Here is a 56,449-nt window from a genome sequence, read left to right on the forward strand (position 1 = left end):
CGGTGCACCACGGAACCACGATTTCGCTCTATTACACCGACCCGGACGGTAATCGGATGGAGTTCCAGGTCGACTGTGGCACGGTTCAGGAGGCCTCCGCGCTGATGAGAACGCCGGCTTACGCCGCTAACCCGGTCGGCGTGATGTATGATCCGGACGCCCTGCTGGCGCGCTTCGAAGCTGGCGAGCAAACAGCGACTTTGCTGGTGCAACCTGCTGGAGCGCCCTCACCGGTTCCGGCGGCGCACGGCCTGACCTGACGTCGGTTTTCGAAGCCTCGCAAATTTCCAGAGTGCGTCGAAAGCAGACATCACCAAGATGGCAGCGAACGCGGCCCGGTTCGAGCAGGCCTATTCCGCGGACGGTGGAGTTACTTGGGAGGAGAACTGGCTGCCGGTCGACATCCGCCAAAAGGTTCCCGTTCACCAGTGTCTGCTTGCGACCCATTGCAGACACTGGCGAAAGAAGGCTCATCTACTAGCGGATTTCGGTAGTGTGAGGCATCGTGGTCTGATGAAGCCGCGATACCGTCACGCCGAGCTACTCTCGTCAGACGCAAAACTGCGGCTCGCAATCTATGATCGAGCGGATCTTCGCTTCCAGATCATTGAAGAGCGTGTGCGGTCGTACGAAGCCGGGGACGAGTGGCATCCCGTCTATGTGGCCTTTCCAAAGGGCGGCTCGAACTGGCAACCTTTTTGGCAGATCGACAGTCGGCCGCGAGACGGCCTATTCGGAGATTTGGAAGACGCTCTGCGCGAGGCGAGGCTGTCGTTTGGGGATGGCGGCTAACCACCCAAACTTGCCACTCGCGGCTTAGGTCTGCTTTCGACCCATTGCAGACATTGGGTCTGCTCGTCAGACTACCTTGGTGAACAGCACAACCGCACCCTTCATTGAGCGAATCCATCAACGCGAATGGGCAAGATGTGAGCTGTCGTTTCTCTCAACCTGAGGCTGACGACGCGTTAGATCAAGATGTCGGCCATGGTCAGGGCGGCGCCGCCCGTTACGTGAACTTCAAGGTTGAGCGCGTAGTACGACCCTCCGTCAAAACTGGCCCTGAGATAATAGAGGCCGCTCCCGGCATCGACGATGCTCAGGACGCCAGCTTCGCCGCTATTTGTTCCGTTGTCCCAAACAAAGGACTGGCGGCCGCTCTGAAGTGAGTTCGCATCGAGGTGCCTAATGTCGATAAGCTCGCCGTTTTCGAAGTCTGTGATCGTAAGTGCAGGATTAGTGAGCACGAAGCTGTCTTGACCGCTGCCGCCTTCCAACGTGTCGTCCCAGGTTCCGATAAGGGTGTCGTCGCCATCGCCACCATAGAGGAAGGAATTGCTATATCCCTGGCTACGCAAAATATCGTTCCCGCCGAATCCAAGTAGATTGCCCTCCGCAACGAGGGTTAGATCGTTATCGAGATCGTTGCCGCCAACTCCCGAAAGTTCATCGTTGAACGTGCTCATCACCGTCGCGTTCTCCACGAACGCGGGAAGCGTGTACCCTCCGCGGGAGTGGTAAACGGTGACGCTATCAATGCCGCCGCCCGCAAGCTCGATGATCACATCGTTATCGCGGATATTATAGGTGTCGTCCCCCGCGCCACCAACGATCGTGTCGGAGAGCCTATCGTCTCCCTCCGTCCAGAACACGTCGTTGCCCGCGTTGCCTTCGAGTCTGTTAGCAAGTCCGTTGCCATTCAGCGTTGCGCCAGTCCTCAGGCCGATGACGCCATTCTCGACGTTTGCTCCCAAGGTGTAGGTCGACAAATAAGACGCGACGGTGTCCGTGCCTCCCCCTGCCGCTTCGGTGACAACATCGCCGACGTGGTCGGTGTAATAGAGATCGTCCCCAGCTCCCCCGACGAGCGTGTCGGCGCCGGTGCGGCCGTTCAGGCGATCGTTGCCGTTTCCGCCGTTCAGGAAATCCCTGCCGGTGCCGCCGTCCAGGACATCGTCGCCATCCGCTCCATACAATCGGTCGTTACCGTCGCCGCCACTCAGCACATTGGCGCCGCTGTTGCCGGTGAGCGCGTTGGCGAGTTCGTTGCCGTATCCGCGGACGTCGGTGGTTCCCGTCAGGACCAGACGCTCGATGTTCGCTCGCAAACTATAAGACACCGAGGAATACACTGTGTCCGTGCCTTCGCCAGCGTTCTCGTAAGCGATATCGTCGGTGCCGCTGATGAAGAAGGTGTCGTTACCAAGGCCGCCCAAGAGTCGATCTGATCCGGCGCCGCCATACAGGCTGTCGTTGCCGCCGCGGCCGCTGAGTATGTTGTCGCCGCTGTTGCCAGAAATAACATTAGCCAAATCGTTGCCGGTGCCGTTGATGTTCAGTGCCCCAGTCAGCGTCAGCCGTTCAATGTTCGGGCGCAAGACGTGGCTAACGGAAGCCTGGACCGTGTCCGTACCTTCCTCGGCATTCTCATACGTATAGTCCGTGGTATCGCTGACGATATACACGTCGTTACCGAGGCCGCCGTATAATCGGTCCAAACCGACACCGCCGTCGAGCAGATCGTTGCCATCCCGGCCGAACAGCCAGTCATCGCCAGCGAGGCCATAGAGCCGGTCGTTTCCCGACAGTCCATCAAGCGTGTCGCCTGCGCCGGTGCCGACGAGCGAGTCAGGACCGATGCTTCCCCTACTAACTGGCATATTCCTCCCTCTGCCTCAAAGGCATTCGTAACCGTTCGATGCATGCACAGACTGGCTCATGCTTTAGTGTCTGCAGTGGGTCGAAAGCGGACGGACGTTAGAGCCTTACGCCTAAGGCGAACCTGGAACGTGTCACTAGCCAGCACCGGTGACCTCGCGATCACGGGTCCGTCTTATGAATGCGCCGTAGCTGTGTTGGCGGGGGCGCGACACAAAACTTCAAAGAGCGAAGTCTCCGTTTAGCAGCGTTAAATCTCCTTGAAGACTAATGGTGAAGTCAGCTGCGCCGTCGCCGTCGGTGTCACCGGATACGTACGTGGCGGTGCCGACCTGCTCATAGCGGAGAGCGCCGGCAGTACCATCAAACGTGGCGGTGCCGATGAAGTGAAATGCCTGGTCTCCGGCGATCATCGTGTTGGCATCGACATAGTCTAGGCGGATGTGATCGTCCCCGTGAGTGAAGTCGATGATGTTGTCACTGGCGCCCGCCAGCTCGCCGTTGCGGAAGGCAAACGTGTCCTTACCGGCCCCGCCGTAGAGCGTGTCAGCGCCGCTCCCGCCCTCGAGCCAGTCATCGCCATCATCACCGTAAAGCTTGTCCGCTCCAGCGTCACCGTAGAGCTTGTCGTTTCCGGCTGCACCATGAAGTGTGTTGGAAGCGCCATTCCCCCAGATGCGGTTGTCGATTGCGTTGCCGCTGCCATTGATCGCGGAGTTGCCGCTTAGAATGAGATTTTCGATGTTGGCGCGTAGGGTGAGGTTCACCGTAGAATAGACCCGGTCGGTGCCTTCACCGACGTTCTCATATGCATAGGTAGTGAGGTCATCGACGTAGTAGGTGTCGTTGCCCGCGCCTCCCGTCAGACCGTCTTTGCCCGTGCCACCATTGAGAACATCGTTGCCGTCCCCGCCATATAGTTTGTCGTCGCCTGCGTAGCCGTACAGCGCATTGTTAGCGGCGTTGCCGGTGATCACGTTACCGAGCTCGTTGCCCTTCCCCGTCACGGTTTCGGTACCAGTGAGGGTCAGATTCTCAACGTTCGAACGCAGCGCGATGCTGATCGAGGAGAGGACGCGATCAACGCCTTCGCCGACATTCTCATAGGCGAAGTCGGTCGCATCACGAACGATGTACGTGTCGTCGCCCAAGCCGCCGAACATCTTGTCTACGCCAGCGCCGCCGTCCAGCTTGTCGTTTCCGGCGTCGCCGTAGATGAGATCATCGCCCCCGTTTCCGTACAGCGCATTATTGTTCACGTTGCCGCCGAGAACGTTGTCGAGGTCGTTGCCCCGGGCGGACAGATCACCAAAGCCGTTTAGGACCAAGTTCTCGAGGTTAGCTCCCAACGAATAGTCGATCGACGCGAAGACACTGTCCTCGCCCTCGCCGGCATTCTCAACGGCACGATCAGCGCTATTGTCGACTACATAGGTGTCGTTACCGGCGGCACCCCGCATGTTGTCTGCGCCGGTACCCCCATCAAGCGTGTTTGCAGCTGCGTTTCCGACTAGCCGGTTATCGAGATAATTCCCGGAGCCGTTGATTGCGCCGGGCCCGGCAAGCGTCAGGTTCTCGACGTTCTCGCCCAGGGCGTAAGTAACGGTGCTGTAAACAGCATCGACCTCGAGACCCGCCGTTTCGACCACCTGGTCGCCTATATTGTCGACGTAATAAGTATCGGCTCCATCACCGCCCGTCAGCACGTCCGCGCCGGCGGCCCCGTCCAAGACGTTGTTGTTCGCGTTCCCCGTAATCGAGTTCGCGACGGAGTTACCGGTGCCCAACAGCGCTGCTCCGGTGAGTATCAGGTTCTCCAAGTTCGCGCGCAACGTGTAGCTGACTGCGCTCGAAACGGTGTCAGTGCCACCTGCGGCGCTCTCCTCAACGCTGTCCCCGATCTGGTCGATCAAGTAAGTGTCGTCTCCAGCGCCCCCGACCATCGAATCGACACCAGCGCCGCCGTCGAGGATATTCGCTGCCGAGTTGCCTCGGAGCACGTTCGCGAGCGCGTTGCCGGTTCCATTGCGGTTCAGCGAACCAGTCAGCGTAAGATTTTCGAGATTGTCAGCGAGGACATAGTCGATCTCACTGATGACCGTATCAACGCCGCTATCTGCGCCCTCAACGACCACGTCCCAGATGCTGTCAACGTGGTAAGTGTCGTTGCCGCCGAGTCCGACCATCCGGTCGCTTCCGCCCATGCCGTTCAGCACATTGGCTGAGGCGTTGCCGGTGAGAGTGTTGGCAGATTCATTGCCAGTGGCGTTGATCGCGGAGCTTCCTTCAAGCGTCAGGTTCTCAACGAGATTCGACAATGTGAAGCTCACCGTGCTCTGGACGGTATCGGTATCGCTGCCTTCTTCGACGATCACGTCTGTGACGCTGTCGACGATGTACGTATCGGCACCTGCGCCACCCACCAAGCGGTCATTGCCAGCGCCCCCCTCCAGCGTATCATCGCCGCCGAAGCCGCTGAGCACGTTGTTGCCGGCATTCCCTGTGAGGACGTTGTTAATCCCGCTTCCGTTGCCATTGATGGCGGCGGTGCCCGTCAGCGTCAGGTTCTCGACGTACGGGCCGAGTGCGTAAGTCAGCGAGCTTCGCACAAGATCGATTCCCGAGTTAGACGCTTCGGTGACCGCATCACCGGCATTGTCGACCTCGTAGATGTCGTCGCCGTAGCCGCCGCTCATCTCGTCCGCACCGGTCCCGCCGATTAGCAGGTCATTATCAGCGCCGCCGGAGAGAACATCGTTGCCGGCACGACCCTCCAGCCGATCCTCGCCCCAATCACCGTCGATGTGATCGTTGCTCCCGCTGCCGATCACGATGTCATCGCCGAGGCCCGCGTCGAAGGTGATGCTTGAGTCCCAGTGCGTGGCTTTGCCGAGCAGGGTACCGTTCGACGGCAATGTCACGATGTCATTGCCGTTCTGCGCGTCATACATGAAAGTCAGGCTGTTATTCGTCTGAAGAGCATCGATCGCCGCTTTCTCGTGGGCTCCCAGCGACGTGAAGTTCACCGTATTGGCGTACTGGTTGAACAGGAGCTCCGAGGGCGATGTCGTCGCCAAAAGGCCCGTGATCGTCTCCACGTTTACGATACGGATCGATCCAATTACATCGCCGGCGGCGTCGATGTATTGTGCGTAAACGAGTTGGCCATCGAGCGTGATGCTGGCGGCGCTGTCCCCCTGCTGCCACAGCACTGTTCCCGACGCGTCGACAATGCGATGCGGCGAGTAAATCATCTTGGCAGTGTCTTTGCCCGCACCACCATCGATCGACCCGCCGAGGAAGCCGAACTCGCCATCGAACGGGTCGTCACTGATCGTGTCGTTCCCCGCGCCGCCCTCTAGAACGTCCTTACCTGGGCCACCGTCGAAGATATCATTGTAGTCTCCGCCGACTACGTGATCGTTGCCCCTGCCCGCGTAGAAGGTGTTTGCGTAGTTCCAAATGATGTCGACAGGGTCGTAGGAGTCGTCATGGATGACGAAATTTGCGCCATTTGGCAGATAGACCGTGTCATCACCGTCACGCGAACCATAGACATCAGGGAAGAGGTCGGCGCCTCTGATGTTCGAGCTAAGCCAGGTGTCGACCGCATCGAACAGGCCGGACTGCAGTTCGGTTAGATGGTTGAAGTCGACAGTGTTGTCGCCGTCGGTGAAAAACGGGTCGTTGAAGATCTCGATTGTCGTATCGAAGGCACTGATGATGATCATCTCGACGTTCGTGACGTAGAAGATGTTCGTGCCTTGACCGTGGTTGATTACGTAATCGCCGTTGCCCACCTCTTGAATGCTGAAATTACCGGACCAACCGTCCGGGATTTCGAAGATGTCGAAGCCTGAGCCGCCATCGATGTGCATCACTGGCTTGAATATGTGCGTCCAGATATAGTCCTGGCCCGCGCCGGTGCTGATGTCAGTTTGGTAGTTCGGGTCGCGGAAGTCATTCGCGACATAATCGTCACCAGCGGCCGGCATTGATATTCCCCCACACTCGCGGCCTTCGGATAGCTATGTATCCCCCCGGAAGGTCTAGGCTCGCCACTCAAAACGCGACCCCGCGTCGCGATCAACGCACGGATGATTGCGGAACCCGATGAGGCTGTCATACCCCGCTTGAGGTATGTCTCAATATTGAACTATCGTTCTGACTATACGTAGCTTTTCGCTACGTACGCAGGTGTGAGACGGTCTGGGAGTGCCCGTTGTGAACCTTAGTAGCGACGAAATCTATGAGGCGGCTCTCGACGATGACCTGTTTAACTCGTTGCCCTCTCGTATCGCGGCAAGTGTAGATGCTCGCAGCTGCGTCCTTCATTGGCGTCACAATGACGGTGCGGCTGAGATTTCCACTCACTCGGGCTACTTCTCTGACGCGCAAATGGCGAACTATGCTGCGAATTTCGTGGACCACGACCTGTGGACTCACGCGGGCATGCGCGATGAACGCTTGAACAGAGCTTTCAAGACGACGCACCTCGTAAGCCCGACGCAATATGAGAGGAGCGTCTTCTACAACGAATGGATCCGGCAGATGGGTGACGACACCTTCTATTGCTGCGGTTCCGTCATGCAGACGACCCACGGTTTCGGCATCATCGGTTTGCATCGCGGTCGGATGCAGGGTGACTTCTCGGCAGACGCTCTCGACCACTTAAACCATCATGTCGGTCACTTGCGCCGGATGTTCGCGATCCGTGGTCGCATCTCGAGCTTGACCGAGCGCCGAAACCTGCTCGGGGAAGTGTTCGAATCTGGTCAGGACGCAGCGTTCGTCGTTAGCAGCACAAGCATGCTGCTCATGGCCAATGCCGCCGGTGAGGCGCTCCTGCGCGCCGATCGTGTACTGCAACTCCGCAATGGGCATGTACGACCGGCGAAGGACGATGGAGGAGCCTACGATCGCGCGGTCGCCAATGCTTCGAGCCGAACCAGCAAGCAAGCGGCGGATGGCGTGCTCCCAGCAACCGACGGCAGCTCGGTGAGAGCCTCATTTCTACCGCTGGTCGCACGGCTGCCGCACCCTGCTGTTCTCATCACCATTCTTCCGCAGAGGATTCAACCTCACAGAGAGCTGGTCATCACGCGTCTGAAAAGTGTTTATGGTTTGTCATCGGCAGAAGCAGACATCGCGTTCCGTCTGGCAAATGGGCAGACACCCAACGAAATAAGTCATGAACGCCAGGCCGCCTTGGGCACAGTCCGCACGCAGTTGAAACACATACTCTCGAAGATGGACGCGCGGCGGCAAGCGGATGTGGTGCGGATGGTAAGCACTTGCTTGGATACGAGGTGATTGCATTACAGTATATCGATGCAACAGTGGTTCAGCGAACGACTTAGTTCTCGCACGCATTGCGGATGCGCTGGATGCTGACGTAGTGATGCCCCTTTGAAGCTGAGTCACTGCAGGTGGCGCCGAGAGGGGCGTCGAGGGAGACGAGCGTGTCACTTAGTTCCGACCGTTCGACGGTCGCTCGCATTCAAAAAGACATAAACGACCTCCAGCGCCGTCGATTTCGCCGGCAGACGGAGACGGAGAGTATTCCGATATTCTTTCCGTCCGTGGCGCGTATGCGGCCATAGGCTAACGTCCGCTTGCGGGTCCTGCCGCCGGAAGCCACGGCGACCGAAGGTGGCGCAAAGCAGACCTTTACGGCGCGGGCTGATCCGCCATCTCGGACACAAGGCTCTTTGCGATAAGCTGAGAGATGTTGTTAGCCGCATCCTTCACGGTGCCCTGCGCGAGGTGCGCGTAGCGAGCGGTTGTTTGCACCTGGGTGTGCCCCAAAAGCCGACCGATCATCGACAGAGACATGCCAGCTCCAGCGGCGACTGACGCATACGTGTGGCGAAGGTCATGGATGCGGACGCCGTTGAGACCAGCGCGCGCCCGAACCCTTTGCCAAAATGGCTGCAAATCCGTCAGGTGCGCTCCATCCCCCCTTCCAGTGATTACCCATTGGTTGCCTGGAACCGGGGGAATTCCCCGCAGGACTGCCAACGCTGCGTCGCCTAGCTGAACCGACTTCTTGCCCGTTTTCGAGTCCGGCAGCCGGAGTTCGCCATCCCTGACGAGCACATGCTTCCACTTCAGTCTGAGAACTTCGTTCAACCGGCAACCAGTGAGCATCAGCAGACGGACGGCAGCGATCGCCGAAGGCATCTCGACCCTTTCGGCCTCCATCTCAGCTAGCACTTGACCGACGCGCTGCAGCTCTGCTCGGCTTAAGAACCGCTCCCGCTTCTTCTCAGGATACTTCTTCACGCGCTTTCGAGGGTTTGTACCCTCCGGCCGCAGTCCCCAATCCTCAGCCAGATTGAACATCTTCGAGACGACTTCGAGAGTGCGGTTCGCCTGATATGGACGGTCATGCATGCTTAGGTGAAGTGCGGTAACGTCCGCCCGCGTCACATCGGTGACCTTCAACCGGCCGAGTGCGGGAAGAATGTAGCGCTTGAGAGCGTGCCTGTACTCCCGGCCCGTGCTTTCTTTTAGGTTGGGATTGAGGTCGATGTGCACGGCCATGAAGCGCGTCACGAGCTCGGCCACGGTGATCGCCTTCTGCCGTTTAACGCGCACATCCAATGGGTCATCGCCGGCTTCGACCATCGCCAGAGCCCGCAACGCCTTCCCTCGCGCCACATCGAGCGTCAGGACACCAAACGTGCCCAAGCTCATGCGCCGCGAGCGTTTCTCGACGCGATATTGCACAACGAATGTCTTCTTGCCGCTAGGTTGCACGCGCACCCCGAAGCGTTGAAGCTCATCATCCCAAACGAAGTAGTCTTTAGGTTTAGGCTCCAGCCCCTCGATGCAACGCTTTGTCAGTTTCATCTTGCCTCCTGCTACCAAGCGGCGTGCGGAGGTCCCTTCAGGAAGCGCCCAGTAAGCAGGCGGGCGAGTGGACCAGCGTACGCGCTCGCAGAACACACGCGTCCACAGTTCCCGCAAGTCAACTAAACTACTGGTAAATAGAGACGAATAGTAGGGCGGCGTGGCCGCGCGTAGGCTGTTCAATAGAACTCATAACCTGAAGGTCGTAGGTTCAAATCCTACCCCCGCAACCAGCAAACAACCGCCATGCCCCACCGGGCTGGCGGTTTTTTTGCGACTGCTGCGCTCGATGGCATAGATGGCGCCCAAGGAGGCGCGGCCATGGCCATCGTTCGCAAACCACGCATAGGAATCTTCGGCTGGCTGCTGCTGTCGGCAATCGTCCTTCCGTCAGCAGCTCACGCGGCCGCTCAGCCGCCGGAACTCTATCACTACCAGCAGGATGCACGCACCGTCTGGTTCAGCCCGGAGAACCGGTCAGGTGCGAAAGGCGCCGGCGGTGTCGAGAACCGCGGCGCCAAGGGTCACGCGTGGGATACGATCGCTCCCGGCGCCAGCTACGTCCTTGCGGACGTGCAGGGCGCGGGCACCATCGACCGCATATGGTTCACAATCGACGATCGCTCGCCCGAGGTGCTGCGGGGGCTCAAGCTCGAGATGTACTGGGACGGCGCGGCGACACCCGCGGTGGCGGTGCCGGTTGGAGACTTCTTCCTGCAGGGCGGCGGCGAGATGGTCCCGATGGAATCCGCGCTTTTCGCTAGCCCCGAGGGCCGCTCCTTCATCTCCTACGTGAAGATGCCGTTCCGCAGGCGTGCACACCTCGTCCTCACCAACGAGTCAGCCAAGCGCGTGCAGTTGTTCTACGACGTAGACTGCAGCCTCGTGCCCGCGCAGCCGGACGACGCACTCTACTTCCACGCGTGGTGGCACCGCATGCCGCGCACGACGCTTGGCCAGGACTTCGCGCTCCTGCCGTCGATCGCCGGACGCGGGCGTTTCCTCGGCGCGAGCATAACCGTGCTGACGAACCCCGCTTACGAGAAGAGCTGGTGGGGCGAAGGCGAGGTGAAGGTGAAGCTGGACGGCGACGGCGCCCAGCCCTCGCTCGTTGGCACCGGCACCGAGGATTACATCGGTAGCGCGTGGGGCCAGGGGGCCTACATCAACCGCTACCAGGGAGCGCCGGTCGCCACCTGGGACCAACACGGGATCTGGAGCTTCTACCGCTTCCACATCCCCGACCCGATCTGGTTTCACCACTCCATCCAGGTCACGCTCGGCCAGATCGGCGGAGCGCCGAAAGCCGATGTGATCCGCTTCCGGAAGGCCGGCGCGCCCCTAATCCCCATCACCATCGACAACGGAAACCGCAGCAACGGTTTCGAAGCGCTTCTCACCAGCGGCAAGAAGGTCACGGACCCTTCCCTGATCGACGGCTGGACCAACTTCTATCGCAGCGACGATGTGTCCGCTGTCGCCTATTTCTACGCGGACCGGTCAGATCGGATGCTCCCGGAGATCCAGCCTGCGGCAGATCGCATGCGCGGCTTGCGCAGGGTGCCGCCAAAAAAATGAGCCCCGTCGCGGCGGGTTAGAAGGTGTACGCGCGCTCACCGTGGTCGGCGATGTCCAACCCTTCGCGCTCGGCTTCGCGGCCATGACGCAGCGGCACAACCAGTTTCACTGCAGCGAAGCACAAAGCCGATCCGACCGCCGACCAGGCAATCGCCACGCCGACGGCTGCGACCTGCCTGACCAACTGGTGCATCAGGGCGTAGTCGGCTCCGCCGTGGCCTCCGAGGGCGGGTAGCGCGACGATGGCCGTCCCGATCGATCCTGTGATCCCGCCGAGCCCGTGGATCCCGAAAACGTCCAGGCTGTCGTCAAGCTTCAGCCGATTTTTCAGCGAGCCGACGAAGCTGTAGCAGGCCGCGCTTGCAAGCGCGCCGAGCAGCATCGCGCCCACGGGGCCGCTCGCGCCCGCAGCCGGCGTGACTGCGACCAGGCCGGCGACTGCACCCGAAGCGCCGCCGAGCATCGACGGCTTGCCGGAGACGATCTGCTCGAGGCCCATCCACGCCAGCGCAGCTGCAGCAGGAGCAACCAGCGTGTTGACCAGCGCCACCGCGGCCAAGCCGTTCGCCTCAAGCGCCGATCCCGCGTTGAACCCGAACCAGCCGACCCACAGCAGCCCGGCACCGACCATCGTCAGCGCCAGTGAATGCGGCGGCATCGCTTCCTTGAGGTGACCGATGCGGGGGCCGGCAAAGAATGCTCCAACCAGGCCAGCCACCCCGGAATTGATGTGGACCACGGTGCCACCCGCGAAGTCTATCGCGCCGAACTTGAACAGGAAGCCGTCCGCTGCCCAGACCATATGGGCGAGCGGCGCGTAAACGACGGTGAGCCAAAGCATGGCGAAAAGCATGATCGCCGAGAAGCGAACGCGCTCCACCAGCGCGCCGATGACCAGAGCACCGGTGATTGCTGCGAAGCTCATCTGGAAAGCCGCGAACACCAGCTCCGGGATGGCCTTGCCAGCGCTGCCGACGGCCCAGACTGTCGTATCGTCCAAGCCTGAGAAGCCCGCCTTGGCGAGACTGCCGACCAGCCCGTTGCCCGCGCTGAACGCCAGGCTGTAGTCCCACAGCACCCAGGTGAGGATCGCGATGGCGGTGATCCCGAGCACTTGCGTCATGACCGAGAGCAGGTTCTTTGCGCGCACTAGCCCGCCGTAGAACAGCGCCAGGCCGGGCAGCAGCATCAGCATGACGAGCGCCGTGGAAATCAGCATCCACGCTGTGTCGCCACTGTCGATCACAAGCTGCCCCCCCATCACGCCTCCGCCTTGCTGCAGCGCACAAGCTAATGGCGCTGCGCTCCGCGGCTACGTGAAAGCTTCACCTCGGGCGTGGGCGGCTCCGGGTGCGCAGCCTTCCATTCCATCGCCGTCCGGACCCGCCGTTCGACCGACGGATGATCGTAGAAGACGATCTCTTCCAGCTCACCCGGACGCGGGTATCGGTACTCCGCGGTCTTCACGAGCGCGCTCGCCAGAGCCTCGGGGCGGTTCTCCGTTCTCAGCGAATACATGTCGGCTTGGGATTCCAGCGTTCGGCTGAAGGTGTTGAGCAACGGCGAGGCGAGCAGCCCGAACAGCGACACCATGAACAGCAGGACCGCAATTCCCCGCGGTTCGCCAATGGTAGCCGTGCTTCCGAAGGTCCGCGCGAAGAACGGGAACGTCAGGTCGGCGAGCCAGAACAGCAGCATCGCCGCAAGCGCGTAGAACAGGATCCCGTACCAGGTGTGCTTGAGCACATAATGGCCAATCTCGTGCCCGGTGACTGCGCGGACTTCGTTCAGCGAGGCGTTCTTGAATGCGACGTCGGAGATCGCGACCCGCGCCGTGCTGCCGACGCCGCCCGCGTTCGCCGTGAAGTTGTTAGACTGGCGCGATCCGTTGAACATATAGACCTTGTCGGCGGGGATGCCGGCGCGCTGCGCCATCGACACCACTGCATCGCGCACCTGGCCCGGCGGCACCGGCTCATATTTGTTGAACAGCGGCTCGATCAGGATCGGCGCAAGCAGCATCAGCACGGCGAACACGACGGCAGTCAGCGCGCCGGACCAGATGCACCATCGCTTGCCCGTGCGGCGGATCAGCCAATAGACGCCCATCATGAACAGCGCGCCTACGACCACCGAGATTAGGGTCATCAGCGCCATCTGGCCGAGATAGTCTCCGAGAGGCTGGGCGGTGCGGCCGTATCCCTTCTCGCGGAAGTAATCCGCGTACAGCGACCAGGGCAGCGTCAGGATCGTCGAGATTAGAAAGAACACGGCGCTGACCACGAACGCCCGCAGGTTGCGCCGGCGTTCTCCCAGCTTCGCGTCGAGCCGGTCCAGCACGCCCGAACGGACGATCAGCCATGTGACGAGCGCCGACACAAGCAAGTCCCACAGCAGCATCCATTCCTTGCCCACCGTGTAGTCGTGCGCCTTCTGCAGCGCCGCGGGACCGAGCCCGTCGATATAAGCCGCCGTTGCCGCGTTCGGATCAAATGCCATGCTCAGCCCCCTCTTGCTCGATGAGCCTAACAGCAGTGCAAAGCCTCGCAAGGGAACGACTGCCAAGCGCAGGCGATTGTCTGCGGATGGCCAGGCAAACCTCTCCGCTCGCACCCATGGAAGCGCTGCTCGCTGCCGATCTGCCCGCGGGTGACGGTTGGCAGTTCGAGCCCAAGTGGGATGGCTTCCGCTGCCTCGCCCGCCGGATCGAGGACGAGGTCACGCTGACTTCGAAATCCGGAAAGCCGCTCGCCCGCTACTTCCCTGAAGTCGTTGCCATGCTGCGGACGGTGAAGGAGCAGGAATTTCTCCTGGATGGCGAGCTGATCATCCCCGTCGGCGATGCTCTCTCGTTCGACGCGCTGCAGCTGCGCCTCCACCCCGCCGAAAGCCGCATCCGCAAGCTGTCCACCGAAACGCCGGCGGAGTTGATGGCGTTCGACCTGCTCGAACTGCACGGCAAGTCGCTCACGGCCGAGCCGCTGGCAGAGCGCCGGATGGCGCTTGAGAGTTTCTTCGCCAAGAACGCTGTTCCAGGCCTGCTGCTCTCGCCGGCCACCCGCGACCGCAACGCCGCGCTCAACTGGCTTCAGCGCAGCGGCGGCGCGCTCGACGGCGTGATAGCCAAGCGCCTCGACCTCGAATATCGCTCGGGCGAGCGGGCGATGATCAAGGTGAAGCAGCAGCGAACGGCCGACTGCGTCGTCGGCGGCTTCCGCTACGCGACCAGCAAGCACGAAGTCGGCTCGCTGTTGCTCGGACTGTATGACGATGCCGGCTTGCTCAACCACGTTGGCTTCACTTCGGCGATTCCGGCGAAGGAACGGCCCGCCCTCACTCAGCAGCTCGAAGCACTCATCGAGGCGCCGGGCTTCACCGGCAGCGCGCCGGGTGGCCCAAGCCGCTGGAACACCGAACGCTCGATGGCGTGGGAACCGCTGAAGCCGAAGCTCGTCGTCGAGGTCCGCTACGACCAGGTCACCGGCCGCCGGTTCCGCCATGGCACCGGCTTCCTGCGCTGGCGGCCGGACAAGGACCCCAACCAGTGCACCTTCCAGCAACTCGCGGCTGAGCTTCGCCCGTCGGAGCTCAAGGAACTGTTCGGCGGCGTCTGACCGCATGCCCGACCTCTTCGACGCGCCCGCGAACACCGGCCTGGAATATCGCGAAGACTTCATCAGCTCTGCGGAGCACGACGAGCTGCTGCGCCAGCTTGGCGCGATGGACCTCGACCCGTTCCGCTTTCATGGCTGGGTCGGCAATCGCAAGACGAAGACCTTCGGCTGGCGCTACGACTTCGATGACGCCAGCTTCGCACCCGCCGAGCCCATTCCCGAGTGGCTGCGGCCCCTCCAGGGCAAAGCGGCCGTATTCGCGCGCGTTGCTCCGGATGAGTTCGCCCACGTTCTGCTCGCCCGCTACGATCCGGGAGCCGGCATCGGCTGGCATCGCGACCGGCCGCAGTTCGAGGACGTCGTCGGTATTTCGCTCGGATCGCCTGCGAACATGCGGTTTCGCCAGCGCACTGCGGCAGGCTTCCGCCGGGCCAACGTCCACCTCGAACCCCGCTCAGCCTATCTGCTGTCAGGCCAGGTGCGCCATGAGTGGGAGCACAGCATCGTTCCGCGCGATGAGCTGCGCTTCTCGATCACCTTCCGCACGCTGTCTGCAAAGGGCAGGAAATTGGCCGAGGCGGGCTAGCGAAGCTCGTAGCCGGCGAGGCACTCGGCAACCCACCGTGCCGCAGTCAGGGCGCTGAGGTCGCTTGGATCCAGCGGCGGGTCCCATTCCACCAGGTCGATTACCCGCACGCGTGGATCCGACGCGAGCCGCCGAACCGCAGCGAAGAAGTCGTCCATCGGCATACCGCCGGGCCGCGCGCCCGGAGCAGCAGGAAATTGCGAGCGGTCGATCACATCGATGTCGCAATCGATCACCAGCGCGTCGCAATGCGCGACATGGTCGAGTGCCCGTTCGATCGCGTGGCCAATGCCGTCGCGGCGAACGTCCCCGATGGTGACGACCAGGTTGCCGGCGGCGATTGCATCCTCGTGCATGGAGCGGCTGTTGGCAAAGGATGCCAGCCCAACCTGAGCGATGTTCGCGCCCGGCAGCCCGTCTTCGAGCAGCGCCCGGACCGGATTGCCGTTGAGCAGGCCGTCATCGAGGTCGCGCATGTCGAAGTGGGCGTCGAGCGTGATCAGTCCGACATCATCGAGCTCGCGGTCGAGGGCGAGCACGGCCGGTCGCGTGATGGCGTTGTTGCCGCCGACCAGCAAAGTCAGCGCGTGCGCCTCCGCGCTCGCCGCGATGGCCTCTAAGATGAGCGAAGTCGCGTCTTCGATCGACAGCCCGGCAATCTCCACATCGCCAGCGTCGGAAACCATTGTCGCCAGCTCGCGTCCGGTCTCGATGTCGTAGCGGCCGATGCGCTTGAGCGTCTGCCGAAGCAGCGCCGGCGCCTGGTCGCAGGCTCCTGGCGTCACGGATCCGGCTGCGAGCGGCACTCCCAGCAGCCCCACCGGCGCCTCGCCGCCGCCGGGCACGATCAACTCGGAAAGGTTCGGCCAGCTACCCACCTTTTGACGCTACACCGCCTCGCCCCTAAAGCCCATCGGGCATGTGGGACCGGCTGCTCGTCGACTGCAACATCGCGACGCTGCAGCCCGCGCCGGGCAATCCGCTTGGCATCGTCGAAAATGGCGCGATCGGCATCGCCGACCGCAAGGTAGTGCGCGTTGGCCGCCGGACGGAACTCGCGGGCTATCGCGCTGCCAAGGTCGATGCGCTCGCCGGCGCCTGGGTCACGCCGGGCCTGATCGACTGCCACACGCACCTCGTCTTTGGCGGCACGCGCGCCGACGAGCACGCCATGCGCCGCGCGGGCGCGAGCTACGAGGAGATCGCCAAGGCGGGCGGCGGGATCACGTCCACGGTCGCCAAGACTGCGGCGGCAACGGACGACGACCTGCTGGACCAGAGCCGTCGCCGGTTGCATTCGCTCATGCGCGGCGGCTGCACGACGGTTGAGGTGAAGTCCGGCTACGGGCTCGATCGCAAGAGCGAGCTCCGCCTGCTGAAGCTTGCGAGCAAGCTGGGGGAAGGCGAGGCGGTCCGGATCGTGCCGACCCTGCTCGCGCTCCATGCACTCCCAGCCGACCAGCGCGACCGCCGCGCGCATTACGTAAGCGAGATCGTCGACAAGCTGATCCCGGAAGCTGCAAAGCAGGGTCTCGCGACAAGCGTCGACGCTTTCTGCGACACGATCGCGTTTACTCCCGAGGAGGTGGAGCGGCTGTTCAAGGCGGCTGCCCACCACGGCCTCCGCGTCCGGCTGCATGCCGAGCAATTGTCCAACCAGAAGGGCGCCGCGCTCGCCGCCGAGTATCGCGCGCTATCGGCCGACCACCTTGAACATCTGGATGACACGGGTGCCAAGGCAATGGCGTCGGCCGGCACCGTCGCGGTGCTTCTACCTGGGGCCTTCTATGCGCTGCAGGAGGAACGTAAGCCGCCGATCGCTTTGCTTCGCAAGCACAGGGTGCCGATGGCGGTTGCCACCGACTGCAACCCGGGCACGTCGCCGCTGCTGTCACCGACGCTGGCCATCAACATGGCCTGCACCCTCTTCGGCCTAACCCCGGAGGAGGCGCTCGCCGGGATGACCATCAACGCCGCCCGCGCGCTCGGCCTGGCGCACAGCATTGGCAGCCTTGCTCCAGGCAAGCAGGCGGACCTCTGCGTCTGGCAGATCGAAAGCCTGTCCGAGCTCTCCTACTGGATCGGGCTGCCTGGGCCCGGACGGCGGATTTTCGCGGGGTTGGATGCGTAGGATCGCTGCGGCAATCGTCGCGATCGCCTGCTGGGCCGGCCTGGCCGTGCAGTTCTCGGCAACCTACGCCGGAACGCCCGATGTGGCCGCAACGCTCTGGATCCTGCTCCGCTTCTTCACCGTCATCACCAACCTCGCAGTCGCACTTTGCATGACCTGGGTGGCGACCGGCGCGCGCCTCTCCGCTTCGCTTCTCGGCGGCCTGACGCTCGCCATCCTCCTGGTTGGCGTCGTCTATTTCACGCTGCTGCAGGGACTGCAGAACCTTGAAGGCGCCGCGCTGCTTGCCGACACTTTGCTCCACAAGATCACGCCGGTGCTGATGGCGCTTTGGTGGCTGCTGTTTGCCCCGCGCGCACAGCTCAAGTGGAGCGCGCCTATATGGTGGTGCGTCTATCCGTTCGTCTATCTTGCCTACGTGCTGGCGCGCGGACGCGTGGACGGCAGATACCCCTACCCGTTCATCGACGTCGGCCACCTCGGCTGGGTGCAGGTGACGCTGAACGCAGGCGGCATTGCGATGGCGTTCATCCTTGCTGGTCTGGCGCTCGTTTGGGTGGACCGATGGCGTCCACTTGGGTCGCGACGTTCCAGCCGCTAGAGCAAACCTCGCATGACCGACAAACGCGACAATTCACGCCATATCCGCGCCCGCCGCGGTACCGACATCAAGGCAAGAAGCTGGGCAGCCGAAGCGGCGGTCCGGATGCTGATGAACAACCTCGACGACGAAGTTGCCGAGGATCCGCAGAGCCTCGTCGTCTATGGCGGGATCGGCCGTGCAGCGCGTAATTGGGAATGCTTCGACAAGATCGTCGAAACACTTGAGCGCTTGGACGAAGACCAGACGCTGCTCGTCCAGTCCGGCAAGCCCGTCGGCGTGTTCCGCACCCACAAGGACGCACCGCGCGTCCTGATCGCCAACTCCAACATCGTGCCCAAGTGGGCGAACTGGGAGACCTTCAACCAGCTCGATCGGGCCGGGCTCATGATGTACGGCCAGATGACCGCCGGCAGCTGGATCTACATCGGCACGCAGGGCATCGTCCAAGGCACCTACGAGACCTTCGCCGAGATGGGGCGCCAGCATTTCGGCGGCGATCTTCGCGGCAAGTGGATCCTCACCGCCGGTCTCGGCGGGATGGGCGGCGCACAGCCGCTCGCCGCCGTGATGGCCGGCGCTCACTGCATCGCCATCGAAGTCCAGGAAAGCCGCATCGAGAAACGCCTCGAGACCCGGTACCTCGACCGCCGCGCGACCAGCATCGACGAGGCGCTGGAGATCATCCGCACCGCGACCGAGCCGACCAGCGTTGGCCTGCTCGGCAACGCCGCCGAGATCGTGCCGGAGATGCTCGCTCGCGGTGTCCGCCCCGACGCGCTGACCGACCAGACCAGCGCCCATGATCCTGCCAACGGCTATTGCCCGGCAGGCTGGAGCGTCGCCAAGTGGCAGGAGATGCGCGAGCGCGACCCCGAAGCGGTCGCTCACGCCGCCCGCATCTCGATCGCGCGCCATGTCGAGGCGATGCTGTCGTTCAAGGACATGGGCGTGCCAGTGTTCGACTATGGCAACAATATCCGCCAGCAAGCCAAGGACACCGGCGTCACCCACGCCTTCGACTTCCCGGGCTTCGTCCCCGCTTACGTCCGGCCGCTGTTCTGTCGCGGCATCGGCCCGTTCCGCTGGGTCGCGCTCAGCGGCGATCCCGAGGACATCTACCGGACCGACCAGCGCGTAAAGGAGCTGATCCCCGACGATGCGCACCTGCACCGCTGGCTCGACATGGCGCGTGAGCGGATCGCGTTCCAGGGGTTGCCCGCACGCATCTGCTGGGTCGGCCTCGGGCAGCGGCACCGGCTCGGCCTGGCGTTAAACGAGATGGTGCGCAACGGCGAGGTCTCGGCGCCGATCGTCATCGGCCGCGACCACCTCGACAGCGGCAGCGTCGCATCGCCGAACCGCGAAACCGAAAGCATGAAGGACGGGAGCGACGTGGTCAGCGACTGGCCGCTGCTGAACGCCCTGCTGAACACTGCGTCCGGCGCGACCTGGGTGTCGCTCCACCACGGCGGCGGTGTCGGCATGGGCTATTCGCAGCACGCCGGGATGGTGATCGTTGCCGACGGCACCGACGACGCTGAACGCCGACTGGAGCGCGTCCTGTGGAATGACCCGGCGACCGGCGTCATGCGCCACGCAGATGCCGGCTACGAGATTGCAGTCGATTGCGCGCGCGAGCAGGGGCTCGACCTCCCGATGATCAACGGCCGATGAAGCTGAACCCGCAGAACGTCACCCTCGCGGACCTGCGTAAGCTGTGGAGCGGTGCGGCCGCCCGGCTCGACGACGCTTCGCTGCGGCGGATCGATCAGGCCGCAGCGTCGGTCGAGCGCATCGTCGCCGGCGGCGGCACTGTCTACGGCGTCAACACCGGCTTCGGCATCCTCGCAAACACCCGCATCCCGCCGCACCGCCTGGCCGAGCTGCAGACCAACCTCATCCTCTCGCACAGCGCCGGTCTCGGCGACCCGCTGCCGCGCCACATCACGCGGCTGATGATCGTGCTGAAGCTTGTCGGCCTCGGGCGCGGCCACTCGGGTGTGCGGCGAGACGTGATCGACGGTCTCCAGGCCTTGCTCGATCATGATGCGATGCCGCTGATCCCGGCGCAGGGCAGCGTCGGCGCCTCCGGCGACCTCGCGCCCCTCGCGCATATGACCGCGGCGCTGATGGGATACGGGTCGATCGACGTCGCCGGTGCCGTGATGACGGCAACCGCTGCCCTAACTCACCTCGGCATCGCACCGCTGCAGCTCGGGCCGAAGGAAGGTCTCGCTCTCATCAATGGTACGCAGGCGAGCACCGCGATCGCGCTCGATGCGCTGTTCCGGGGCGAGCGTGTCTTCGCCGCGGCACTTGCGGCGGGGGCAATGTCCACGGACGCGCTCAAGGGCTCGGCCAAGCCGTTCCACCCGTACGTGTCTGAGTTGCGCGGGCAGCCGGGGCAGATCCGCGTCGCTGCGGCGATTCGCGGCCTCCTCGAAGGCAGCGGCATCCTCTGTAGTCACGAGACGGACTGCCCCAAGGTGCAGGACCCTTACAGCTTCCGCTGCCAGCCGCAGGTGATGGGCTCAGCGCTCGACCTGCTGGAACATGCTGCGCGGACGCTGACCATCGAAGCAGCGGCGGTGACTGACAACCCGGTCGTCTTCCCGGACGAGGACTCGACCATCTCCGGCGGCAATTTCCACGCCCAGCCAGTTGCCTTCGCCGCCGACATCATCGCCATGGCGCTGTGCGAGGCCGGCTCCTTGTCCGAGCGGCGCACGGCCGTCCTGATCGACCCCAAGATGAGCGGATTGCCCGCTTTCCTGACGCAGGATTCGGGCGTGAACTCGGGCCTGATGATCCCGCAGGTCACCGCCGCCGCCTTGGTCAGCGAGAACAAGAGCCTGGCCTTCCCGGCAAGCGTCGATTCCATCCCGACCTCGGCCGGCCAGGAAGACCATGTGTCAATGGCGCCGATTGCCGCGCGAAAAGCGGGCACGATCGCCAACAATGTAGCCGGAGTGATTGCGGTGGAGTTGATCGCTGCCGCTCAAGGCGTCGACCACCATCGGCCACTCAAGACCTCGCCCGCGCTCCGCTCCGTGCATCGCAAGGTGCGCGCGCTGTCTCCCGGATTCACGTCGGACCGCTACTGGGCAAGTGAGCTTGCCGCACTTCAGTCGGCGGTGCTGGCCGGAGAGATCGGCACGCCTGCCCTGCTGGGCGGTGGCGAGATCAGGTGATCGCCAGGGCCCGGGCAACGCGGGTCATCGTCTCGGTCGTCGCTTGTGCAATCGCCCTTCCCGCCGCCGGGTACCTGTTCGGCCCGCGCGGCCTCGCGATTGCCGCGGCTCTGGCCCTGTTGTGGCTGGCCTGGCGGCACGACAACGAAGTCGGCGTGTGCCTGCCGCTCGCGGTGCTGTTCCTGATCGTGATTGGCGTGATGGGCCTGCTGCTTTACCTGATGCTCATCACGCACCAACGGTGAGGCAGGCCTAGCCGGCGCGCGTCCAGCGCTGTTCCTTGCACAGCAGCATCCCGCCGATGGCGCAGCCGCGCACCGTAATCGCGTCCGGGCCGACGATTCGGATGGTTGCGGGCGCGCGGATGTTGCGCTTTGGGTCGAACACCTGGCCCTTGAACGTGCCTTGCCCGGCGGGGCGGAGGCCGCTCAGGATCTGCGTGCCGATCAGGTGGGGCGTGCCGCCGTTGCGGGCCGTCGCCTGCGCCTTGGGCGAGGCCTTCACGACCGTGCCGCAGAATGAGTTCCCGCACGGCGCGACGCGGACGACGACACTGCCCTTGGGGTTGACCCAACGCCCCTCGATGGCGGCCTGCGCGGACGCCGCGAAGGGTATCGCTGCAATGACGAGTGCGACTGCGGCTTTGGCGAGAATCTGTTTCATACTCATGAGTCTAGCCGGATTTTGTGGCCGAATTGGCACGCTCAGCTTGCGGACTCATGAACCGATCAGTGGAAGTCGCGACTCTTCGGGATGATCTCGACGTCGCGCGGATGGACTGCCGACGGCGGCCGCCAACTCCCCGGAGCATCGCCCTGCGAGAGGGTGGAGGGCAGCGCCTCCTCGCTCAACCGCCGCAACAGGTGGCTATGGTCCTCCAGCCGCCGCGCGACGACATGGATCACGCCATCGTCCTCGTCGCGTTGGATCATTCCATGCACCGCCATCAGCCGCGCGCCCATGACGATCTTGCGCTGCTTCTCGAACACGTCAGGCCAGATCACCAGGTTAGCCACGCCGGTCTCGTCCTCGATGGTGATGAACACCACGCCTTTGGCGCTGCCCGGTCGCTGGCGGATCAGGACCAGCCCGGCGATCGACACGCGCCTGCTGTCGCGGATGGTCTTGAGCTGCTCGGCAGTAATGAACTTTTGTCCCGCATAATGCTCGCGAAGGAAGCGCATCGGGTGCGCCTTCAGGCTGAGGCGGATGGTCTGGTAGTCGTTCACGACATGCTCGCTGAGCGGCATCGCCGGCAGCTGCGCAGGCTCGGCTTCCGCGCCCTCGTCGCGTGCCTCGGCAGCCGCGAACAGCGGCAGGTCCGGCGCCGGTTTGAGTGCGCGCGAGTCCCACAGCGCCTCCCGCCGGTCGAGCCCCATCGACCGGAACGCATCCGCCGCCGCAAGCCGCTGGATCGCATGCACCGGCACAGCGCCACGGCTGCGTAGCTGTTCGACCGAGGCATAAGGTCGCCCCCCGACGAGCCGCTCCGCCGCCTCGCGGTGCAGCCCGTCGATCTGTCGCAGGCCAAGCCGCAATGCGCCGCTCTCCAGCGTGCAATCCCACCCGCTCAGGTTCACATCCACCTCGCGCACCTCCACCCCGTGCTCGCGCGCGTCGCGGACGATCTGGGCGGGCGCGTAGAAGCCCATCGGCTGCGAGTTCAGAAGCGCGCAGGCGAACGCCGCCGGATATCGCCACCGCAGCCAGCTCGACACGTAGACCAGGTGCGCGAAGCTCGCCGCGTGGCTTTCGGGGAAGCCATATTCGCCGAAGCCCTTGATCTGGTCGAAGCAGCGCTGGGCGAACTCGGGATCGTAGCCGCGCGTCACCATGCGGCCGACCATCTTCTCCTGAAGCGTCTCGATCTTCCCCTTCGACCGGAACGTCGCCATCGCCTTGCGAAGCTGGTTTGCCTCTTCGGACGAGAACTTCGCGGCATCGAGCGCGATCTTCATCGCCTGCTCCTGGAAGATCGGCACGCCGAGCGTCCGCCCGAGGATCCGCTCGAGCTCGTCCGGCTCGCCATGCGCCGGGTCGGGGCAGGGGAAGGTCACCGGCTCCTTGCCCGACCGTCGCTTGAGGTACGGGTGGACCATGTCGCCCTGGATCGGCCCGGGCCGGACGATCGCCACCTCGATCACCAGGTCGTAGAAGCAGCGCGGCTTCAGTCTCGGCAGCATGTTCATCTGCGCCCGGCTCTCGACCTGGAACACGCCGAGCGAATCCCCGCGGCACAGCATGTCGTAGACCTCGGGCACCTCCTGCGGGACCGTCGCCAGGTTCCAGTCCTCGCCATGGTGAAGCCGCACCAGGTCGAAGCATTTGCGGATGCAGGTCAGCATCCCCAGCGCCAGCACGTCGATCTTGAGGATGCCGAGCTCCTCGATGTCGTCCTTGTCCCATTCGATGAAGGTGCGGTCGTCCATCGCGCCATTGCCGATCGGCACCGTCTCGGTGAGCGGCCGCTCGGTCAGGATGAAGCCACCGACATGCTGCGACAGGTGTCGCGGCATGCCGACCAGCTGCTCGGCCAGCTTCATCGTCCGCCTCAGGTGCGGGTCGGACAGGTCCAGCCCGGCGTCGTTCGCGCGGGCGTCCTCCACCTCGGCGTCCATGCTGCCCCAGACCGTCGACGCGAGGGCCCCGCACACGTCCTCGCTGAGGCCCATGACCTTGCCGACCTCGCGGATCGCCGAGCGCGGCCGATAGTGGATCACCGTTGCGGCAATTCCGGCCCGCTCGCGGCCGTACTTGGCGTAGATGTGTTGGATCACCTCCTCGCGGCGCTCATGTTCGAAATCGACGTCGATGTCGGGCGGCTCCTTGCGCTCTTCGGAGATGAAGCGCTCGAACAACAGGTCGCTGGTCGCCGGATCGACCGCAGTGATGCCCAGGCAATAGCAAACGGCGCTGTTCGCCGCCGACCCGCGCCCCTGGCACAGGATCGGCGGATCGAGGCTGCGCGCGAACGCGACGATCTCGTGAACGGTCAGGAAATATCGAGCGAAGTCGAGTTTCTCGATCAGCTGCAGCTCATGGTTGAGCTGCGTCAGCACCTTGTAGGGCACGCGCTCGCCCCAGCGGTCGTGCGCGCCGGCCCAGGTCAGATGCTCCAGATGCTGCTGCGGAGTCCGCCCGTCCGGCACCGTTTCCCGAGGGTATTCGTAGCGCAGCTCGTCGAGGCTGAAGTGCAGCGCGTCGGCGAACTCCCGCGTCGCGGAAATTGCGTGCGGCCAGCGCGCGAACAGCCGAACCATCTCGTCCGGCGGCTTCAGATGCCGCTCGGCATTCGGGTTGAGCAGGTATCCCGCACTGGCGATCGTCGTCTTCTCGCGGATGCAGGTGACGACGTCCTGCAGCGGTCGGCGGTCGGGCGCATGATAATGGACGTCGTTGGTCGCCAGGATCGTGCAACCTTGCCGTCGGGCTATGCGGTCCAGCCGCTCGATGCGGGTGCTGTCGTTGCCGCGATACAGCCAGCTTGCGGCGACATGGCGCAGCGACGGCAGTGCGTCGCGCAATCTCGGCAGATCTTCTGCGAACGCGTCGAGATCGTCCGGCGGCCAGGCGATGAAGGCGCCGCCCTCGCTGTGCGCTGCGACATCGGCAAGGCTGATCGCGCACTCGCCCTTCGGCGACCGCATCTTCCCCAGGCTCAGCAGCCGCGACAACCACCCGTAGCCGTCGCGGTCGACCGGATAGGCGAGCAGCGACGGCGCATCCGTCAGGTCGAGGCGGCAGCCGATCAGCGGCTTGATCCCGGCCCCTGTGCAGGCGCTGTGCATCCGCACGACGCCGCTCAGAGTGTTGCGGTCGGCAATCCCGATCGCGTCATAGCCAAGCGGCAGCGCCGTCAGCACCAGCTCGATCGCGTCCGACGCCCCGCGCAGGAACGAGAAGGGCGACGTGACCCCAAGCTCGACATAAGGCGACGGCGTGGTCGGCGCCGGTGGCATGTCCGCCTGCCGCACCAGCTTGAGCCGTGAAAAGCTCGGTTGCTCGGGCATCAGCCGAGCGCCTTTTCAAATATGTTCATCCGAACAGGCCATGGATGAACCAGTTGGGGACCCCGCCGCGCCCGTCGCCGATCAGGCCCTCCCGGTAGATCCAGTAGCGGCGCCCTTCGGCATCCTCGACGCGGTAGTAATCGCGAAGCCGCGCCGACGACGGCTGCCGCCACCATTCCGGCGCGATGCGCTCCGGCCCTTCGACCCGCGCAATGTCATGCATCGTCCGCCGCCACCGGAAGCGGCGCGGCATGCCTTCCGGCGTCGCGTAGATCACGTCGATCGCTTCCGCCCGGTCGAGCAGACGTTGCGGGCAAAGCTTAAGCTCGCCTTCGTCAGGGGAAGATGTCGAAGCAACCGCCGCCACCCAGCCGCTCGCCCGCTCGGGCAAATGGCTCTCGTGCCTCTTCGGCCGCCGCACCGCTCGCACGCCAAGCTTTACCGTCAGCCGATCGACCAGCCGCGCCAGCTCACGCTCGCCGCCCGGCTCCTCGACCAGGCTCTCCTGTCCCGCGCCCAGCTCTTCGGTCCAGTCGGCCACCAGGACGAACGCGTCGAAACCGAACTCCGGGTCGAGCGCCGCCGCCGGTTCGCCGAGCAGGCGCTCAAGATGTTTCGGCTCGCGGCTGGCAATCGTGGCCGAGACCGACGCCGTCGCAACGCTGCCGTCGACCCGGAAGCCATGCAACGCCAGCCGCCGCGCGCCGAGGCGCCGCTCCTGCAGCTGGCGGACGATCTCCGGGATCAGCCGTTCCAGCGCCTGGCCCGGCGCTTCGACGTGCGTCACCGGTTCCTCCAGCCGCAGCGCGGCGCGCGGCGGCGGATCGGTGGGCGCTGCCGTCAGCGGTTCGGGCTTGCGGCCGAGCGCCCGGTCGAGCGCATCGACGACGTCCGCCGCTCCCCGGAACCGCCGCGCCAGCCCCAGCCGGGGCACCCCGATCAGCGAACCGATGGTCTTCAGGCCCAACCGGTCGAGCGTCCGAACGGTGTCGCCGTCGAGGCGCAGCGCCGAGACGTGCAGGGGTGAGAGCCGGGCTTCCGCTTCCTCAGCGTCGCAAATGCCCGGCGCATGATGAGCAAGCGCCCAAGCCGCTGCGGCACTCGGCGCCACCGCCACCCGCACCGTCAGGCCGAGCGCGGCAAACCGCGCCCGCACATCGGCAACCAGCCCGCGTTCGTCGCCGAACAGATGCGCGACTCCGCCGATGTCGAGCCGCAGCCCGTCCGGCCCGTCGACCTCGACCAGCGGCGACCAGCGCCCGGCCCATTTCGCAAGCCGCTGCACCAGCGCCGCATCGCCCTCCGGATCCGCCGGGACCGCGACCAGCGCCGGATCGAGCGCCCGCGCGTCGGTCAGCCGGGCACCGGCACGTGCCCCACGCTCGGCGGCAGCGGGCGTCACGGCATGGATGATCGGCCCGTGAGTGCCTTCCACGGTGAGCACGACAGGGCTGTCAGGCGGACAGTCGGCGCTCCTCGCCCAGCGCTCGATCGCCACCTTCGGCAACCAGATGGAAAGCACCCGCGTCCGACGCCTCGTCATGGGCGAGCCTCCAGCGTCCCGGCGGCATTCCCCGCGCCCGGAACAGCTCGGCGTCCCACGCCGGCGCTCCCGGAGCACGCGGGTCCAGCGGGTTCGCCAACGACGGCGCGCTTGCGATCCGCCAACGCATCCTGGCGCCGCTGAGGTTGGCGTGGCCGCCCAGCCGAATCAAAAAGGCGGCCACGCCGGACCGCTCCGCAGCGACTGCCAGCCGCCGCGTTGCGGTAAAATCGAGCGCTCGCGGGTCGCCCCACAACTCGCCGATGACGCAGGAAAGGCCGCTGCATCTCAGCCCTTCCTCCATTGCCCACAAGGCGTCGCGGGCATCGCGCGCCTCGACGTGGATGAGGTCGCGGCTTGGCAACCCCGGCGGATAGATCCGGCCGCTCTCCAGGATCGCCATCCGGTCCTGCACCCACAGCACCGGCCTGTCAGTCTGCACCTGCGCCAACAGGAATCCGGCGCATCCCCCATCGCGCGGATGTGCGGCGAACAGCTCGGACAGGGTCGGCTGGGCCGGCCGGGGCAGAGTCCATCGTTCGCCCGCTCCATCCGGAAGCGGGCGTGTCTCGGCCGGCCCGGAGCGTCCGGAGACAGCTCCGCCGGTGACCAGGGACAAGCCTCCTGACACACGACTCACAACGTTTCTGTTCTGCTTTTGTTCTTGTCCCGCGACTCAGCCCCGGGAGTCAATGGCGCGACTCGGCAGCGCCAAATCAGGTCGGCGAGCGGCCCTCGGTTTCGTGCAGGAAGATGCCAATTTCGCGCCCCACCCGCTGCGTCGCCCGACGCGAAATGCCGAAGGCCATGTGTCCGCAGCCGATCTCGACTTCCTTGTCGCGCTCGCCGTCGAGACCGCGCGCGGCGCGCTTCGCGACGATGCCGTCCTTCTTCGACCAGATCGCCAGCGTTGGAACAGCCGGCTTGTCCGCATGATGCGGGACAGGCGGCGAATGGACCGGATGGCCCGTCACCCACTCGTACAGCCGCCACACATTGTTCTGATGCGGATCGCCCGAAAAGGGTGAACCCAGCGTCACGACGGCGCGAACCATCTCCGGCACCTCGCGCGCCAGCTCGCGGGAGAACAGGCCCCCAAGGCTCCACCCGACCAGCAGCACCGGACGACCGTCGTAAAGCGCCTCCAGCCGCTGCCGCAGGTGCCGGAGAACGTCGATATGAGCGCCTTTGTTGAGCCCCAGGTCCCATGGATAGGTACGCCACCCCCGCCGCGCGAGCGAGCGCCGAAGCTCCATGCAGGTGCGGTCGGTGGCCAGGAAGCCGGGGATCACCAGCGCCGGCGGTCCGTCCTCGGGCCCGCGGGGGCCAAGGTCGCCGAAGCCGTGCCAGAAGCGCCCGAACAGCGAGCCCGCTTCGGCATAGCGACGCCACGCCGGGGGCGGCTTGTCGTCGCCGGTGAACCGCGGTGTATCGGGCCTAGAGATATTCGCTTCCCATCAGTTCCTGCAGCGCCTTGGGCAGCCGCACCCGCCCGTCCGCCGTCTGATGATTTTCAAGCAGCGGCACCAGGATGCGTGGGGAAGCGAGTGCCGTGTTGTTCAGCGTGTGCGCGAACCGCACCTTCCCGTCGCTGCCGCGGTAACGGATGTTCGCCCGCCGCGCCTGCCAGTCGTGCAACGTCGAGCAACTGTGCGTCTCGCGATACTTCCCAAGCGTCGGGACCCAGCTCTCGATGTCGTTCATCCGGTACTTGCCCAGCCCCATGTCGCCGGTCGACGTCTCGATCACCTGATAGGGGATCTCCATCGCCTGCAGCAGGTCCTCGGCCAGCCCGAGCAGCCGCGCGTGCCACTCGGCCGACTGCGCGTCGTCCGCCTCGCAGATCACATATTGCTCGACCTTGACGAACTGGTGGACGCGTAAAAGGCCGCGCACGTCCTTGCCGGCGCTGCCTGCCTCGCGGCGGAAACAGGGCGAATAACCGGCATAGAGCACCGGCAGCTTGTCGCCCTCGATGATCTCGCCCGAATGAAGCGAGGTCAGCACCACCTCGGCGGTCCCGGCCAGCCACACGTCGTCGTTCGGAAGCTGGTAGGTCTCCTCGCGATGGCCCGGGAACTGCCCCTGGTTCAGGAAAGCCTGCTCGCGCGCGATTGCCGGCACCGTAATCGGCGTGAACCCCGCGCCCGCGATCCGCTCCAGCGCCCAGCCCATCAGCTTGGTCTCGAGCAGCGCCAGCCGTCCCTTCAGGCAATAGGTCCGCGACCCCGAGACCTGCGTCACCCGCGACAGCTCGGCCCAGTCGTTCTTCTCGATCAGCGCCACATGGTCGAGCGGCTCGAAATCGAACTTCCGCGGCTCGCCTTCGGTGCGGATGACGGTGTTGAAGCTCTCGTCCGGCCCGACCGGAGCGCCCCCGTACGGAAGTCCCGGCAGCTTCAGTTGCAGCGCCTTTAGCTCCGCCTCGCGCCCGGCAAGTTCGCCTTCGAGCGCGGACGCTCGCGCGCCGGCTTCCTTCGCCTGCCGCCCAAGCTCCGCCTTCTCGTGTGGCGAAGCGTCCTTGAACTTTGCGCTGACGGCGTTCCGTTCGGCGCGAAGCTGCTCGATCTCCGCCTTGGCGGCGCGCACCTCGGCATCGAGCGTCAGGAGCGCACCAAGGTCCACATCGACGTTCTTGACCATGATCGCGCGCTCGACGGCCTCGCGATTGGCTCTGACGAAATCCAGGCTCAACATGGCCGCGCACTGCGCGAATTGCCTGCCAAGGGCAAGTTCGCCTAACGGGCCCAATGTCCGGTGGTCTGCTAGCTCTCCTCGACGATATCGCAACCATGGCAAAGCTCGCCGCGGCGTCGCTCGACGACGTGGCGGCGGCCGCCGGCACGGCCAGCGCCAAGGCTGCGGGGGTCGTCATTGACGATACGGCCGTAACCCCGCGCTACGTGGTCGGCCTCGCTCCGGAGCGGGAGCTGCCGATCATCGGCAAGATCGCCTTGGGCTCCATCCGCAACAAGATCCTGTTCCTGCTCCCGGCAGCGCTTTTGCTGACCGCCTTCGCTCCGTTCCTCACAACGCCGCTGCTGATGATCGGCGGCGGCTATCTCGCTTTCGAGGCGACCGAGAAGATTTTCGAGAAGCTGCTTCACGAGCATGAGCATGAAGAGCAGCTCGTGGACACCATGGTCGACCCCGCCGAGCTCGAGAAGATGCAGGTGAAGGGCGCCATCCGCACCGACTTCATCCTTTCCGCCGAGATCATGGCCATCGCGCTCGCGAGCCTCGAGCATCTGACGCTGCTGACGACCGCACTTGCCCTGGTCGTTGTCGCCCTCGCGATCACGGCTGGCGTCTACGGGGTCGTCGCGCTCATCGTGAAGCTCGACGATATCGGCTTGCACATGACGCTGCGCGGCAGCCGCGCCCGGCGCGCGGTCGGCGAGGCGCTCGTGCGTGGCGTTCCGAAGCTGCTGACCGCGCTGTCGGCAATCGGCACTGCGGCAATGCTGTGGGTCGGCGGCGGCATCCTGCTGCACGGGCTTGAGGAGATGCACATCGCCGGAGCCGTCACCCACGCGGTGCACGATTTCGCCCACGATGCCGGCGCCGCTTCAGGCATCTTCGGAGGACTGGTGAACTGGCTCGTCGGCGCGCTCGCCGGTGCGATCGCCGGATTGCTCGTCGGCGGAGTGATCGTGATCGTCGTCCGCCGCTTCACCAAGCGCCCGGAAGACCTGATCGTCGACTAGTCGAAGTGAAGCCGGCGGTACCGCCCGCGGAAATAGAGCAGCGGATCGAGGCTGGCGTCGAAGCTGGCCTTGACCACTTGGCCAACCAGGATGTGATGGTCGCCGCCGTCGTACACCGCGTAGCGTTCGCACTCGAACACGCACAGTGAATCGCCCAGGATCGGGGCGCCGCCCTCGCCGCACGACCAGGGCGTGGTTCCGAACCGGTCCTCGACGCGCGTCGAAAAGGTCATCGAAGCCGGCTGTTGGCCGGTCTGAAGGACGTTGATGCCAAAGCTGGCGGCGTTCACTAGCGCCTCGCAGCTTGTCGCCTGCTTGTGGATGCAGACCAGCAACAGCGGAGGCTCCAGCGACACGGACGTAAAGCTATTGACCGTCAGCCCGACCGGCCGCTCGCCCTCATCGAGAGCAGTCACCACCGTCACTCCGGTCGCGAAGCAGCCGAGCGCATCGCGGAGGGTGCGCGGATCGTGCCCGCTGCGATACTCGCCCTTGGTCGAAGGTTCGGCCATCGGCGCGGGTATAGCGTCCGCCGCTTACAGTGCCAGCAACTCCTCGGGCGTCAACGCCAGCACCTCGGCAATGGTCGAGTTCAGCGACTCCGAGACAAGATACCGCGGCTGGAAGGCGTCATGCTTGTAGGGCGTGTTCACTGCCTTCGCCGCGAAGAACGGCAGCCGCTCGACGGTGTTGCTCTCGAGGCTGAAGTGCGCCTCCCCGAAGCTGGACGCGAGACCCGCGCCCAGAATCTTCAGCTCGCCATGTTCCTGCGCCAGCCCGAACTCGACGCTGTGCCAGTAGATGCGCGCCATCCGGTGCCCTTCGCCGGCAGCGATCGCCGCCGTCCCGAGCCGCCCGACATGCTCGACCATCTCGGCGAACTCGTGATGGGCGAGCATCGGGATATGCCCGAACAGGTCGTGGAAGCAGTCCGGCGCTTCGAGATAGTCGAGCTGCGCCCGCTTGCGAATGAAATTGCCGACCGGGAACACGCGCTCAGTCAGCATCGCGAAGAACGCGTCGTCCGGCACCAGCCCGGGAACAGCAACCGTCCGCCAGCCGGTCCGCGGCTCCAGGATCGCGTTCAGCTCGCCAAGCTCCGGAATGCCCGGATGCGACAGCCGCAACAGGTCGATGCCGTCGAGGAACTCTGACACCACCCGACTGCCGAGCAACTCCACCTGACGCGCGAACAGCAGGTCCCAGACCGCATGGTCCTCGGCCGTGAACGAGTCCCAGCCCTGCGGGACGACATAGCCCTGCCAGCCCGCTGCTGGAGCGTGCCGTCGGGCGCTGGCGTCTAACTCGGTCAACATCTCGGGTCCTTTCTCAAGCACTAAAAAACCCGCCGAGCTGGCGCTGGCGGGTCGGAGGCCGGTGAGCGGTGCGTCAGGTGCGCGTCAGCTCGTCGGGGCCTCCCCGGTATAATAATAGCGTACCGTCGCAGCCGAAGCGGCGCGGACAGTGGTCGAGGCAAGCAAGGTCTTCATCTCTGCAGCAATTATGCTTCTGGCCATGTGAACGGTCAATGTCCGCCGGTGCTGGCGATCCGCTGCCGGAGCCGCTCCGCTGCAAGCTCGCGCGCTGCATCGCGGGGCAGCCCAAGCGACTCGGCGATCTCCCCGCCCAGCAGCGAGTCTCCGAGCGCAGACAGCGCCAGCGCCAGCGTGTTCTCCGCGACCCGCTCCTCGTCGTGGCCGGCGCTCAGCTGCGCCACCAGCCCGTGCAGCGACTCCAGCACCGGGTTCAGCGCATCGCGGTTGCCCGAAAGGATCATCCAGGCGGCAAGCGCTCCGGCGCCTTCCTTGCCGAACGCGTCGAAGGTTCCGTCGACGATCTCGCGTACGTCCGCTTCACCGGCACGCGCGCGCTCCACCGCCTCGGCGATCGTCCCGTTCACCCGCTCGGCGATCGATCGCGCAAGTTCCGCCTGCAGCGCCGCCGCCGAACCGAAGTGATGGAGCAGGTTCGCGTGCGTCCGCCCGACCTCGGCAGCCACGGCCTTCAGTGTCACGGCCTGCGGACCGCTCTCCAGCAGCAGACGCCGCGCCGCAGCCAGCGCGTTGGATCGGCTCTCTTCCGGGCCAAGTCGTGTCCGCTTTATTGACATGGATGTCAGTAAACCTATGTTTCCCTCATGGCTACGACGACTCTGAACGCACCGGAAGATCTCCGCATCACCCCTCGTGATCGCCGCTTCGGCCGCGAAAGGACAGCTCCGCGCCTGTGGCACGGCGGCAGCGTCGAAGCGACTGCGATCTACAACGCGCTGTCCACGACCTTCCCGGCCGGGGAGGCCTTTTTCGTCGAAAGCGTTCGCCAGTTCCGCCAAGGCACGCCGCCGCGCCTCGCGGAAGAGATCAGGGCCTTCACCACGCAGGAAGCGATCCACAGCCGCGAGCACGAGGCCTTCAATCGCCGCGCCGCCGAGTCCGGCTACGACCTGTCGAAGCTGGAGGCGAAGGTCGACGAGCGCCTCGCGCTGACCCGCGACCGTCCGGCGATCGTCAGCCTCGCGGCGACGATGGCGCTCGAGCATTTCACCGCGATCCTCGCCCACGAGCTTCTCGCCAATTCCAGGCACCTCGAAGGCGCCGAAAGGGAAACCGCCGACCTGTGGCGCTGGCACGCTTGCGAGGAGATCGAGCACAAGGGCGTCGCCTACGACACCTGGCTGCACGCCACGACAGGCTGGAGCCGCTGGAAGCGTTGGAGCCTGAAGGCGAAGATCATGCTGATCATCACCCAGCATTTCGTCGTCGACCGCACCGCCGGAGCGCTGGAGCTGATGCGCCAAGACGGCGTCACCGGGGCAAAAGCCTGGGCGAAGCTGCTGTCTTACCTGTGGCTAAAACCCGGCATGTTCCGCAAGATCGCCGGCGCCTGGCTCAGCTTCTTCCTGCCGGGCTTCCACCCGTGGAACGTCGACGACCGCCACCTGCTCGCCGCCTACGAGTCCAGCGTGCCGGAGCAACCTGCACCTCCCCGCAAGGTCCGCGGCACCGCTTGACGAAGCGACCGCTTATGTCTGCTACCGACCCAAAGCAGACATTAGCGGCAGACGCGAAGCTCGGAAACTCGATGGGTTGAAGGACGTTGGCCAGCCATTATATGGTGCACCATGCAAGATGTCTCCGATCAAGAAACTGACCTGCCCGAGAGGGTCGCCCTCGATCATCAGCTTTCGTTCGCACTGTATGGCGCTGCCAATAGGATGGTGCGCCTCCACAAGCCGTTCCTTGATCCACTGGGACTGACATTCCCTCAATATCTTGTCTTGCTTGAACTGTTCTCTGGCACCCCCAGAACGGTTGGCGATTTGGGGGCTAAGCTCGGCATCGACGCTGGCACAATCACACCGTTGCTGAAGCGATTGGAAGCTGCGGGACGCATTACCCGCACTCGCGATGCCTCGGATGAGCGGCGCGTGTTGATCGAGCTTACGGCAGCCGGGGAGGCACTGCGCCACCCAATCTGGTCGGTCACTCGTCAGATCGACACTGCCTGCGGTCGATCAAACGAGGACAACGCCTCTCTCAAAAACACGCTCGATGGTTTCGCACGCGCTGCGCCGCGCCAGAGCCTTTAACCCCTCGGGTCCGCTGCGTGCGGGCACCATTTCCCAAAAGGATCATAAGATGAAAGCTGTAAGGCTGAACCTCGCCGACAAACCCACGCTGAAATTACGTGACGAGCCGCTACAGACGCTCGGTCGTCGTGACGTTCTTGTTCGGGTCCATGCCGCCTCCCTGAACTTCCGCGACCAAGCTGTGCTGGATCAGGCATATGGTGGTCGGACGCTCGAAGTCGTGCCGCTGTCCGATGGAGCCGGGGAAGTTGTCGCAGTCGGCGAGGATGTTACGCGGACGAAGATTGGTGATCGGGTGGCGGCAAGCTGCAACCACAACTGGATCGGCGGACCTTATCTAGACGAGTATCAGTCTAACAGTATCGGCTTCACCGTTGATGGGTGGCTGGCCGAGCACATACTCGTCCCTGAGCACGCCATCGTCCACCTGCCCGACTACCTGAGCTATGTAGACGCATCGTCGCTCGCCTGCGCGGCTGTGACGGCTTGGACTGCGCTTAATCGTTCATCTCCTCTCTACCCCGGTCAAACCGTCCTCGTTCAGGGAACGGGCGGCGTGTCCCTGTTCGCGCTGCAGATCGCAAAGATGGTCGGCGGACGTGTTCTGGCAATCACGTCTTCTGACGAGAAGGCCGAGAAGCTGAAGCAACTCGGCGCAGATGCCGTGGTCAACTACAGCACTCAGCCGAATTGGGATCGGGAGATACTCGCGCTTACCGATGGGCTTGGGGTCGATAAGGTGGTCGAGATCGCCGGTGAGAAGACTATCGTCCAATCCGCAGCCTCGACCAAGATCGGCGGCGAAGTCTCGCTGGTTGGCTTTGCCAGCGGTTTCGGGGGCGGGCTGCCGCCCATCGACATTCTTTCGCGCACCATCACAGTGGGCGGAACGGCGATTGGTCCGCGTCTGCACTTCGAGGCCTCTTAGCCGCCATGCAGGCACACAAGATGAAGCCGGTGATCGACCAAGTGTTCCCGTTTGCGGATTACGAAGGCGCGTATCGCCGCCTCGCAAGCGGCCAGATGGTTGGCAAGGTGGTCATCGACGTCACTGCTTAGATGCCTCGCAACGAGCAACCAGAGTTGGGCAAGATGGATTGCTCATCAGAGAAAGGATCGGCTGTGAGCCACCTCTACACCACCAGAGTGAACGCCTATGGCGGCCGCAGTGGCACCATTAAGAGCGAGGACGGCATCCTCGCTCTACCTCTCGCCTTGCCGAAGGAACTTGGCGGCAAAGGCGGTGCGACCAATCCCGAGCAACTCTTTGCTGCGGGCTATGCCGCCTGCTTCGAAAATGCCGTGATCCACGTCACGCGGGCGCAGGCTGACAAAGTAGGCGACGATGACATCGAGGTTGCCTGCCACGTGAGCCTACTGCCAAATGGCGAAGGCGGCTTCAAACTCGCGGTCGCGCTCGACGTGGAGATCGCAGGGATCGATCAGGACAAGGCCGAAGCAATCGTCAAGGCCGCCCACGCTGTTTGTCCTTACTCCAATGCGATCAAAGGCAACGTCGAGGTCACCCTGACAGTCTTCGCGCAATGAGGGGCACGATGGCAGCGTAGGGCGGCAGGGAAGCCTCTCGGCTGATTGCCACGTCGCGACCGTCGAACGTCTGCTTTCCACCCAAAGCGGACATTGGCTGCATAGGTCGGTTTCGGACGCAAGAAGATCCACACAGAAGCGTGAACGCGCACCTGTGCGACATCAGTATTGACATGAGACAACCGTCTCACTAACTGGACGCCTCGAACAGGAGGTGGCAGATGGCACTCACTCGTGAACAGATGGATCAGAAACTCGACGAGCACTTCGGTTATGAGGCGCGCGATGACATCGAAGGTGTGGTCACGACGCTTGATCAGGATGTCGAGCACGACGTAGTGGGCTGGCCCGCTGGCCCAAGTCGTGGACGCGAGCAGGCGCGCGCATTTTACGAGGCGACGTTCCCCGATCTGGCCGACGGGAAGTTCAGAACTCTCCGCCGGCTGTATGGCGACAACTTCATGGTCGACGATTCCCTTTGGACCGGAGTAGCGAAGGGCCGGCCGTTCGGTTTCGACGGGGGCGGCAGGCCATTGGAGTTCCGCCTGCTGCACGTGCTTGAGTTCACCGATCGGGGCGACATCAAACGCGAAAACGTGTGGCTCGACATCGCTTCCATTCAGCAGCAGCTCTCCTGACGTGCCGCTTGAAGGAGGACGCGGGAACCAGCGCAGCCGGACGCGCCGCGATCTCCTCGAAGCCGCATTGAGTGTGTCGGCCGGGGGTAAAAGTGTAACCTTGGATGAGATTGCCGGAACGGCTCAGGTGTCGCGGGCCACCGCGTACAGGTATTTTCCCAACGTAGAGGATCTGCTCGCGGAAGCGTCACTGCACGTGGCTTTTCCCGACCCCGAATGCCTGTCCACCGCCTCTGACGATCCTGTCGAACGGCTCCTGCTGATCGACGACGCCGTTGAGCGCATGGTCACCGCCAACGAGACTGCATTGCGGATGATGATCGCCAGCGCGAGCAAACTTCCGCTTCAATCGGGCGATGTCCCCGCACGGCAGAACCGTCGATTGCCGCTCATCGAAGCAGCGTTAGCGCCAGCGCGATCGCACTTCGCTCCGGAAGCGTACAAGCGAGTGACGGAAGCCCTGTGCCTGGTGATCGGCACAGAGGCCATGCTGGTCTTCAAGGATGTCCTTGGCCTTACTCCGAAGCAGGCGCGGGAGGCTAGGCGATGGACCATAAAATCACTGATCGAAGCCGCGCTGCGGAATGAGTGAGCGCGGCCGCTCCCCACCCAAAGCAGACACTAGGCATTATCGCCCACTAGCGCGTTGATCGCGCCCGCCAGCTTGCGGTCGCGCTCGGTCACGCCGCCCGCGTCATGGCTGGTCAGGCGGAAGTCGATGCGGTTCCACACGCTGGTGAACTCCGGATGGTGATCGACCTCCTCCGCGTGGAGCGCGACGCGGGTGAGGAAAGCGAACGCCTCGCTGAAGTCCTTGAACTTGAACGTCCGCGTCAGCGCCTTGCCTGCGCCGTCCATCTGCCATCCATCAGGCACTTCCATCATCAGCTCCCCTCTGTCCTACAGCCGGACTTGTCGCTTAAGCGCTGCTCGATGACCAGCAGTCGCCTTTGCTCGCTCCGCCGCACCGCTCAGCGTGGGTACCAGCGTGTCAGTGGGAACATTGGGAACATTCGCCGGCCTTGAAATGCGGAGTTGCGAAGCGCAGGTGAGCCGCGAAGAGGAGAGGGACATGGCTACTGCAGTCGCGGAGAAGGGCCCGCTCGGGCTCGAAAATCCCATGGGCACCGACGGGTTCGAGTTCGTCGAATATACCGCGCCGGACATCGAGCTGCTGCGCTCGCTGTTCACCAGGATGGGCTTCCCCGAAGTCGCCCGACACAAGAGCAAGAACGTCACGCTGCACAAGCAGGGCGACTGCAACTTCGTGATCAATGCCGAGCCCGGCAGCTACGCCGAGCAATATGCCAAGGATCACGGGCCGAGCGCCTGCGCGATGGCGTTCCGGGTCAAGGACGCGAAGGCCGCCCATCAACGCGCGCTCAGCCTCGGGGCGACGAACGTCGAAGTGAAGACCGGCGACGGCGAGCTCGACATTCCGGCGATCGAAGGCATCGGCGGTTCGCGCCTGTTCTTCGTCGATCGCTATGGTGACGGCGGCTCGATCTACGAGGTCGATTTCGACTTCCATCCCGACTGGAAGCAGCGGATGGGCGATGCCGACAGCAAGCTCACCTACATCGACCACCTGACGCACAACGTGCAGCGTGGGCGCATGTCGGTCTGGGCCGATTTCTACGAGCGGCTCTTCAATTTCCGCGAGATTCGCTACTTTGACATCGAGGGCAAGCAGACCGGCCTGTTCTCCAAGGCGATGACTTCACCCTGCGGCCAGATCCGGATTCCGCTCAACGAGAGCCAGGACGACAAGAGCCAGATCGAGGAGTTCCTGCGCGAGTACAAGGGCGAGGGCATCCAGCACATCGCCCTTGGCACGACGGACATCTACAGTGCCGTCGATGTCCTGCGCGGCCGCGGCATTCCCTTCCAGGACACGCCCGACACCTATTACGAAATGCTTCCCGAGCGCATCAAAGGCCATGAGGAGAGCATCCCCGAACTGGAGAAGCGCCGCATCCTGATGGACGGCGCGCCCACCGAGGGCCAGGGCCTGTTGCTGCAGATCTTCACCCAGAATGTCATTGGCCCGATCTTCTTCGAGATCATCCAGCGCAAGGGCAACGAGGGCTTCGGCGAGGGCAATTTCAAGGCGCTGTTCGAGAGCATCGAGCTCGACCAGGTGCGGCGGGGCGTGCTCTGACCGAAGCCTTCATCTGCGACTATGTCCGGACGCCGATCGGCCGCTATGGCGGCGCGCTCGCGCACGTGCGGGCCGACGATCTCGCCGCGATCCCGATCCGGGCCTTGATCGACCGCAACCCGGGCGTGGACTGGGCCGATCTCGACGACGTAATCCTGGGCTGCGCCAACCAGGCCGGCGAGGACAATCGCAATCTGGCGCGTATGGCTGGCCTGCTCGCCGGGCTTCCTGACAGCTCTGGCGGAGTCACGCTCAACCGCCTGTGCGGCTCGGGACTCGATGCGGTGGCGATGGCGGCGCGGGCAATCCGCGGCGGCGAGTCCGACCTGATCATCGCCGGCGGCTCGGAAAGCATGAGCCGCGCGCCGTTCGTCATGCCAAAGGCGGAACAGCCGTTCAGCCGCTCAGCCGAAATTTACGACACCACCATCGGCTGGCGCTTCGTCAATCCGAAGATGAAGGACGCCTACGGCGACGACACGATGCCGAGCACGGCCGAAAACGTGGCGCAAGACTTTCAAATCAGCCGCGACGACCAGGACGCGTTCGCGATGCGGAGCCAACAGAAGACTGCGGCAGCGCAGGCGAACGGACGGCTCGCAGCTGAGATCGTGCCGGTCTCCATCCCGCAGCGTAAAGGCGGTCCGGTCGTCGTCGACACGGACGAGCATCCGCGCCTCACCAGCCTTGAGAAGCTCGCCGCCTTGAAACCGATCGTCCGCAAGGACGGCACCGTCACCGCCGGCAATGCGTCCGGCGTGAACGACGGCGCGGCCGCGATCATCATCGCCTCGGAAGACGCGGCCAAGCGCAACGGCCTCACGCCCCGGGCGCGCGTGCTCGGCGCTGCCGTCGCTGGAGTGCCGCCGCGCATCATGGGCATCGGCCCGGCGCCCGCCTCCGAAAAGCTCATGAAACGGCTCGGCGTGAAAATCGGCGACCTCGACGTCATCGAACTCAACGAAGCTTTCGCCGCGCAGGGCCTCGCCGTCCTGCGCCAGCTCGGTCTTCCAGATGACGCGGCGCAGGTGAACCCGAACGGCGGCGCGATCGCCCTCGGCCACCCGCTCGGGATGTCCGGCGCGCGCCTGGCGCTGACGGCGACCGAGGAACTGCAGCGCACCGGCGGCAAGCTCGCGCTCGCCACCATGTGCATCGGTGTCGGCCAGGGAATCGCTCTGGCCGTCGAACGGGTGTAATCTTCCACTCGTGAGCAGCGTTGCCACCATCGACGAAGCGGCGATCCTCGCGGTGCTCGATCAGGTCCCCGACCCCGAAATCCCGGTGCTCTCGATCACGGACCTCGGCATCATCCGCGGCATCGCGTCCGATCCGCCACGCGTTCAAGTCACGCCGACCTACACCGGCTGCCCCGCCACCGTCGCGATCGAGGCGTCGATTCGGGAAGCGCTCGACAACGCCGGCTTCGCGGAGGTCGCGATCGAGCGCGTGATCTTCCCGCCCTGGACGACCGACTGGATCACTGACCGTGGAATGGAGCGGCTGAAAGCCTACGGCATCGCGCCGCCGTCACCATCAGCAACTGCGGAATGCCCGCAATGCGGTTCGACGGACACGGTGGAAGTCAGCCGCTTCGGCGCCACACCGTGCAAGGCCCAGTGGCGCTGCAAATCCTGTCTGGAGCCGTTCGACCGCTTCAAGTGCCACTAGGCTGAAGCCGCCTACCACTCCGCGAAGCTGCCGTCGCGGGTGTGGAACAGCGGATTGCGCCAGGCGTGGCGATCCTTGTCGGCCTCGCGAACGGCGGCTTCGTCGATCTCGACCCCGAGGCCGGGACCTTCCGGCACGGGGAGGTAGCCGTCGACGGGAGTGAGCGCTTCCTTGTTGACGCAGAAGTTCAACAGGTCGTGTCCGCCGGTATTGTAATGGATGCCAAGGCTGATTTCCTGGATCGCATGGTTCGGTGTGCACGCCGCGATCTGCAGGCAGGCGCCGAGCGCAAGCGGTCCCAGCGGGCAGTGCGGCGCAACGGCGACGTCATAGGCTTCGGCCATCGCGGCGATCTTGCGGACTTCGAGGATGCCGCCGGCATGGCTAAGGTCCGGCTGGATGATGTCGACCGCTCCCGCCTCGAAGAACGGCTTGAAATCCCACCGGCTGAACAGTCGCTCGCCGAGTGCAATCGGAGTCGCAGTCATTGCCGCGATCTGCGCCAGACCCTCGTGATTCTCCGACAGCAGCGGCTCCTCGATGAACAGCAGCCCGAGCGGCTCGAGCGCCTTGGCCAACTGCTTCGCCATGGGTCGGTGGACGCGTCCGTGGAAGTCGAGGCCGACGTCCATGCCGAGCGCCTGCGCCGCTTCGACGCGCTTGACGACGTCGTCGAACAGCTTCGGCGTGCCGATCCAGTCAAGCTCTGCCGTCGCGTTCATCTTTACCGCGTTGAAGCCTTGTCGCTTGCGGACCTCGGCGGCGTCCGCGATCTCGTGCGGCCGGTCGCCGCCGATCCAGGCGTAGGAGCGCACCTTGTCGCGCACCTTGCCGCCAAGCATCTGCCACGCAGGCAAGCCGAGCACCCGGCCCTTGAGATCCCACAGCGCTTGCTCAAGGCCCGCCAGCGCCGACATCAGCACCGGACCGCCACGGTAGAAGCCGCCCCGGTACCCGATCTGCCAGATCGCTTCGATGTTGAACGGGTCCGCGCCGATGAACCGGTCGCGGAACGCCGCAAATGCTCCGTCGACGGACTCGGCCCAGCCCTCCAGGCTCGCCTCGCCCCAGCCGAACGCACCGTCTTCCGTCTCGACGCGGACGAACAGCCAGCGCGGCGGCGCGTAGAAGGTCTCGATCCTGCCGATCTTGAGCGCGGTCACCGATGCCTCCTCACTGCCCTGAATCGCGGCTTTCGTTCGCCTGGCTCTCGACGAACTCGTCCTCGGGAGAGATTTCACCGATCTTCTTGATCGGAACGACCAGGCACACGCTCTGCGCCGGAAGCACGTCGCGCCAGTCGGCGATGAGCTGCTTGTACGCCTTGCCGACGTTGCGGATCTTGCGGTCCAGATCGAACAGCCCGAGCGGGTTCACGTTGCCGTTCTGCTCCCGCAGCGCAGTGTCCCAATCGACCTGGTCGGTCAGCGAATACCAGGTGAATCCCACGGTCGGGATGCCGACGTTCCGGAGGCGCAGGACGTTCGCCCATTCCTTCCACAGCCACTTCACCGCCTCGTCGCCGTGGGGGCCCTCCCACAGGTTGGTCTCCGTGTGCATCACCGGCAGCCGGTAGCGGTTGTAGTACTGACGCGTGATCTCGGTGTAGCCGAACGTCTCGCCGGCAGCGACGGTGTGCCCGTCCGCAAACACCCGGTGCTCGTTCAACTGATAATAGTCGTTCCCGAAGATGCAGTGCTGCTTCAGCCGGTGCGCCAGAAACCATTCGTACTCGTCGCGGGTCATGCCGTTGTCGAGCAGGTACTGGTACATGCCGCTGTCCACCCGCCGCCCATAGTTCAGGTCGAGGCTGAGGAAGCGCATCTGGTTGAGCACTTCGGCGCGGCCGATCGCTCCCGGAGAGTCGGCGTGGTAATATTCGGTGGATTCGCTCTGGATGAAGATCGCGTCGTGACGTCGCTTGAGGATCTCGATCATCCCCATGACATTGGCTTTGACGAGGTGCTTCAGCGCCGTGACGAATGACTTGTCGTCCTTGGTCTGCTCGTTCCACCAGCCGTATTTCGCGGAGAAGACCGCGCAAATGAACATCTCGTTGATCGGCGTGTAGAGCTGCACCCACGGGAAGCGCTCCGCGAACGCGCCGGCATATTCGGCGAACAGCTGCGGGAAGTCGGGGTTCTGGAAATTGCCGATCCAGTCGGGAACGCCGAAGTGACAGAGGTCGACGATTGGCGTGATGTCGCGGCGCTTCAGCTCCGCGAAGGTCTGGTCGGTGAACGACCAGTCGTACCGGTTCGGGCCAAGGTAGGTCTTGTGGAAGGGCGGACCATAGCGAAGATAGTTGATCCCGACTTCCTGGATGCAGTCGAAATCCTCGCGCCAGCGCTCGTAGTGACCGCAGATCTCCATCTGGTCGACGCGCGTCTTGCCGTGGTTGATCGTCGGGTAGCTGTTCTCGATACCCGTCGCGAACATGAAGTTGGCGATTGTCGATCTCCTCGGCTCGTCCGCTTACTGGGCCAATTGCCCTGATGGCCCCGGCGCACCGTTACCGGCACGCATGAAAAAGGAAAACCTCGGGAGCGAAGTCGCCTTGCCGAGGTTTTCGTCTATGGCAAAAAGCATGCGCTGGTCGGAAGGTTTCATCGCGGTCGATTGGGGGACGACCAATCGGCGCGCCTACGTGGTGGACGGCTCCGGCCGTTGTGGCGCCGAGTTCGAGGATTCGAAGGGCGTCCTGTCGGTGGGGAGCGGCGGCTTCCCGGCTGCCGTGGAAGAAATCCGCGAGCGGCTCGGCGACAAGCCCCTACTGCTTGCAGGGATGATCGGATCGAACCGCGGGTGGAAGGAGGCGCCCTATGTGGCCTGCCCCGCCGGGGTCGAGGACCTCGCCAAGGGACTCGCCTGGCCCGGCGAGCGCGAGGCTATCGTGCCGGGCGTCTGCTGCACCGGCAATGGCCGTGCCGACGTCATGCGTGGCGAGGAGGTGCAGCTTCTCGGCGCGATCGCGGCCGGGACCGTCGATCAGAATGCGCTCGTCTGCCACCCGGGCACGCACAACAAGTGGACGTCGGTCCGGCGTGGCCAAATCGCCTCTTTTCGGACCGTAATGACGGGCGAACTGTTCAACCTGCTCAAGCAGCACAGCATCTTAGCCGACCAGATTGGTGGTGAGGTCGAGCCGAACGAAGCGTTCCGCGCCGGCGCGCGCCATGGCTGGTCCAACAACGACCTTCCCGCCGAGCTGTTCTCGATCCGCGCCCGCATGCTTCTGAAGCAGTCGCCGTGGGAGGATCCCGCTTCCTATGCGAGCGGCCTGCTCATCGGGACGGACGTGCGAATCGGCCTTTCGGATCCGGTATCGGCTCAGGTCGTCGTAATGGGCCGACCGGAGCTGACGAGGCTCTACGCTGCGGCAATCGAGGAAGCAGGCCGTACGGCCATCCAAGTGGACGGCGAACAGAGCTTCGTCGCCGGTATCTCCAGAATTGCCGAGGTGATGTGACGTGAACGCGAAGGAACTGCTGCACCATTACCTCGACGAATGCCCCCTCGTGGCGATCATCCGCGGCGTTACGCCAAACGAGGCGGACGACATCGCCGCGGCGATTCACGAGGCCGGTATCCGGATCATCGAAGTGCCGCTCAACTCCCCGGACCCGCTACGGAGCATCGAACGCATTGCCACCCAGTACGGCGAGCGCACCTTAGTGGGTGCGGGCACGGTCCTCCGCAGCGAACAGGTTGAGCAGGTGAGGAATGCCGGGGGACGCATCATCGTCTCGCCCGACACCAATCCCGACGTGATCTCCGCTGCTGCCGAAGCGGGACTCGTCTCCTGCCCCGGCTACTTCACGCCATCGGAGGCGTTCACCGCCATCCGCGCCGGCGCCCATGGCCTGAAGCTGTTTCCGGCAGAGGGCGCGACTCCCGGCGTTCTGAAAGGCCAACTCGCCGTGATCCCCAAAGACGTTCCGGTTTTGCCAGTCGGTGGCATCAGTCCCGACAACATGCAGCCCTGGCTCGCGGCTGGTGCCGCCGGGTTCGGGCTTGGATCCGGCCTCTACAAGCCCGGCCAGTCGCCCGCCGAGACCCTTGAGAAAAGCCGTGCCTATGTTGCGGGAGTGAAGCGCTCATGAAGCCGATCCGGATCGCCATCATCGGCTTCGGAAAGATCGCCGCCGATCAGCATCTGCCGTCCATCTCCAGCAATCCGCGCTTTGAACTCGCGGCAAGCTCCAGCCGCAGCGGACAGGGGCCGCAGCCGGCATTCACCGACTGGCGCGAACTGCTGCGAAATGTCGACGGCCTCGAAGCGGTGGCGATCACGACTCCGCCCGGACCACGTTACGAGATCGCCCGCGAGTGCGTGCTCAAGGGCCTGCACTGCCTGCTCGAAAAGCCGCCTGCGGCGACGCTCGCCGAGATCGCCGATCTCGCCAGCCTCGCCGAGGCGCAGCAGGTCAGCATCTACACGACGTGGCACGCTCGCCATCACCCGGCCGTTGAGGGTGCAGCCAAGGCGCTGGCAGGAAAGCGCATCGCCTCGTTCGAGATCCTGTGGCACGAGGACGTCCACAAGTGGCACCCCGGGCAGCAATGGATCTGGGAACCCGGTGGCTTCGGAGTCTTCGATCCCGGCATCAACGCATTTTCAATCGCGACCCGCATCTTCCCCGGACCGCTGTTTGTGCGCGAGGCCAGCCTCAGCGTCCCCGCGAACGGGCAAACGGCGATTGCCGCCGACATCCAGTTTTCGAGCCCGCAAGCGGACGGGCCACTCACCGCCAACCTCGACTTTCGCCGGACGGAGGGCGAGGAGTGGACGATGACGGCCCGGACCACCGACGGGCATGAAGTGCGGCTGACCGACGGCGGCGCAAACCTGTTCCTAGACGGGGAGCCGGCTTCTACCCCCGGCGTGGGCGAGTACGCCGACATCTACCGACAATTCGTCGACCTGATCGATGAGCGCCGCAGCGAAGTCGACATCGCGCCGCTGCGCCTCGTCGCCGATTGCCTGCTGCTCGGTCGCGTGAACAAGGTCGATGCCATCACGATGTAAGTGCCCGTAATGATCCTTGTTATGGCGGACTGACGGGGCGTAATGGTTACCGGCGGTCGGAGTCGATCTTGCGAGGGCCTGCCAGAGTGTCAGAGGTAATCACCGACGAACTGGACATTCTGGACCAGGCCTTCACAGGCAACCGCCTGCTGACGACCTTCGATCACGAAGCGCGTGCACTGCTCGAGCCCACCGGCTCCATCATCCAGCTCGAAGTCGGCGATGTCGTGCTGCGTCGGGGCGACCATGTGGCGGCAAGCCTGTTCCCGTTTGGACCGACGATGATCGCTCTTGTCGTGGACCTGCCCGGCCGTTCGATCGAAGTGGCGTCGATCGGCCGCGAAGGCGCTGTCGGCGGAATCGTCAGCTGTGGTCACGCTCCCGCATTCTCGCGCGCGACGGTCCTTGTGCCAGGCCCCGCGCTTCGCGTGCCGCTGGAGGCGCTGGAGGACGCCAAGCATCGCTCCAGCTTCATCGGTCACATCTTCTGCCGCTTCTCGGATTACCTGCTCGCGCAGACGATGCAGAACGTTGCTTGCAACGCTTTCCACACCATCCTGCAGCGAGCGGCGCGCTGGCTGCTCCACGCACAGGACCGCGCCGGCGACCGCATCGAGTTGACTCAGGAAGCATTCGCCGGGCTGCTCGGAGTGCAGCGTACTACGGTCAACGCCGTGATCGCCGAGATGGCGGACGAAGCCTTGATCGCGACCGGCCGGGGAACGGTTCACGTCCTTGATCGCGTGGGGCTGAGGCGACGTTCCTGCCCTTGCTACGAGATCCTTGACGATCATTTCGGCGCGGTAATCGGCAGCACTGGCAGCGGCAGCCGACCCAGCTGATTCAATCCAGCAGGCGCCATCCGAGCGTCTCGCCGGCCTTGAACGGTACAAGCCCGTGGACTTCGTCCGGCACTCTGATGTCTGAGCGCTCCAGCGTGATGTTCTCCGTGTTTACAGGCAGACGGTAGAAGGCCGGGCCGTTCAGGCTGGCGAATGCTTCGAAGCGGTCGAGCGCGCCTTCCTCGTCGAACACTGCAGCGTAGGTCTCGAGCGCGAAGGGCGCGTTGAAAATGCCTGCGCAGCCGCAGCCCGACTCTTTGGCGTGCCGCGCATGTGGCGCGCTGTCAGTGCCGAGGAAGAACTTGGGCGATCCGGACGTCGCTGCGGCGCGGACCGCGAGGCGATGCTCCTCCCGCTTGGCGACTGGCAGGCAATAGGCGTGTGGCCGAAGCCCCCCGGCGAATAGCGCGTTGCGGTTGATGATCAGGTGCTGGGGCGTGACCGTTGCGGCAAGCGAGGGGTCCGCATCCCGCACGAACTCCGCTGCTTGACGCGTCGTGATATGCTCGAGAACAATGCGGAGCTCGGGAAAGTCGCGCGTGAGCGGCGTCAGGACACGGTCGATGAACACTGCCTCGCGGTCGAATACATCCACGTCGGAGTCGGTGACTTCGCCGTGGACGCAGAGGACCATTCCGATGCGCTGCATCCGTTCCAGGGCGGGGTAGATGTTGCAAATATCCGTGACGCCGAACGCCGAGTTGGTGGTCGCGTTGGCGGGATACAGCTTGGCCGCAACCCACACGCCCTGCTCGAACCCGCGCGCGATCTCGTCAGGGTCGGCCTGATCGGTGAGGTAACAGGTCATCAATGGCGTGAATCGCGGACCGGCCGCTTCGACGATGCGATCGCGATAGGAGCGGGCGAGCTCCACCGTCGTTACCGGGGGCGTCAGGTTGGGCATCACGATCGCCCGTGCGAACTGCCTTGCGGTGTACGGCGCCACCTGCGGAAGCATGTCGCCATCACGAAGGTGGACGTGCCAGTCGTCGGGGCGGCGGATCGTGAGCGTTTGCAATGCCACGGCGGCTCCCTAACTGATGATCATGGCCGCAACCACCCTGACCGACCGCGCCCTCGTCCGCCTGTCCGGCGATGGCGTACGCGCATTTCTGCAGGGCCTGGTCACGAGTGACGTGACGGGACCCTTGCCGGTATGGGCAGGGCTCCTGACGCCGCAGGGCAAGTGCCTGTTCGACTTCATCGTCTGGGACGAGGGTGACGATCTGTTGCTCGACTGTGAAGCGGCGGCCGCGGACGAGCTGATCAAACGGCTCAGCATCTACCGCCTGCGCCGGGCAATCAGCATTGCCTCGGAGCCGGGCCTCGCCGTCCACTGGTCCCGTGGCGGCGTCGACGGCGTCCCCGACCCGCGACTGGCTGCTCTCGGAAGCCGCTGGCTTGGCAGAGCGGACGAACCGGCAACCGGCTGGATCGAGCACCGGCTGCGGCTAGGGGTCTGCGAAGGGCGCGCGGAGCTTGGCGACATCCTCTGGCTCGAATGCAACGCGACCGAGCTCAACGGGGTCAGCTTCACGAAGGGATGTTTCGTCGGGCAGGAAAACACCGCGCGGATGAACTGGCGGCAGAAGGTCAACCGGCGGCTGGTCGTCGTCGAGACTCATGCTCCCGGGCTGCGAACTCGCATGCAGTATCCGGAACTGGGGCTCGCAGTCGAGCACCGGCGTGTCGATGACCTCGCGGGTGCGATCGTGCCCGAATGGCTAGGCGCTGCCCTCGCGGCGCCGGAGGATGCGGACTGAGGCTGCAGCGCCGATCAGGAGCCACAGCACGTTCAGCACTGCGGACGGGATTGCCCCGTGCCACCAGCCATTGATGACGAAGCCAGCCGCTCCGACGACGTTGATCCCCTGATAAGCCAGTGACTGGCCCGTGAGCTTGCCTGCGGACAGCAGGAGGTAGGCGAGCAGGATCAGTGCGGCTCCCACCCACCCGGCGACCTCAATCGCGAGCTCGATGCCGGTCAGGCGGCGAGCCTGCGAAGGACGTAGTGCAAGATGCCGCCCGAGCGGAAATATTCGAGCTCGTTGAAGGTGTCGATGCGGCAGCGGGCGGTGACGGTCAGTTGCGACCCATCGCCCCGCGTGACCTGCACTTCCACGTCCTGGCGCGGTTGGATCTCGGCAACCCCGGTGATCGTGAAGTGCTCGCTTCCGTCCAGACCGAGGCTCGCGGCATTCTCGCCTTCGCGGAACTGGAGCGGCAAGACGCCCATTCCGACGAGGTTCGAACGGTGGATGCGCTCGAAGCTTTCCGCGATCACGGCGCGCACGCCGAGCAGGACCGTACCCTTGGCGGCCCAGTCCCGCGAGCTGCCGGTGCCATATTCCTTGCCGGCGAGCACGACGAGCGGCGTGCCGTCGTGCTTGTAGGCCATCGCCGCATCATAGATCGCCATCACCTCGCCGCCGCACGAGCCGGGACCCGAATAGCGCGTGAACCCGCCTTCGACATTGTCGAGCATGCGGTTGCGGATGCGGATGTTGGCGAAGGTGCCGCGCATCATCACTTCGTGGTTGCCACGGCGAGCGCCATAGCTGTTGAACTCGGCCCGCGTGACGCCGTTCTCGAGCAGGTAGCGGCCGGCCGGGCTGTCCGGCTTGATCGCGCCAGCCGGTGAGATGTGGTCGGTGGTGATCGAGTCCCCGAACAGGGCCAGGGCTCGCGCATCCACCACATCGCCTGGCGGCGTCGCCGTCATCGTCATGCCGGTGAAGTAAGGCGGGTTCTGGATGTAGGTCGAACCAGCCGGCCAGCTGTACGTCGCTCCGCCGGTCACGTCGATGGCCCGCCAGCGCTCGTCGCCGTGATAAACGTCGGCATAGCGTCGCCGGAACATCGTCGAATGGACGTGCGCATCGATCAGGCTGCGGATTTCCTGGTTCGAGGGCCAGATGTCCTTCAGGTACACCGGCTCCCCGTTGCGGCCGGTGCCGATCGGGTCCGCGACCATGTCGGTGCGGACCGTGCCCTTCAGCGCGAAGGCGACGACCAGCGGCGGCGATGCGAGATAGTTCGCGCGGCAGTCGGGCGAGACGCGGCCTTCGAAGTTGCGGTTGCCGGAAAGCACGCTGACCGCGACCATGTCGTTCTCGTTGATCGCCTTGCTGATCGGCTCAGGCAGCGGGCCCGAGTTGCCGATGCAGGTGGTGCAGCCGTAGCCGACAAGGTCGAACCCGAGCGCGTTCAGGTCTTCGCTCAGGCCGCTCTCGTTTAGGTAATCGGTAACGACCTGGCTCCCGGGCGCGAGGCTGGTCTTCACCCAGGGCTTGCTGGTCAGGCCCTTTTCGCGCGCCTTCCGCGCGACGAGGCCGGCGGCGATCAGCACCGACGGGTTTGAAGTATTCGTGCAGCTGGTGATGGCTGCAATGGCAACGTCGCCGCTGCCGAAGTCGAACTGTTCGCCATCGACTGGGACGCGCGGCTCGTTGCCCTTGTGGTAGGTCTCTTCAAGCTCACGGTTGAACTGGTCGTCGACGTCGCTGAGCAGGACCCGATCCTGCGGGCGCTTGGGGCCGGCGAGCGACGGCTGGATCGAGCTCATGTCGAGTTCGAGCGTGTCCGTGAACAGCGGCTCGGGTGTGGACGAGTCCCGCCACAGGCCCTGAGCCTGCGCGTAGGCTTTGACCAGCTCGATGCGCTCTGCGTCGCGGCCGGTGAGCTCGAGATAATCGACGGTGCGCTGATCGATTGGAAAGAAGCCGCAGGTCGCGCCATATTCCGGCGCCATGTTGCCGATCGTCGCGCGGTCGGCGAGCGTCAGAGTGTCGAGGCCGGGGCCGTAAAATTCAACGAAGCGGCCCACGACGCCTTTCTGGCGAAGCATCTGCGTGACGGTCAGCACAAGGTCCGTTGCCGTGATGCCCTCGCGAAGCTCCCCTGACAGGCGGAAGCCGACCACTTCCGGGATCAGCATGCTGACGGGCTGCCCAAGCATTGCCGCTTCCGCCTCGATGCCGCCGACGCCCCAGCCAAGGACGCCAAGGCCGTTGACCATGGTCGTGTGGCTGTCCGTGCCGACGAGCGTGTCCGGGTAGGCGATCGTCTCGCCGTTCACATCTTCGGCAGTCCACACGCACTGCGAGATATATTCAAGGTTCACCTGGTGGCAGATGCCGGTGCCAGGCGGCACGACCTTGAAGTTGTCGAAGGCGCCGCTTCCCCACTTCAGGAACTGGTAGCGCTCGCCGTTGCGCGCATATTCGAGCTCGACGTTGCGGCCGAATGCCTGCGGGTTGCCGAACTCGTCGACCATCACGCTGTGGTCGATGATGAGGTGCACCGGGACCAGCGGATTGATCTTCTGCGGGTCGCCGCCGAGCTGGGTCATCGCGTCGCGCATCGCGGCGAGGTCGACCACGGCCGGAACGCCCGTGAAGTCCTGCATGAGCACACGGGCGGGGCGATACTGGATTTCGCGGGCAATCCGCCGCTCCATTAGCCAGTTGACCATGGCCTGGAGGTCGTCGCGAGTGACGGTCACGCCGTCTTCGAAGCGAAGGAGGTTCTCCAGCAGAACCTTCATGGAGAATGGCAGTCGCGTGATGTCGCCGAGCGCTTCGGCGGCCTTGGGCAACGAGTAGTAAGCGAAACTCTTGTCTCCGACCTGGAGCGTGGAACGGGTGTTGAGGCTGTCCTGGCCGGTCGGAATCATGATGGTCCTTCGCTGTGGCTGCGCGGTTCGTCTGAGCCCGAGATGGGGGTGCGAGCGCCCTTAGCAACCCGCCCCTCGCCCGGCAAACGGGGCAAAGCGAGCGGCAACCCAGACCAACTTGCGTATTCGACTCTTTGATATTTGCGCTTATTCATCGTGGAATGACGGGGCAGGGGGTCAATCTCGGGCGGGGAGCGCCGATTCCGGACCTGACGGTGTCCGGGCGTTCGCCCGAGCGGCGTGACCCGGCAGATCACGAGCCGCTGATCACGGCGCTAGGCGGCGGCACCCTCGACTTTGCGGCGATGCTCGCAATAGCGGACCTGCTTCCGGTCATGATCGCCTACGTCGACCGCGATTTCGTCTACCGCTTCGTCAACCGCCCGTTGGCGGACTGGTTCGAGCTCCCCCGGAGCGAGATCCTCGGAAGCTCGATGCGGGACATGCTGGGCGAAGATGCCTTCAGCCAGCGCCTGCCGCTTCTCGAAGCTGCGTGCGCAGGCGAACGCAAGTTCTTCGCGAGCGAAATCCAGCATCCGAGCCGCGGTCCGTTGGCGGTGCAGACCGATTACGTACCCTGGTCGGACTCTGGCGGAAACGTCCGCGGCATCATCGTCCTGGTGACCGACGTTACCGAGCAGCGGGCGGCCGAGCGGGCGCTGCGCGAAAGCGAGGACCGCTTCCGCCGCATCGCCAACTCCGCGCCGGCGCTGATGTGGGTCACGCGGCTCGACCGCGTCCGCGACTTCGTCAACGACGCCTATGTCGAGTTCGTCGCCGGCCCCGAAGGGACCCGGGAAATCGCACAGACCACCGACTGGCGCGGTCGGATACACCCGGAAGATGTCGACCGCATCGTCGCCGAGAGCCTTGCCGGTGAAGCATCGATGGAGCCGTTCACGCTGGAGGGGCGCTACCTCCGGTATGACGGCCAGTACCGCTGGTTGCGCAGCGTCTCCCAACCGCGCTTTGGGGTCGATCGCAAGCTAAGTGGCTTCATCGGCGTGGCAAGCGATATCACGCTTGCCAAGGAGGCGGAGCTCGAACTGCGCCGCGAGGTCGGTGAGCGGACGCGCGAATTGGCGTTGAGCGAGGCACGCTTCCGCGCCGTCTTCGACACGGTCCTTGAAGTCCTGGTGCTGATGGAGCCGGACGGTACGGTCGTCGAGTTGAACCGGAAGGAGGCAAGCTGGCGCGCAGCGACCGCCCGCAAGAGCCTCGGCCGCAAGATATGGGAAGGCCCGACCTTCGATCTTTACCCGCAGCAGGTTTCGCTCATGAAGCGCGCCGTACGAACCGCTGCGGCGGGCAAGATCTTCAACGAGCAGGTCAGGCTCGATCGGGAAGGGGTCCCGACTGCCCACATCGACGTCTCGGTCCAGCCGGTCCGCGATGGCGACGGCAAGGTTCTTTACCTGTTGTTCGAAGCTCGTGACGTGACGGACCTCAAGGCTGCGCAGGAGCAACTTCGGCAGAGCCAGAAAATGGAAGCGCTTGGGCAGCTCACAGGCGGCATCGCGCACGATTTCAACAACCTGCTGACCGTCGTGGTCGGAGGCCTGGACATCATCGTCAAGCGCGCGGAGGACGAGCGGCTCAAGCGCTATGCGCAGAACGCGCTTACTGCGGCCGACCGCGGAGCCCGGCTTACCGGGCAGCTGCTGGCGTTCAGCCGGGTTCAGCGTCTGGAGGTCCGGCCGACGCACGTGGCGCCGCTGATCCAGGCGATGCGGCCGCTGCTGCGCAACGTGCTGGGCCCTGGGATCACCAAGGAGTTCGAGCTCGCCGACGACATGATGCCGGTGATGGCCGATCCCACGCAGCTGGAGGTCGCGGTTCTGAACCTGGCGATCAATGCCCGTGACGCCATGCCGGCCGGCGGCATCCTGCGATTCGTCAGCAGGGCCGTGAAGATCGAGAGCGATCCGGAGCTGGAGCGCGGCAACTATGTGGAGCTGTGCATAAGCGACACGGGTTCCGGCATGCCTGCCGCGATCGCGGACCGCGCCTTCGAACCGTTCTTCACCACGAAGGAAGTCGGCAAGGGGACGGGTCTCGGGCTGTCGATGGTGTACGGCATGGCACGGCAGTCCGGCGGAACCGCGCGAATCCGAAGCAGTCCGAACGAGGGCACATCCGTGATGCTCTTTTTCCGCCAGGCCGACTTCGACACGGCGGGCGAGCCGGCACTCGCTGCAGTCGATGTGGCCGAGGTAGAGCCGGAGCGGCGGACCGCGTCGGTGCTCGTCATCGACGACGACCCGGATGTGCGTGGCTTCATCGTGGCGACACTGGAAGAGCAGGGTTATCGGGTCAGCGAAGCCGCCGATGGCGAACAGGGCCTCGCTCGCATGGCGGCGGACAAGGCCGACCTCGTCATTCTCGACTTCATCATGCCGGGGCTCTCGGGCGCCGAGGTCGCCAGCCGGATCCTCGCCGACTCGCCGCGCCAGCCGATCCTGTTCGTGTCCGGCTACAGTGAGACGGAAGCGGTAAAGCGAGTTGCCCCGGACTCGCCGGTCCTGGCCAAGCCGTTTCGCGGGGAAGCTCTGCAGAAGGCAGTGCGGGGAGCCCTTGCGCCGCTCGGTTGAAACAGCCGCATCCGCGGGTTCTTGCGCCGGGAGAGTGGCAATGCGCTTCGGACTGACGATCGTTCTTGCAATTATCGCCACTTCGCCGGCGCTTGCAGCGACGCGGCCGGCTTCGGCCCCACTGACGGCCGCGGCGCTGGCGCTTTTCCAGCGCGACTGGGTGCTGATGAACTGGGCGTTGAAATTCTACGACGCGGATGGCGATATCTTCCTGTCTCCGGCCGAAGCCGGCGCAGCAGCCGACGGGTTCCGCAAGATGGCCGACGTCAACCACGACGGGCGAGTCACGCCGCAAGAATATCGCACCGCGCGGGAGTTCATCCTGGCGCGCTACTAGCGCCCGGTTCCCGTAACCTCGGTTAGTGGGGACCGGCGGCGAAGGGTCTATGGCCTTCCGCATGGACAAGCGTGAAAACAATCGGGAATATTGCCGTCGCCGTGCCGCCGAAGAACTCGCGGCGGCGAATTATGCCGCTGACGAGCGGGCCGCCCAGTCGCACCGCGACCTGGCCCGGCACTTCGAAGAGCTGGCCGGCAACCTGCCTGAGAATGGCGCGCCCGAGGGTGCGGTTCTTCCAGCCAGCACTTTGCCCAGCGAGTTCCGGATCATCCCCTAATGGACTTAGCCCGCCATCCGCTTGGCGGAGAGGCCGAGCACCATCTGGTTCGCCCGCTCGTAGGCGAGCGGCCGTCCGAACAGATACCCCTGGATCGTGTCGCAGCCGAGGTCGCGCATGCGCTCGAAGTCCTCGGCCGTCTCGACGCCCTCTGCCGTAACCGACATCCGGAAGCTCTTGGCGAGCTGGACGATCGACTGGATGATCGCGACGTTCTCGGGCCGCGACCCGGCCTCGCGCACGAAGCTGCCGTCGATCTTCAGCTTGTGGAAGACGGCCTTGTTCAGATAGCCGATCGACGAATAGCCGGTGCCGAAGTCGTCGAGAGCGATGCCAACGCCAAGCGCACGAAGGCGCTTGAGGACGTCCAGCGTCGATCCGTGGTCGCCGAGGAACACGCCTTCGGTCACTTCGAGTTCGATACGGTTACCCGGGAGCTTGTAGCGGGCCAGGCTCTCGCTGACGGTGTTCGGAAGCGCTGGCTGGATGATCTGCTTGGGCGAGATGTTGAGCGCCACCGTAATCGGCTCTGGCCACGACGCAGCGGCCTTGCACGCTTCGTCGATGACCCAGTCGCCGATCGCTGGCATCAGCCCGCTTTCTTCTGCGACCGGGATGAAGACGTTCGGCGGGACGTTCCCACGCTGCGGATGGCTCCAGCGGATCAGCGCCTCGAAGCCGATTAGTTTCTGGCTTTTGGCATTGATCAGCGGCTGGAACGCCAGGTGGAACTGCTTCGACGCGAGCGCCTGACGCAGGTCGTTCTCCAGGCGGACACGGTCTTCCTGTTCCGACTGCAGCTCGGATGAGAAATAGCGCGCGCAGCCGCGGCCGGCGTCCTTGGCTTGGTACAGTGCAAGGTCGGCCTTCAGGATGAGGTCGTCGACCGTCGCGCCGTCGATCGGGCCGAACGCGCAGCCGACGGATACACCGATCAGGATTTCCGTCTGGTCGATCAGGTACGGTTCCTTGATCGAGCGGATGATGCGGTCGGCCAGATGCTCCACCTTGCGGCGGCTCTGGGCGTCGGTAACGACAATGGCGAACTCGTCGCCGCCCATGCGACCGACGTGGCCATCGTCTCCAACTTCGTCCACCAGCCGTTTGGCGACCGCACGAAGAACGGCATCGCCCTTCGGGTGGCCGAAGGTGTCGTTGACCGGCTTGAAGCCGTCGAGGTCGAGGAACATGATAGCGCACGGGACATTGCCGCTCGTCGCCGAACGGAGCGCTTCACCGAGCAGCTGGCGAACGCGGCCCCGGTTCGGAAGGCCGGAAAGCACGTCCACGTTGGCGAGGTGAGTCAGGCGCTCCTGCGTCTGGCGGATCTCGGTCACGTCCGAACCGACGCCGCGGAAACCTTCGAAGCGGCCGGCCGTGTCGATGATCGGGTCGCCGCCCATGGATACCCAGCGGGTTCCGCGCGCGGTCGCGAGCTCCATTTCCAGCGAGTTGAACGGCTGCTTCTCGAGGAGGATGCGGCCAAGCTCGGCATGCCCGCCAAGGAGCGCCGGGAGCGAATGACCAAGCAGCTGGCTCGCCGGCCTGCCCAGCATCGTGCTCATGCGCGAGCTTATGTAGGTGACGCGATTCTCGGCATCGACGGCCCAAAGCCAGCCCACGCCGCGCTGCTCATATTCCTGGAGCAGCAGGCTGGCGCTTTCGCTCTGGCTGCCGACATCGGCATTGGTCTTGAGCTGCCCGAAGGCCCAGCGGGCGACGGTGAGAACGCCGAAGATCGCAACTCCGATCGTGAAGACGATCGACAGCATGTGCTGGAACGGCACGCTGTGACGGCCCATCAGCAATGCGCCGACGACGCCGCCCGTGAAGCAGATCATCCACGCCGTCGCGCAGGGCGGCACGACGACCAGCCCGAGTGCGCCGATCCCCAGGCCAGCCATCACCGATGCAGCGATGACCTGGGCTGAGGCGTGAAGCGAACTGAACAGATAAAGGGGCAGGCTCAGCCATACCGCTGCACGGCATACAACCTCGCCGACCATAAAGACTTGCGGAACTCGCCGGCCCGAGCGGCCGACGCAGGTAATCGATTGCGTGCGGGCCAGCTGCATGGCGCCGACATTCGCTACGAACACTGCAAATGCCCAGGGCAGCAGAAGGACGCTGACTACATCATTCCACAGCACTTCTGCCATCAGCAGCGCTGCAATGATGTTTGCCGCGGCGAAGAATGGAGCCAGGTGAGCGCGCGAAATGAGCTGAACGTCGCTGAGGGGCGAGCTTTCGGACGGCGACTCGCCGACGGAGACGCCGGCGGATTCGCCACCGGGAAGTCTCGCGGAAATCAAACGCTTATACCGATCAGGAGCTTCGTACATCCGCTCGTCATCCCAAGTGCTGGGACGGAGTTAGCCAAAGACCCTTTAGGGGCAGTTAAGGCCCTCGGTTATTTGATGCGGGCTGATTCGGGGCCGCCGATGCCCAGCTTGTCGAGATCGCGGGTGACCATCGGATGATAGAGCGCGCGTGCAGCGGGGTAGACGCGGGCAGCGATCGGCTTGCCCCACGTCGCGTCATTAGCAAGTGCCTCGAGTAGCGGGCGGACGAACTTGCCGCGCCCCTGGGCCGTTAGGAACTGCTGCAAGGA

The 56,449-nt window shown here is 64.5% G+C and carries 51 protein-coding genes and 2 pseudogenes (1 of these 53 cut by a window edge); 30 read left to right on the forward strand and 23 right to left on the reverse strand.

Annotated elements, in window-relative coordinates:
* Together ACUXST_RS05795 and ACUXST_RS05800 are read left to right on the forward strand one after the other, a co-directional pair.
* Window positions 1-260 (forward strand): annotated as a pseudogene (locus tag ACUXST_RS05795) (VOC family protein); the annotation flags it as partial.
* Between the two features lie 253 nt (window positions 261-513).
* Complete coding sequence (locus tag ACUXST_RS05800) at window positions 514-792, forward strand: hypothetical protein (RefSeq protein ID WP_458389026.1); 279 nt, start codon at window positions 514-516, stop codon at window positions 790-792.
* Between the two features lie 176 nt (window positions 793-968).
* On the opposite strand, the gene ACUXST_RS05805 is transcribed toward ACUXST_RS05800, so the two are convergent.
* The gene (locus ACUXST_RS05805) at window positions 969-2,660 is read right to left on the reverse strand and encodes a calcium-binding protein (protein WP_458389027.1); all 1,692 of its coding nucleotides are present in this window, start codon (window positions 2,658-2,660) and stop codon (window positions 969-971) included.
* A 219-nt stretch (window positions 2,661-2,879) separates the two neighbouring features.
* Window positions 2,880-6,653: a hypothetical protein gene (locus ACUXST_RS05810; protein ID WP_458389028.1), complete on the reverse strand. Its 3,774-nt coding sequence runs from the start codon at window positions 6,651-6,653 to the stop codon at window positions 2,880-2,882.
* 229 nt (window positions 6,654-6,882) lie between these two features.
* Here ACUXST_RS05810 and ACUXST_RS05815 point away from each other — a divergent pair, with 229 nt between their 5' ends.
* Entirely contained in the window at window positions 6,883-7,971 is a 1,089-nt protein-coding gene (locus ACUXST_RS05815; protein WP_458389029.1) for a helix-turn-helix transcriptional regulator, read from the forward strand.
* A 357-nt stretch (window positions 7,972-8,328) separates the two neighbouring features.
* Here the strand turns inward: ACUXST_RS05815 and ACUXST_RS05820 are convergent, their stop codons facing one another.
* A complete protein-coding gene (locus tag ACUXST_RS05820) occupies window positions 8,329-9,513 on the reverse strand; it encodes a tyrosine-type recombinase/integrase (protein ID WP_458389030.1) in 1,185 nt (394 codons plus the stop codon).
* A 321-nt stretch (window positions 9,514-9,834) separates the two neighbouring features.
* On the opposite strand from ACUXST_RS05820, the gene ACUXST_RS05825 reads away from it, so the two are divergent.
* Complete coding sequence (locus tag ACUXST_RS05825; RefSeq protein ID WP_458389031.1) at window positions 9,835-11,091, forward strand: glycoside hydrolase family 172 protein; 1,257 nt, start codon at window positions 9,835-9,837, stop codon at window positions 11,089-11,091.
* Between the two features lie 16 nt (window positions 11,092-11,107).
* On the opposite strand, the gene ACUXST_RS05830 is transcribed toward ACUXST_RS05825, so the two are convergent.
* Entirely contained in the window at window positions 11,108-12,352 is a 1,245-nt protein-coding gene (locus ACUXST_RS05830; RefSeq protein WP_458389032.1) for an ammonium transporter, read from the reverse strand.
* Window positions 12,353-12,381: 29 nt separating this feature from the next.
* Complete coding sequence (locus ACUXST_RS05835; protein ID WP_458389033.1) at window positions 12,382-13,590, reverse strand: M48 family metallopeptidase; 1,209 nt, start codon at window positions 13,588-13,590, stop codon at window positions 12,382-12,384.
* Between the two features lie 86 nt (window positions 13,591-13,676).
* On the opposite strand from ACUXST_RS05835, the gene ACUXST_RS05840 reads away from it, so the two are divergent.
* Together ACUXST_RS05840 and ACUXST_RS05845 are read left to right on the forward strand one after the other, a co-directional pair.
* Complete coding sequence (locus ACUXST_RS05840) at window positions 13,677-14,705, forward strand: ATP-dependent DNA ligase (RefSeq protein WP_458389034.1); 1,029 nt, start codon at window positions 13,677-13,679, stop codon at window positions 14,703-14,705.
* A 4-nt stretch (window positions 14,706-14,709) separates the two neighbouring features.
* Window positions 14,710-15,291, forward strand: coding sequence for an alpha-ketoglutarate-dependent dioxygenase AlkB (locus ACUXST_RS05845; RefSeq protein WP_458389035.1), 582 nt, complete (start codon window positions 14,710-14,712; stop codon window positions 15,289-15,291).
* On the opposite strand, the gene ACUXST_RS05850 is transcribed toward ACUXST_RS05845, so the two are convergent.
* Window positions 15,288-16,169 (reverse strand): arginase family protein, encoded by an 882-nt coding sequence (locus ACUXST_RS05850; protein WP_458389036.1) that lies wholly within the window; start codon window positions 16,167-16,169, stop codon window positions 15,288-15,290. The genes ACUXST_RS05845 and ACUXST_RS05850 overlap by 4 nt on opposite strands.
* 41 nt (window positions 16,170-16,210) lie before the next feature.
* Between ACUXST_RS05850 and hutI the strand changes: the two genes are divergently transcribed.
* Genes hutI through ACUXST_RS05875 form a run of 5 tightly spaced genes read left to right on the forward strand, consistent with a single transcriptional unit; the run spans window position 16,211 to window position 21,462 of the window.
* The gene (gene hutI, locus ACUXST_RS05855) at window positions 16,211-17,422 is read left to right on the forward strand and encodes an imidazolonepropionase (RefSeq protein ID WP_458389037.1); all 1,212 of its coding nucleotides are present in this window, start codon (window positions 16,211-16,213) and stop codon (window positions 17,420-17,422) included.
* A complete protein-coding gene (locus ACUXST_RS05860) occupies window positions 17,415-18,023 on the forward strand; it encodes a Pr6Pr family membrane protein (RefSeq protein ID WP_458389038.1) in 609 nt (202 codons plus the stop codon). The genes hutI and ACUXST_RS05860 overlap by 8 nt, the downstream gene beginning before the upstream one ends.
* Window positions 18,024-18,035: 12 nt before the next feature.
* Window positions 18,036-19,700 (forward strand): urocanate hydratase, encoded by a 1,665-nt coding sequence (gene hutU / locus ACUXST_RS05865; protein WP_458389039.1) that lies wholly within the window; start codon window positions 18,036-18,038, stop codon window positions 19,698-19,700.
* Window positions 19,697-21,217 (forward strand): histidine ammonia-lyase, encoded by a 1,521-nt coding sequence (hutH, locus tag ACUXST_RS05870; protein ID WP_458389040.1) that lies wholly within the window; start codon window positions 19,697-19,699, stop codon window positions 21,215-21,217. Before hutU ends, hutH begins: the two co-directional genes overlap by 4 nt.
* Entirely contained in the window at window positions 21,214-21,462 is a 249-nt protein-coding gene (locus ACUXST_RS05875; RefSeq protein ID WP_458389041.1) for a hypothetical protein, read from the forward strand. The genes hutH and ACUXST_RS05875 overlap by 4 nt, the downstream gene beginning before the upstream one ends.
* 7 nt (window positions 21,463-21,469) lie before the next feature.
* Here ACUXST_RS05875 and ACUXST_RS05880 read toward each other — a convergent pair whose 3' ends face one another.
* The 6 genes from ACUXST_RS05880 to serS all read right to left on the reverse strand — a co-directional run bounded on the left by ACUXST_RS05880 (window position 21,470) and on the right by serS (window position 29,467).
* Complete coding sequence (locus ACUXST_RS05880; RefSeq protein ID WP_458389042.1) at window positions 21,470-21,880, reverse strand: DUF2147 domain-containing protein; 411 nt, start codon at window positions 21,878-21,880, stop codon at window positions 21,470-21,472.
* A gap of 65 nt (window positions 21,881-21,945) precedes the next feature.
* Window positions 21,946-25,176: an error-prone DNA polymerase gene (locus ACUXST_RS05885; protein WP_458389545.1), complete on the reverse strand. Its 3,231-nt coding sequence runs from the start codon at window positions 25,174-25,176 to the stop codon at window positions 21,946-21,948.
* A gap of 76 nt (window positions 25,177-25,252) precedes the next feature.
* Entirely contained in the window at window positions 25,253-26,770 is a 1,518-nt protein-coding gene (locus ACUXST_RS05890; RefSeq protein ID WP_458389043.1) for a Y-family DNA polymerase, read from the reverse strand.
* Window positions 26,682-27,389, reverse strand: a complete 708-nt coding sequence (locus ACUXST_RS05895; protein WP_458389044.1) for an ImuA family protein — start codon at window positions 27,387-27,389, stop codon at window positions 26,682-26,684. The genes ACUXST_RS05890 and ACUXST_RS05895 overlap by 89 nt, the downstream gene beginning before the upstream one ends.
* 97 nt (window positions 27,390-27,486) lie before the next feature.
* On the reverse strand, window positions 27,487-28,062 hold the full coding sequence (locus ACUXST_RS05900) for an esterase/lipase family protein (protein ID WP_458389045.1): 576 nt from the start codon (window positions 28,060-28,062) through the stop codon (window positions 27,487-27,489).
* Window positions 28,063-28,207: 145 nt separating this feature from the next.
* The gene (gene serS, locus ACUXST_RS05905; RefSeq protein WP_458389046.1) at window positions 28,208-29,467 is read right to left on the reverse strand and encodes a serine--tRNA ligase; all 1,260 of its coding nucleotides are present in this window, start codon (window positions 29,465-29,467) and stop codon (window positions 28,208-28,210) included.
* 53 nt (window positions 29,468-29,520) lie between these two features.
* On the opposite strand from serS, the gene ACUXST_RS05910 reads away from it, so the two are divergent.
* Window positions 29,521-30,477: a DUF808 domain-containing protein gene (locus ACUXST_RS05910; RefSeq protein WP_458389047.1), complete on the forward strand. Its 957-nt coding sequence runs from the start codon at window positions 29,521-29,523 to the stop codon at window positions 30,475-30,477.
* Here ACUXST_RS05910 and ACUXST_RS05915 read toward each other — a convergent pair.
* The 3 genes from ACUXST_RS05915 to ACUXST_RS05925 all read right to left on the reverse strand — a co-directional run bounded on the left by ACUXST_RS05915 (window position 30,474) and on the right by ACUXST_RS05925 (window position 32,587).
* The gene (locus ACUXST_RS05915; RefSeq protein ID WP_458389048.1) at window positions 30,474-30,989 is read right to left on the reverse strand and encodes a flavin reductase family protein; all 516 of its coding nucleotides are present in this window, start codon (window positions 30,987-30,989) and stop codon (window positions 30,474-30,476) included. The genes ACUXST_RS05910 and ACUXST_RS05915 overlap by 4 nt on opposite strands.
* 24 nt (window positions 30,990-31,013) lie before the next feature.
* Window positions 31,014-31,793 carry a phenylalanine 4-monooxygenase gene (locus tag ACUXST_RS05920; protein ID WP_458389049.1) on the reverse strand — a complete coding sequence of 260 codons (780 nt, stop codon included), beginning with the start codon at window positions 31,791-31,793 and terminating at the stop codon, window positions 31,014-31,016.
* A 209-nt stretch (window positions 31,794-32,002) separates the two neighbouring features.
* Window positions 32,003-32,587, reverse strand: coding sequence for a TetR/AcrR family transcriptional regulator (locus ACUXST_RS05925; protein WP_458389050.1), 585 nt, complete (start codon window positions 32,585-32,587; stop codon window positions 32,003-32,005).
* 27 nt (window positions 32,588-32,614) lie between these two features.
* Between ACUXST_RS05925 and ACUXST_RS05930 the strand changes: the two genes are divergently transcribed.
* The 7 genes and pseudogenes from ACUXST_RS05930 to ACUXST_RS05960 all read left to right on the forward strand — a co-directional run bounded on the left by ACUXST_RS05930 (window position 32,615) and on the right by ACUXST_RS05960 (window position 36,844).
* Entirely contained in the window at window positions 32,615-33,487 is an 873-nt protein-coding gene (locus ACUXST_RS05930; protein ID WP_458389051.1) for a metal-dependent hydrolase, read from the forward strand.
* Between the two features lie 111 nt (window positions 33,488-33,598).
* Window positions 33,599-34,066, forward strand: a complete 468-nt coding sequence (locus ACUXST_RS05935) for a MarR family winged helix-turn-helix transcriptional regulator (protein ID WP_458389052.1) — start codon at window positions 33,599-33,601, stop codon at window positions 34,064-34,066.
* Window positions 34,067-34,115: 49 nt separating this feature from the next.
* Window positions 34,116-34,958 (forward strand): annotated as a pseudogene (locus ACUXST_RS05940) (zinc-dependent alcohol dehydrogenase family protein); the annotation flags it as partial.
* On the forward strand, window positions 34,841-35,125 hold the full coding sequence (locus ACUXST_RS05945; protein WP_458389546.1) for a zinc-binding dehydrogenase: 285 nt from the start codon (window positions 34,841-34,843) through the stop codon (window positions 35,123-35,125). The pseudogene ACUXST_RS05940 and the gene ACUXST_RS05945, both read left to right, overlap by 118 nt.
* Before the next feature lie 63 nt (window positions 35,126-35,188).
* Window positions 35,189-35,614, forward strand: a complete 426-nt coding sequence (locus ACUXST_RS05950) for an organic hydroperoxide resistance protein (protein ID WP_458389053.1) — start codon at window positions 35,189-35,191, stop codon at window positions 35,612-35,614.
* Between the two features lie 221 nt (window positions 35,615-35,835).
* Window positions 35,836-36,252, forward strand: coding sequence for an ester cyclase (locus tag ACUXST_RS05955; protein WP_458389054.1), 417 nt, complete (start codon window positions 35,836-35,838; stop codon window positions 36,250-36,252).
* 67 nt (window positions 36,253-36,319) lie between these two features.
* Window positions 36,320-36,844, forward strand: a complete 525-nt coding sequence (locus ACUXST_RS05960) for a TetR/AcrR family transcriptional regulator (protein WP_458389055.1) — start codon at window positions 36,320-36,322, stop codon at window positions 36,842-36,844.
* 29 nt (window positions 36,845-36,873) lie between these two features.
* Here ACUXST_RS05960 and ACUXST_RS05965 read toward each other — a convergent pair whose 3' ends face one another.
* Window positions 36,874-37,134 (reverse strand): 4a-hydroxytetrahydrobiopterin dehydratase, encoded by a 261-nt coding sequence (locus ACUXST_RS05965; RefSeq protein ID WP_458389056.1) that lies wholly within the window; start codon window positions 37,132-37,134, stop codon window positions 36,874-36,876.
* A gap of 190 nt (window positions 37,135-37,324) precedes the next feature.
* Between ACUXST_RS05965 and hppD the strand changes: the two genes are divergently transcribed.
* The 3 genes from hppD to paaD are packed head-to-tail and all read left to right on the forward strand — an operon-like array spanning window position 37,325 to window position 40,084.
* Window positions 37,325-38,413, forward strand: a complete 1,089-nt coding sequence (gene hppD, locus ACUXST_RS05970) for a 4-hydroxyphenylpyruvate dioxygenase (RefSeq protein ID WP_458389057.1) — start codon at window positions 37,325-37,327, stop codon at window positions 38,411-38,413.
* Window positions 38,410-39,612, forward strand: a complete 1,203-nt coding sequence (gene pcaF, locus ACUXST_RS05975; RefSeq protein WP_458389547.1) for a 3-oxoadipyl-CoA thiolase — start codon at window positions 38,410-38,412, stop codon at window positions 39,610-39,612. The genes hppD and pcaF overlap by 4 nt, the downstream gene beginning before the upstream one ends.
* A gap of 10 nt (window positions 39,613-39,622) precedes the next feature.
* Entirely contained in the window at window positions 39,623-40,084 is a 462-nt protein-coding gene (paaD, locus tag ACUXST_RS05980; protein WP_458389058.1) for a 1,2-phenylacetyl-CoA epoxidase subunit PaaD, read from the forward strand.
* A gap of 11 nt (window positions 40,085-40,095) precedes the next feature.
* On the opposite strand, the gene dgoD is transcribed toward paaD, so the two are convergent.
* Entirely contained in the window at window positions 40,096-41,247 is a 1,152-nt protein-coding gene (gene dgoD, locus ACUXST_RS05985) for a galactonate dehydratase (RefSeq protein ID WP_458389059.1), read from the reverse strand.
* Window positions 41,248-41,257: 10 nt separating this feature from the next.
* The gene (locus ACUXST_RS05990) at window positions 41,258-42,523 is read right to left on the reverse strand and encodes a family 1 glycosylhydrolase (RefSeq protein ID WP_458389060.1); all 1,266 of its coding nucleotides are present in this window, start codon (window positions 42,521-42,523) and stop codon (window positions 41,258-41,260) included.
* Window positions 42,524-42,671: 148 nt separating this feature from the next.
* Between ACUXST_RS05990 and ACUXST_RS05995 the strand changes: the two genes are divergently transcribed.
* From ACUXST_RS05995 to ACUXST_RS06010, 4 genes are all read left to right on the forward strand, one after another.
* A complete protein-coding gene (locus tag ACUXST_RS05995) occupies window positions 42,672-43,553 on the forward strand; it encodes a 2-dehydro-3-deoxygalactonokinase (protein ID WP_458389061.1) in 882 nt (293 codons plus the stop codon).
* Window position 43,554: 1 nt separating this feature from the next.
* On the forward strand, window positions 43,555-44,187 hold the full coding sequence (locus ACUXST_RS06000) for a 2-dehydro-3-deoxy-6-phosphogalactonate aldolase (RefSeq protein WP_458389062.1): 633 nt from the start codon (window positions 43,555-43,557) through the stop codon (window positions 44,185-44,187).
* Window positions 44,184-45,113 (forward strand): Gfo/Idh/MocA family protein, encoded by a 930-nt coding sequence (locus ACUXST_RS06005; RefSeq protein ID WP_458389063.1) that lies wholly within the window; start codon window positions 44,184-44,186, stop codon window positions 45,111-45,113. Before ACUXST_RS06000 ends, ACUXST_RS06005 begins: the two co-directional genes overlap by 4 nt.
* An 86-nt stretch (window positions 45,114-45,199) precedes the next feature.
* On the forward strand, window positions 45,200-45,955 hold the full coding sequence (locus ACUXST_RS06010; RefSeq protein WP_458389064.1) for a Crp/Fnr family transcriptional regulator: 756 nt from the start codon (window positions 45,200-45,202) through the stop codon (window positions 45,953-45,955).
* 1 nt (window position 45,956) lies between these two features.
* Here the strand turns inward: ACUXST_RS06010 and pyrC are convergent, their stop codons facing one another.
* Window positions 45,957-46,979 carry a dihydroorotase gene (gene pyrC, locus ACUXST_RS06015; protein WP_458389065.1) on the reverse strand — a complete coding sequence of 341 codons (1,023 nt, stop codon included), beginning with the start codon at window positions 46,977-46,979 and terminating at the stop codon, window positions 45,957-45,959.
* A 22-nt stretch (window positions 46,980-47,001) separates the two neighbouring features.
* Between pyrC and ygfZ the strand changes: the two genes are divergently transcribed.
* Window positions 47,002-47,718, forward strand: coding sequence for a CAF17-like 4Fe-4S cluster assembly/insertion protein YgfZ (ygfZ, locus tag ACUXST_RS06020; RefSeq protein WP_458389066.1), 717 nt, complete (start codon window positions 47,002-47,004; stop codon window positions 47,716-47,718).
* On the opposite strand, the gene ACUXST_RS06025 is transcribed toward ygfZ, so the two are convergent.
* Together ACUXST_RS06025 and acnA are read right to left on the reverse strand one after the other, a co-directional pair.
* Entirely contained in the window at window positions 47,680-47,904 is a 225-nt protein-coding gene (locus ACUXST_RS06025) for a CBU_0592 family membrane protein (protein WP_458389067.1), read from the reverse strand. The genes ygfZ and ACUXST_RS06025 overlap by 39 nt on opposite strands.
* Window positions 47,905-47,939: 35 nt before the next feature.
* Window positions 47,940-50,630, reverse strand: a complete 2,691-nt coding sequence (acnA, locus tag ACUXST_RS06030) for an aconitate hydratase AcnA (protein WP_458389068.1) — start codon at window positions 50,628-50,630, stop codon at window positions 47,940-47,942.
* Window positions 50,631-50,791: 161 nt separating this feature from the next.
* On the opposite strand from acnA, the gene ACUXST_RS06035 reads away from it, so the two are divergent.
* The 3 genes from ACUXST_RS06035 (at window position 50,792) to ACUXST_RS06045 (ending at window position 53,838) form a co-directional block, all read left to right on the forward strand.
* Complete coding sequence (locus ACUXST_RS06035) at window positions 50,792-53,221, forward strand: PAS domain-containing protein (protein WP_458389069.1); 2,430 nt, start codon at window positions 50,792-50,794, stop codon at window positions 53,219-53,221.
* A gap of 40 nt (window positions 53,222-53,261) precedes the next feature.
* Window positions 53,262-53,558 (forward strand): hypothetical protein, encoded by a 297-nt coding sequence (locus ACUXST_RS06040; RefSeq protein WP_458389070.1) that lies wholly within the window; start codon window positions 53,262-53,264, stop codon window positions 53,556-53,558.
* A gap of 61 nt (window positions 53,559-53,619) precedes the next feature.
* Window positions 53,620-53,838: a hypothetical protein gene (locus tag ACUXST_RS06045; RefSeq protein WP_458389071.1), complete on the forward strand. Its 219-nt coding sequence runs from the start codon at window positions 53,620-53,622 to the stop codon at window positions 53,836-53,838.
* Between the two features lie 5 nt (window positions 53,839-53,843).
* On the opposite strand, the gene ACUXST_RS06050 is transcribed toward ACUXST_RS06045, so the two are convergent.
* Window positions 53,844-56,180, reverse strand: coding sequence for a putative bifunctional diguanylate cyclase/phosphodiesterase (locus tag ACUXST_RS06050; RefSeq protein WP_458389072.1), 2,337 nt, complete (start codon window positions 56,178-56,180; stop codon window positions 53,844-53,846).
* Between the two features lie 68 nt (window positions 56,181-56,248).
* On the reverse strand, window positions 56,249-56,449 hold the end of the coding sequence (locus tag ACUXST_RS06055) for a M1 family metallopeptidase (RefSeq protein ID WP_458389073.1). Its footprint extends 1,737 nt past the window's final position; the window shows 201 of its 1,938 coding nt (coding positions 1,738-1,938); the start codon falls outside the window, past its right edge; it ends in the stop codon at window positions 56,249-56,251.

Source organism: Sphingomonas sp. F9_3S_D5_B_2, assembly GCF_054263715.1.

What these genes read in the sequence shown, in the direction of transcription:
- ACUXST_RS05890 (WP_458389043.1), bottom strand. Translation starts at nt 26,770, where the DNA reads ATGACGAGGCGTCGGACGCGGGTGCTTTCCATCTGGTTGCCGAAGGTG.
- ACUXST_RS05885 (WP_458389545.1), bottom strand. Translation starts at nt 25,176, where the DNA reads ATGCCACCGGCGCCGACCACGCCGTCGCCTTATGTCGAGCTTGGGGTC.
- ACUXST_RS05915 (WP_458389048.1), bottom strand. Translation starts at nt 30,989, where the DNA reads ATGGCCGAACCTTCGACCAAGGGCGAGTATCGCAGCGGGCACGATCCG.
- acnA (WP_458389068.1), bottom strand. Translation starts at nt 50,630, where the DNA reads ATGATTCCGACCGGCCAGGACAGCCTCAACACCCGTTCCACGCTCCAG.
- ACUXST_RS05990 (WP_458389060.1), bottom strand. Translation starts at nt 42,523, where the DNA reads ATGTTCGCGACGGGTATCGAGAACAGCTACCCGACGATCAACCACGGC.
- ACUXST_RS05840 (WP_458389034.1), top strand. Translation starts at nt 13,677, where the DNA reads ATGGCCAGGCAAACCTCTCCGCTCGCACCCATGGAAGCGCTGCTCGCT.
- ACUXST_RS05955 (WP_458389054.1), top strand. Translation starts at nt 35,836, where the DNA reads ATGGCACTCACTCGTGAACAGATGGATCAGAAACTCGACGAGCACTTC.
- ACUXST_RS05860 (WP_458389038.1), top strand. Translation starts at nt 17,415, where the DNA reads ATGCGTAGGATCGCTGCGGCAATCGTCGCGATCGCCTGCTGGGCCGGC.
- ACUXST_RS05835 (WP_458389033.1), bottom strand. Translation starts at nt 13,590, where the DNA reads ATGGCATTTGATCCGAACGCGGCAACGGCGGCTTATATCGACGGGCTC.
- hutU (WP_458389039.1), top strand. Translation starts at nt 18,036, where the DNA reads ATGACCGACAAACGCGACAATTCACGCCATATCCGCGCCCGCCGCGGT.
- ACUXST_RS06045 (WP_458389071.1), top strand. Translation starts at nt 53,620, where the DNA reads ATGGACAAGCGTGAAAACAATCGGGAATATTGCCGTCGCCGTGCCGCC.
- ACUXST_RS05805 (WP_458389027.1), bottom strand. Translation starts at nt 2,660, where the DNA reads ATGCCAGTTAGTAGGGGAAGCATCGGTCCTGACTCGCTCGTCGGCACC.
- ACUXST_RS06005 (WP_458389063.1), top strand. Translation starts at nt 44,184, where the DNA reads ATGAAGCCGATCCGGATCGCCATCATCGGCTTCGGAAAGATCGCCGCC.
- ACUXST_RS05965 (WP_458389056.1), bottom strand. Translation starts at nt 37,134, where the DNA reads ATGGAAGTGCCTGATGGATGGCAGATGGACGGCGCAGGCAAGGCGCTG.
- hutH (WP_458389040.1), top strand. Translation starts at nt 19,697, where the DNA reads ATGAAGCTGAACCCGCAGAACGTCACCCTCGCGGACCTGCGTAAGCTG.
- ACUXST_RS05925 (WP_458389050.1), bottom strand. Translation starts at nt 32,587, where the DNA reads ATGTCAATAAAGCGGACACGACTTGGCCCGGAAGAGAGCCGATCCAAC.
- ACUXST_RS05910 (WP_458389047.1), top strand. Translation starts at nt 29,521, where the DNA reads ATGTCCGGTGGTCTGCTAGCTCTCCTCGACGATATCGCAACCATGGCA.
- serS (WP_458389046.1), bottom strand. Translation starts at nt 29,467, where the DNA reads ATGTTGAGCCTGGATTTCGTCAGAGCCAATCGCGAGGCCGTCGAGCGC.
- ACUXST_RS05830 (WP_458389032.1), bottom strand. Translation starts at nt 12,352, where the DNA reads ATGGGGGGGCAGCTTGTGATCGACAGTGGCGACACAGCGTGGATGCTG.
- hppD (WP_458389057.1), top strand. Translation starts at nt 37,325, where the DNA reads ATGGCTACTGCAGTCGCGGAGAAGGGCCCGCTCGGGCTCGAAAATCCC.
- ACUXST_RS05930 (WP_458389051.1), top strand. Translation starts at nt 32,615, where the DNA reads ATGGCTACGACGACTCTGAACGCACCGGAAGATCTCCGCATCACCCCT.
- ACUXST_RS05845 (WP_458389035.1), top strand. Translation starts at nt 14,710, where the DNA reads ATGCCCGACCTCTTCGACGCGCCCGCGAACACCGGCCTGGAATATCGC.
- ACUXST_RS05825 (WP_458389031.1), top strand. Translation starts at nt 9,835, where the DNA reads ATGGCCATCGTTCGCAAACCACGCATAGGAATCTTCGGCTGGCTGCTG.
- ACUXST_RS05920 (WP_458389049.1), bottom strand. Translation starts at nt 31,793, where the DNA reads ATGTTGACCGAGTTAGACGCCAGCGCCCGACGGCACGCTCCAGCAGCG.
- ACUXST_RS05810 (WP_458389028.1), bottom strand. Translation starts at nt 6,653, where the DNA reads ATGCCGGCCGCTGGTGACGATTATGTCGCGAATGACTTCCGCGACCCG.
- ACUXST_RS06035 (WP_458389069.1), top strand. Translation starts at nt 50,792, where the DNA reads ATGACGGGGCAGGGGGTCAATCTCGGGCGGGGAGCGCCGATTCCGGAC.
- ACUXST_RS06040 (WP_458389070.1), top strand. Translation starts at nt 53,262, where the DNA reads ATGCGCTTCGGACTGACGATCGTTCTTGCAATTATCGCCACTTCGCCG.
- ACUXST_RS05820 (WP_458389030.1), bottom strand. Translation starts at nt 9,513, where the DNA reads ATGAAACTGACAAAGCGTTGCATCGAGGGGCTGGAGCCTAAACCTAAA.
- ygfZ (WP_458389066.1), top strand. Translation starts at nt 47,002, where the DNA reads ATGGCCGCAACCACCCTGACCGACCGCGCCCTCGTCCGCCTGTCCGGC.
- ACUXST_RS05995 (WP_458389061.1), top strand. Translation starts at nt 42,672, where the DNA reads ATGCGCTGGTCGGAAGGTTTCATCGCGGTCGATTGGGGGACGACCAAT.
- hutI (WP_458389037.1), top strand. Translation starts at nt 16,211, where the DNA reads ATGTGGGACCGGCTGCTCGTCGACTGCAACATCGCGACGCTGCAGCCC.
- ACUXST_RS05935 (WP_458389052.1), top strand. Translation starts at nt 33,599, where the DNA reads ATGCAAGATGTCTCCGATCAAGAAACTGACCTGCCCGAGAGGGTCGCC.
- ACUXST_RS06050 (WP_458389072.1), bottom strand. Translation starts at nt 56,180, where the DNA reads ATGTACGAAGCTCCTGATCGGTATAAGCGTTTGATTTCCGCGAGACTT.
- ACUXST_RS05800 (WP_458389026.1), top strand. Translation starts at nt 514, where the DNA reads ATGAAGCCGCGATACCGTCACGCCGAGCTACTCTCGTCAGACGCAAAA.
- ACUXST_RS05880 (WP_458389042.1), bottom strand. Translation starts at nt 21,880, where the DNA reads ATGAAACAGATTCTCGCCAAAGCCGCAGTCGCACTCGTCATTGCAGCG.